Raw genomic sequence first — 57,671 nt, 5'->3', positions numbered from 1 at the left:
ATGAACGGATACACAGCAATAATTGGCGCACTCGAAACAACAACAGCAGCCATATTGAGTGTCATTGTTGGCACAACGATTTCTATACTCATATTCGGAATAGAAGCTGCGGTAATAATATTTCGAACAATGACTTGAAGCGGATACAGCTTTGTATCGGTTATATACATAATGGCACTGAAGAACAGGTTCCACTGAGTGACTGCATAAAATAAGCCGATGGTTAACAGCGAAGGAACGGAAAGTGGAAGAACGATTTGCCAAAGCACGCGATTCTCTTTGGCACCGTCGATTCTAGCGGATTCAAAGATCTCCTCCGGAATAGCTTCCATAAAACTCTTCATAAGCAAAATATTAAAAGCTGTCAAAGCATTGGGAATCATCATAGCCCATACGGAATTCAGTAAGCCCAAATTTTGAACAACGAAATAGGTGGGGATTAACCCCCCATTAAACAACATGGTAAACACCACATACAGGAGAAAAAAAGATCGAAGCTTCAGTTTCTTCCGGCTAAGCGGATAAGCCATGAGTACAGTAAGCAATGTAGAAATTAGGGTACCGCCAACCGTGATAATGAGACTGATACGGAATGATCTCGGTATCGCATCATCGTTGAATAACGTTTTGTATGCCTCAAAATCAATTTTTGTTGGAAATATCATATAGCCGCCATGCTTAAGCACTTCCGTGTAAGGTGTAAGAGATACGGATATGACATACAAGAGCGGGAACAGAAATACCACGCACAAGATCAGCATTACTGCATAAATGAATATATCGATCATCCTGTCCGCATTCCCTCTTACCATATGCTCCCCTCCCATCGTTTGGCGCATTGATTCGCGATAAGAATAAGTACAAGGCCAATGACGGACTTAAATAATCCAACTGCTGTTGCGACACTGTAATTCATCTGTTCAAGACCTACCCGGAACACCCAGGTATCAATAATGTCCGCTACATCATATACTTTAACATTGTACATAATATAAATTTGCTCGAAACCTGCATCCATAATCGTACCGAGCTTAAGCAACAGCATCAAAATAATGAGATTGCGAATCGATGGCAAGGTTACATGCCAGATTAAGCGCAGCCGACCTGCGCCATCGATCCTGGCAGCCTCGAAAAGCGTTGGATCAATGGCGGACATGGCCGCCAAATAAATAATTGCCCCCCACCCCAAGTCTTTCCAAATATCTGAAGCAATAAGTACACTTCTAAACCATTCCGTTGAGCTTAGAAATGGGATTTTCCTGTCTAGCAGAGATTGCAGCCAATCGTTAAACAAACCGGAGCTTTCAGAAAGCAGCGCCATGCAGATACCATAAATAATCACCCATGACAAGAAATGAGGCATATAGCTAATCGTTTGCACCCACCGCTTCAACACGACATTGCGGCACTCATACAATAAAACAGCAAAGAGGATTGCAGGGATCATGCCGAAAAGCAATTTGTACATACTTATCAAAAAAGTGTTTGAGAGTAATTGCGTAAAGTATGGCGATTCGTAAAAAGAAGCAAAATGCTTATACCATGGGTTTGCCCAAGGGCTATCAATAATCCCCTTCAAAATATTATAATCCTTGAATGCGATTGAGGCGCCATACATGGGGATGTACTTAAATATAAAGAACCAGGCCAGCCCTGGCAGCAACATGAAGTACCACGACTTGGTCTGCCAAATCTCTCGCATCCAACACTGGAAACTGCTTAGTTTTCGTGTCATTGTTTCCATTCCTTCCTTATATGTTTAAATTTCTTCTCTACCTCCACTATACCCAGTGCAAAGGAGGGCAACAATGAACGAAAGGATGCACTTCATAGAACAAATTCATACTCATAGAGTATGAATCATGCACGCGTTCTCGCCCAGCTCGATGCCATCCACCCATTCGTACGATTCGCTGCCAAGCGCACAAAGAAGCCTACCCGCAGCACGCAGGTAAGCTCCTTCACATGGTAAAATGCATCTCTTCTTTCATTTTCCTTGATGTCGAAAACGGCTATTCTAAGATTTTCTGAGCAATGAACTTAAGATCCTCGATATCGATGTTACCATCGTGATTGACATCCGCTGCGTTCACTTGCTCCCAGTCGGCTCTAGTTGTATTTTTGCCATGAAGGTGAAGTCCACCAATTCGTTGAAAAAAGGTACAGTCTCTTCAACTTTCTTGAAAGACTGTACCTTTCTCTAAGAAACGAACTTTTTCAGTGGCCTCGTTCTACCTTGGCCGCCTTCGCTTAGTCACTAACCCATTAACGCTTCTATATAGGGCTTACGATAACGTCGTCATACGAATTGATGCTTTTGTAGGTATGCAGACCAACTAAGCCTGAGGTTAAGCTAGCGTCTGTAGTGGAGCATACCGTGATAAAGCCGCTTCCGCTGTCCACCTGTAAGCTTAAGGCGTTACCGTTCAGTACGGCTCGTACGGTGTATTCCGTATTCAGACTATACGAGAAAGGTGAGCTACTATTCAATAATGTCCAAGCACCGGCCTTCTTTTTCCAAATACTCCATTTCCCTGACGCTTGGCTGTAACCGAATCTGTAGAAGTTGTTGATGTCCGTGTAGCGGGCTACAATAGACACAGAGCCGTCTGAAGACATGGCGGAAGATTTCACCCTGGTCTGCAAGCTAATATTTGACCTAGCTTGTCCGGAAGTTACGATGGAGTCGTCCGAAGGGGCGCTGCCCTGATAACGTGGCGTTCCGTCATTGACAATCGTCCAGTTCGCAGCCGGGCCTAAAGCAACGTTCCAACCTCCCGCGTCTCCATCGTTGAAATTGTCGCTTAAAAATGGCACGGAATACGTAATGCCGGCTCCGTTGTATGCCCCGCGGTTCGGCGCATCCGACGCGGATACACTGTTGCCCCAGTAGTCCTTGCCGCCGTTACTTGCCATTAATACGCCGGAATTCAATGCCGGGGAACCTGCTTTCAGCAAGTAGCCGTCCACTGTATGCCGATCCAGCGCCGTTCCCGGATTTGCCAACAACGGATCAGAGGTTAGTTTGTGCGGGTCGGCTGGTTCGCTTGTAGGGTGGTTGCCGTAAAACAGATTGTAGTCAAACTTCGTATTGGTGCCGCCTAAGAATGTATATCCGCCGGAACCGTGATTGACAATGATGTTGTTATAATACTCGGTTTTGTCAGGATAACCGCTCCAACTGCTCTGCCGGATCATTGTTGTACTTAACCCGGGTCTTAAGTAGATCGTATTATTATAAACTTTTGTATTCAACAAGGGTCCGGATACGTGAAAGACACGCTCCAGATCGTTCTGGCTGATGTTGTACCGGACTATGCCGTTGGTAGTGGTTTTGCCAACTGCTCCATCGGAGCATATCAGAACAAAGCCGCCTTCATTATCATGGCTATAGTTGTATTGGATAATGGTGCCGTCCTGAGCATAGTCGATATCGAAACCTTGCCCGTCATTCGTATTTGCGTCGCAAAAGCTTCGTTATATTGAATAATGGTACCGTCGGCGTTCCAAGCCCAGATTCCGGCGTTGAACAGACCCAAATTATTGGAATTGGCATAACTGTTTACATTGTATTCGATTAAAGCATTCACGGCGGTAGTAACCAAAATACCGTCTCCGAACGTTAACTTAACCGAATTGTTTCTGACAACAACGTTCGTCCAGGCAGAGTAGGCGCCAGAGCCGGTGCTGGCGCCGGGACGGATGCGCCATAGCGAATGCGTAACAATACCCGAGCGGGAAACGTCCTCCACCCGGTTGCCTTCGATCAGCACATCGTTGAATCTGGTCGATACCAAAGTGCCCATCGCGCGAACGGCGATGCCTCCCAAATATTTATTTTGCCCGTCGTGCCCGCCACGCACCTCATGCACATAGTTGTTCAAGATTTTGATGGAGTTCAACGTGCCGAAGTCGGTAGCCTCTACCAAAATACCGGCAATGCCGTCAACCATTGTGTCGCTTTTGTTCGTGACCTCCAGATTCTGAATGACCATATACTCCTGGTTATTCAAATATACCGCGCCGCCGATCAGACCGCCCCCTTGAATGAGCGGTTTGCTTCCAGTACCGTACTGATCGATCGTAATGGGATTGCCAGCAGTCCCTGACCCTTTGGGGTACAATTGGCCTGTCCATACGCCTCCCGCTTTCAATAAAATCCGATCGCCCGGCATAAACACCTTACTGTTGACTTTACTCAAGCTTTGCCAAGCGGTTGCGTTGCTCAGACCGTCGTTGCTGTCCGAGCCGTTGACTGCGTCCACGTAGTAAGAGTTACCTGCCGCATGAGCCATCTGGAAATTCCCACCAAGAATAGCAACAAACAGCATGCAGAAAATCAGAGCCAGATAGCTTTTCCGTATAAGTCTCAACATTGAAATTCCTCTCCTTGTTTTAAAATAATCGTACAAGCTTTTTTCGAAAACCTTATTTGTAATCGCTTTCAATTGTCTTCCCTTGAACAATTTCCTTGCTTTTCCCTTGATATGTCCCTTATACTCTTTCTCAATCTAGAGTGAACTGACGATACGATGAGGTCAATTCTACCTTGGCCGCCTTCGCTTGGTCACTAACCCATTGATTCAATTTTTGTTCGATGATGGCAGATTTTACGACATCCCGTACTTCTTCCAGCGGTTTATCCCCTCCATGGATTCGTTCCGCCAGTTGAATAATTTGCAAAGAATCACGTTCCTCCCAAATATCGCTAACTTCACCTTCTCTTAAACCCTGTAGAAGCTTTAAAAAGCCTTCGTCATCGATTCCAGGTTCCATAATCTTGCGGGGATTAAACATTCCTTTCTCTACTTCTCCGGAGTCATTGTAGGCTTGTGCCACCAGTTCAAACGCTTTCCCTTTACTGATCACCTCCTTGGCATTCTGTGCTTTCTTGTACGCTTCTTGCCGATCATCGAGAGGGAGCGTGATTTTGTTAAAGCTGTACATGTCGGGCTGATGAAACATGGTAGCAACGTTTGCTTCATAGTAGGCTTGAATCTCCTCATCGTTTGGATTCCAGGAGGAATCGGAAGCCAGCTTCTGAATGGTTTGCAGCTTTAAATTTGACATCCAGTACTCGTAATAAGCGGCTTCTTCGTATTGAACCGGTCCATAAATAGGTTCTTTGTTTTTGATCGCTTCCTCTCTGCGCATATTTTCCTTTTGAAACTGAACAGCAAAATCGGAATAATCAATTTTATCAACCAAATCATTTTCTCTGGCCAATAACTGAATAATCTTCGCCACTATCGCTTCCTTTAATGCCGTTTGCTTCAAATACTCCTGTGGAGTCCCTCCTTCTCCGTAGCTTGTGTTCCAAAAATCTTTGCCATACTGCGCTCTGTATTTCTCCACAAAGGTCTGAATGACGCCGGAACGCAATTTTTGTGCAAACAAACGGAATTCGCCGATTTGGAGAGGAGCCCCGTTCACTGTTGCAATGGGGACAGTTGGATTGCCATTTGCGGGAGTCGTATGGACGCCGCACCCCGTAACCATAAAAATTCCGCATATACAAAGCAAGAGGAACAATTGGCGAAAATGAGCAGAAGGGGGCTTCATCGGATGTATACTCTCCTTTCATTTGCATCATACTCGTTTCATGTGAGCAGCAACGCATTTAATAACTGCACTGCATTAACGAATCTCACTAAAACTTCGATTTTAGTAAGCGCTTTCTAAATTGAAAGTAAAAAGAAAACAATTAATCAAATTACTTTCGCTGTTTCACTTTGATATTAACCATACCCGAGATCCCCCCCTCCAAATTAATAAATTGCTTTGTAAGTCTACCTCCACTATACCCAGTGCTAAGGAAGGCAACAATGAACAAAAGGGTGCACTTAATAGAATAAAATCATACTTTACGAAAGCTGATTGACGTAACGAATGTCCTCAATGGCATGCGGCTCCTGGAATTCATCGAAGCCTTCGCTGCCCCAGCAGCACTCGCAACCGGTCATGTCAGCGGCCATGGTATCCCCCATACAGTTAATGAAAATATCCCCTGCAATGCGATGTTCTGTCTCCGCAATGCAGGGGATACGCGGCGTTACGGCCTTGATCGTTCTGCCGTCCGATTTTTCCACCAGTAATAAGCTAACATATGTCTAAAGAAACATGCGACTCAACTCTTCGAAATTTCGATTACAAAAAGCTTCGCCTGATGCTGTCGCAACTGGACACTTATTTTTTCTGAAACGATACTTTTAGTAACTTGCCTAGCCGCATCACGCGTAACATCTTACTTCATAAATCGCAGCTGAAGGATCCCCATTGGTCGCATCAATTACAACTCGCAGTTTGGAGGTAAGAACACTTTCATCAAGCTGATGGCGAACATGCCGTTGATAATTGCCTTTCGCGCTGATTACATCCCGCCACTCGTCACCGACATAGGCTTGTACTCGGTAATCTTTGGCGCATTGCGGATCACGGTAGAATGGACCGTAAGCATGATATTCCCGAATCAAATGACCTGGGAACGTAATTTCAACAGTTCTAATGATTTGTGATTTCTCCCAAGCAAGTTGAACCCATTGAGATAGCGGCAGTGCAGGATCCGATTTCCATAAGTTCGTGTATTGATACGGTCGTGTCACACCACTAATTACGTTCGATGCACCGTACACAGATTGGGCAGGTGATATGAGATAACTCATCGTTACACCACGATCAACCCTACGCATCCGTCCTTTGCCCATTTCAAAAGCAGATACGTGGCCAGTAATAATGGAGCCAGCTTCATGCCAAGTAATATGAGGATGGGCGTCCAACTCCAATCTGACATAGCTTTGAGCTTTTAATCCGTCTTGCGGACCCAGGTCTGCTTTCCACTTCACCCACTGGCGTCCACCTGGCGGTACAGTAAGTAAGGCAGAGCTAATGAATCCATTCTCAGGTTCCATCCGATAATCCCAGATATGATCGACGTTCACTAGCGCTGCACGTATTTGTTGAGGCTCATCCGAATGATTCGTCAAGCAAACAGACAACGATTCGATTTCCGGAGATGCAATGGCTATCCATTGCCCACGCCGATTTCTTAAAGGCTCTTTGGGGTCTGTTTCGGGTTCGTTCCATTCCAACAGTCCTGGCAATCGATCTAGTGTTTCTGGACCTGCACCTTTCAGCAGCATTTCGCTGCTCGCAGTGATAACTGCTTGACGCGCAATATCTCCTTGGTGTTCGTTGACAACATTCGGTAGAAAACAACCGTCGCGCAGCAAGTTCTGCTGAACTTCTTTTATCGCTTTTGTCGGCACTTCCTTAATTGAAAGTCCGTTCTTTAAAGCAATTGCAGCGGAAGTACCTGCAGCTTGACCCATAAGTGCCGTTGTCGCCATGACGCGTACCGTACCTAATGCTGCATGGGTAACGCTCACGTTACGACCTGCCATCATTAGATTATCCACGTCTTTCGCGAGTAAAATGCGCAGCGGAATGCCATATGGTCCGCAGTAGCTTTTAATTGCATAGTCACTTGTCTCGCTATAGCCTTCAGCACTGGCTGGTTCACTTGTTGGCGCCAGCAATCCACCTGGTGTGTGCAGATCAAGAAACCAACCGCCATAGGCAATTTCGTCTTCAAACACGGTTCTATTTATCGGATCGTGCTCCGTCATGAAATATTCGCCCATAATACGGCGGCTTTCACGTTTACCTGGTACTTGACCCACCCAGTCGAGGGCATAATTGGCTGCTAATTCCTTCGTTTTCGGATCCTTATTTTTGATCCAATCCCAAATTCCCAAGGTATGGCGGGTTAATTCGTGACGAATATCCTCGGAATCATAAATTGTATGCCAAGGTACCCCGATCTCAATCCACCAGTATCCACCTCGGATATCATACGTATGTCTGCCTTGATCATAGAAAAAGCTTGGATCTTCATGCTTTACTGCCCAATCTGGCGCTTCGAAAGGTACGGGACGCCCCATATTCACCGTTTTAAAATGAATCGAGTTCCCCATCGTATCTCCACTTGCTGTTTCGGGAGCATGCGGTTCACCAAACTCATCGCGACCCTCGGAACCCATTCGCCATTCACAGCCAGCCCAATCCGCCACAACGCCGTCACCCGTGCAATCTATAAAAATATCACCTGAAACTTCAATTTCTGTTTCAGCATTAGCGACACGAACAAGTAATGATTTAATCTTTTGGTCACCATCTTTGACAACAGCTTGAACAGAAGTGTTTAAGTGAAATGACAAGTTAGGCGTTTTCATGGCCATATCATACATAGTTAAATCCCAAACGCTATTCGTCCATCCGTTCTCGAAAATCTCTTCGTGATTTCGTGCTCTTTCCTCTATTAGCAACTCAGAAAGAATGCCTGTTTCTCTAGCGTACGCATGAAAATTAGCTGCACCATGAGGGGTAACGCGTACTTCAGATGAGCTATTACCTCCAAAAACAGGTCTATCCTGAATCAAACATGTTTGCGCACCATGACGAGCAGCAGCAACAGCTGCACAAAAGCCAGCAAGTCCTCCACCAGCCACGACGACTTGATATTTTTCTGATGTCTTCTTCAATGCTTCCTCTCCATTCAAAGATATTTGTTGAAGAAATTATAGCGTTCTGCTTATACACCTACTATAGCCCCTCAGTATTTCGTCAACAATTAACAAAACATTGTATTTAATAGAACAAATTCATACAAAAAATCCGTGATGATTTATCATGGGAGTAGCGTCAAGACGTGCAAAAAGCCAGCAAACACAAGTGTTTGCTAGCTTTTCAGAGCCTCCTATTCGGTTACAACCTGTTAGTTATGTACATTGGTATGATCCAGCTTGTCGGCGGACTGAATTCCCTTGGCGCTCTTCACATCGGCAGGTGTCATACCGAAATGTTTGCGGAACACACGGGTGAAATAACTGAAATCGCGGTAGCCGAGCAGGCTTGCCGTATCCGATACCTTCATCCCATCCTGCAAGCACTGTAAAGCGAGCTTCATTTTGCGCTCGACGATGTAGGCAGTGAACGTCTGGCCCATATGCTGCTTAAACAGCCTAGATAAATACGAAGGATTAATGTATAGCTTGCCTGCAGCCTCGTGAAGACCGATATCCTCGTTAATGCCCGCCTCGACAAACTCGATCATCGTCGCAACCAACGCATGCCGACTCGTACTTTTGCGCTCGTTTACGTACCAGGTGATGCCCTCAACCGTCTCATGAAGCCATTTGACAATCTGTTCCTTCGACAAGAGTGTAGGCAGGTTTTGGAAATAAGCAAACTGCTCCCCAAGCACTTCCTTGAGCGGCCAACCTTGCGCCTGTATCGTACGCAGAAGCAAAGCGCTTAGAAACATCACATTCTCGTGCACCTCGTCACGCGTTTTCGCCTGATCAATCCCCTGTATGATCCACTCATCAATGACTTTGGCAGCCTTATCCCGCTGTCCAGATTCAAGCGCGAATGACAGTCGTCTTTCCATTTCAGCGTCTACTGGGATAGCCGCATGCGGATGGGGCTCATCGCGGAACGGAATGACAATGTCGTGGCCATGCACACCTCTTTCCTTGAGCTGGGCCGTTCTTCGATTTCCTTTAAATTTCTCGAAATAGATAGGCAAGTCACTGAAAAAGAGACTTAGACATGTTTACAAAATAGGAGATTCTATACATATGTCCTGTTCGGCGTTGAGCTAAACGAGCAGATATTTTAAATAGGTTGTGTTAAAATATGGATATGACAAATGAATCTAAGGTAAATAGGAGAGCTGATAGCTTAATGCTGAATAATCGATTTTTTACAAGACCACATCCCGACATTGAACTGGGTTACAAAAGAAGTATCTTAGAATATGTTTTAACATTCCCAAAAGGCGGAATTAACTCAGATACAGGTTTAATTTTTGTCATTACACCATTTGGTGACTCCCCAGACTCGGTCTATCAAGCAGAGAAATTAAGACCTTTTTTGGCAGAAAAATATAACTGTATAGTAGCTAGTGTAATTTATTTTGGAATGGATAGATCGTTTAATTCAGTTAGTTTTGACTATCAATTCTTAGATTTATTACAGGCTAAGTACGCTATTCCATATACCGAATTTCTTAATGAGAATGGCTCAATAAAGGAAGATTCTTTTACAATCCTCGCATCTCATTTGAAGATGAAGGGAATAAGATTTCTTACTGAATCTAGACCTTACATGCAAACTGTTTACCATCAAAAAGGAGAATATCAATCTTTCGGGTTTTTGCCTGCGCTAGACTGTTTGGTTGTGCTAGGGGATATTCTAAAAAAATACCCTATAAATAAAAAGAAAATCATTGCATACGGGTCATCATATGGCGGATATATAGCTCTATTACTTGGTAAATTTGCACCACAAACATTCTCGGTCATAATAGACAACTCCGGATATTCCAGAGCAAGTTTGCATAATGTCTGTACCAAAGATTTTAATACAGGATCTCAGATATACAATGATGGAAATGTTATAATTAGTGGGGTTTCAGAAGAGCCATGGACACTCGTCAATGAGAACGATCCCTGCTACTTCTCTGATAGTTGCCGATCCATAAGAAGTTTATTAGAAGAAAAGCACAGAGTAGCTTCTGATACTGCCTATTTTATTTTTCATGGCGATAATGACCAGATTTGTCCTACAAAAGATAAAGAAGAAGTAGTAAAAATACTTGAAAAGTATAACCCAATTTATTTCAAAAAAGTCACTGAGAGTGATTTAGATGGGGTGGTTTTCAAAAATATGAATCATGGAATGGATGCATCCTTACGTGGACTATTCGAACGGGTTTATACGCTGGATAACCAAAATTTATTGAAAAACACTGAATCTACTGATTTCGAAAATGAAAATGTCTACCATTTTGATTGTGGAAATAAAATATATCAAATGTCTTTTTCAAAAGATTATCAAGTTAAATCTCAGATTTTAGACAGATAATTATAATCAGTGAGAGTTGGGAATGACGGAACCATGTATCCCAAACCATCTCGCCAAACTCCTGCGCGCGTCATGTCTAACAGGGCATGTGGTGTAAGATATGTTTAGTGACAAATACGTTTTGAAGTAGTTTTTACAACCGGGTATAAGGCGGCTCCCTTTCAACAAACGATTGCATATGGATTTTTATTTTACTTGCTCTTATGTGCCAACATATTTAACAGAACCGTAATTATTTAGAAAATAAAGTAAGTGAGCAACTTAAATAGATAGAGTTCTGTTGCCGTCGCGGCGAACTACTCCCGACTACTTCATTTTGGATAACTCTGTTTTCCTGATAAAAAGTGATTCTACATTTGTAATTAGGGTATACTGCCAAATCGAGAACAAAAGCAGCCGATCGTAGTGGCCGGCTGCCTCCGTGTATTTATTCCGTTATCGTCTCCGTTAGCGTAACATTTTAAAAAATAAGTGCGAGGTCACGATTTTGCACGATTATTCCATTCAGCTACTACATCCGCAATTCCAGATTGAATCGTCGGATATAGATATGTAAACCCGGTCTTCTTCAATTTCTCATTTGAGAAATTAGTATGGGATGTAGCATATTCGGTTAATACTGGCCCAAGAAGCAACCGACACAACCAGGTAGGAACATATCGCTTCTTCTCCGGCAGCTTAAGCGCTTTCGCGGATAGTGTGGTAATATCTCCGCTCCTGATCGGCTTGTCGTCAACGAGAATATAGCTTTCCCCCGCTTGCCCTGCTTCCAACAAGAAAAGAAAGGCTCTAGCGCAATCTTGTACATGGATCGGAGAAAATATTGGATTATGACCCTTCAGGCCAATAACCGGCTTACTCTTCGCAAGCGGCTCCAGAAACAGCTGCGGGAACCAGGAATCGGCTCCGTACACTTGTCCGGGAAAAGCTGAAATAATCGGAACTCCTTTGTTGCTATACTGCGGTAGGATATCGATAGAAGGCGAGATATAAGGCCCCCAGCCTTTAGGCTGAGAACGAAACGTTTCGATTGCCGGCTCCCCGTCACCAGCATCACCAAAGTAACTAGTGCCCGCAATATAAATCAGCTTTTTCAGCCGTTCCACGTTGACATTGTCCAGCAGTCGAACGGTCATGTCGTAATGCCCTTTTTGATAGTCTTGTGCAACCTTCGTTGTAACCTTTTTCCCCCAAGTAGGCGGTGCAGCTAAGTGAATTACATTCTCAGCGTTTCTCAACTCCTTTTGCCAGCCACCATCTACCATCAGGTCGCCGACCAAGGCTTTGGCGCCTTTACGTTGTAGTTCTTTCGCTTTCTCCGCGTCTCTTGTCAACACAGTAACTTGATAGCCTTGCTGGAGAGCGACATCAACCGTTTTGCTTCCAATATACCCTGTACCGCCTGTAATAAATATTGACATCCTTGTATCCACCTTTTCTATAAATATTACATATAGTCTAGTAGAACTCCTTCAAGCGCAGAGTTATAATTATCCAAAATACTTGAAACACATCTACTAGCAATCCTATCGTTACCTTTGTTCGAATCATGCATTCCTCGTTTTCCGTTTGCGCAATGAATTGCGGAACTATCTCATTCTCTTGGAAATCGGGTGATTTTCATTTAACTCCAACAGATCCCACAAGTTTCCATATAGGTCTTTAAATACAGCAACTGTCCCATATTCCTGTTCTTTTGGTTCTCTAACGAATTCAATCCCCTTTGATAACATTGCATTATAATCTCTCCAGAAATCATCTGTGTTTAAAAATAGAAAAACTCTTCCTCCTGTCTGATTTCCAATAAACCCTTCTTGCTCAGGTTTGGATGCTTTTGCCAGAAGTAATGTGGTGCCCGCAGATCCTGGCGGTGATACTACTACCCATCGTTTATCTTGATCTGGTTGATATGTATCTTCAATTAAAGTGAAGTTCAGCTTTTTTGTATAAAATTCTATTGCTTCATCATAATCTTTTACCACAAGAGCAATATGAACAATTGATTGAATCATTTTTTGGCCCCCCCAGATAAACATGAATAATTGAACACTTACCCTATCAACATCCTATATTTTACCACTTTTCAAGCGATAAGTAATTAGTTTTGAAGTGCAGAAAGCCAGCAAACTCAAGGGTTTGCTGGCTTTGTTGATGAAAACAAAATGACAAATAAAGTTTTGAAGTGGATTTTTGGCAGAATTGTCTCATTTACAAATTAGTTTTGAAGTACTTTTGACTAATTAAATATAATCAGTCGACTTGTTGCTAACGTTCCCCGTCGTAGTTTAACAACCCCCGAGTCAACGGCTTATCATCCCAGGTACGACTCCAAAGGGAACCGTCCAAGAAGTATCGTCATCCTCGATGACAGCTGGCAGCCTATCTATCATTTATTCCCTTGGAACAAATTTTACCGCATCCGCAACTACATATCCGGTTGTCCCCGTATTGCCGATAATCACACTACCCGACGTCCCTGCAGAGAAGGGATAACTTCCAATCCAATTCCAAATGCCTCCACCCGCCTGCTGGTTGACCGTAGTTTGGGTTGCCCCCCACGCATGGTTGACCGTGACCGGTACATTACTTGCTCGATTCGTATCCGCGTTCCACCATAGGTACACATCATAAGAACCTGCAGTTAAGAGGTTAGGTGCATACTTGACGCTCTTCGAACCCTTCCCAGTATCGCCGTCATGCAGATAGTCCGCACCATACCTTTGGCCGCTGTAAGAACTGACCGCCCATGTCGCTGCCCCCATCTGCGTGACGCCTGTCGGATCGCTGTTATCGACGATGATGACCGTTGGCACAGGCTCCTGGTACTCATGTCCGCCCATGCTTGGCGGATTGCTCCTCAGGGTCTTAAAAAAATCATCCGACACGTCCGCTAAATTATTCTTGCCCTTACCTATACAAGGCGAACTGTTCCTCAGCTTAAAATAGTCCCGACCGAACGTTCCGCCTGCAAGCATCGGATCTCCGATAACATCATTCACATTCGAGGCAACTCCCGTAACGACGCCGCTCCAGCAGTTATTGGAGAAAAGCAATTGCGAATTCTGATCGACATTCTGCAGTGTTCCCTGGCTCGATTTGAAAATGTTATTTTCAATTCGCGTATTGGTATGGTTCGCACCGCCGACAATGGAGATATTCGTATTCGTCGAATCAAGAAAGGTATTGCCGGCTATGAGTTCATTATTCAAGCGAGTGCCTGTAATTCCAGAATTCCAATACTCGAAATTTTTACTGTTGCCTTTCAGAAAATTATTGATAATTTTCCTGCTATACCCGGGCACATGATTTTGAAAATCCTCATCTGCGATGGCAATCCCCATGCTGGGACTGCTGCCCCTGAAATAAATCGGATTCCCCGTGTTGTAGATCATGTTCCTCTGTATGGTGACGTCGTGCGCCTTGTCGATGTAAACTTCCAGCGCATAGTTATCATAGATGGAGCTATCCTCCAACACGACATCATGACTGTCATACCAGAATCCAACGCCCTCACCCCAGTTGTGGTAGATGGTGCTGTTTTTGATCGTGCCATACGCGCTGTTCCTGATCATGATAATCAACGGCCAGTTCAATTCACTGGATAATCGACTGAAGCGCGCAAAATTCGCATTTTCCCACACTGTATTGCCGTCTAAGGTAAAATAATCAACATTCTCTAGCTGCACAGCCTCATCACGGTTCTCATGAATATTGCAATTTTGAATGATAATGTGATGATATCTGGTTGTGCCCGAGCTGCCTGCATGAATGCCCCCGCCATAGGAATAGGCGATTTCGAGTCCGTCAATGGTAATATAATTGGCCGTGATCATCATCAAAGAATTCCAGGATAGTGTGAAATGCTGTCCGCTTAAATAGGTCACGCCGTCGTTGGTGACCGTCGGTCCCGTATACGTATTGTCTTGTGGCGCGTTGCTGGGATAGGTGTTCTGACCGGAGATAATAGGAATCTCATCCCTGTACGCTTTAATCGTGATCGGACTGCCGCTTGCCCCTGAAGTCGAGATATTGATCGGTGCGGTAACATTATATGTTCCACCTCTCACAATGACGGTAGAACCGGGGCCGGCAGCGCCAGCCGCGTTGACCCCTTTTTGAATCGTAGCAAAGGGCTGACTCAGTGTTCCGGGATTATTATTATTTCCTGTGGTGGATACATAAAAGGTGGTTGCAGCCGCATTAACTTCTGTCTGATGGATGATTCCAGATGCAATCAGTAAAAAGGCCATGGCCAAAACCACTGAAAACACAAATGAAACTCTTTTCATCATAACCACTCCTTCATATTGGAAGCGAAGTAGAAGATCACACTGCTTTAAAACCCGTTTTTCTGCATGTCGAGCGGGAAAGGCTCCGGCTTTTTACACGTACTCTTGGTCTCGTAGTACTTGCCTTCCTCCGATGAGATGAAAAATCCGTGCATGAGTTCTAAGACATGATAGGCAAATTCGCCGTCCGCCCGATGCTCCGTACCATTCCTAATAGCGTAGGCCATATCCATCAAACCGAGACCACGACTATTGGACGTAAAGCCATGAGTAAGAGGAACCTCTTTAAACTCCGCATAATCGCGTCTTTTCAAATAAACCGTACCGCCGAACTGATTCGGATCCGGCACGATTAACGAGCCTTCCGTTCCGTGAATTTCGATATTCGGCGAACGCGTTCCCCAGACATCAAAGCTGGTGGTCATCGTTCCAATCGCACCATTCTCAAACTCTAACGTACCGCTAATGTGTGTTGGCGTCTCAACAGGGAATTTCCTGCCGTAATTCGGTTCGCAGGTCACCATTCTTTCGTGGAACGTAGTCTGTGCAGCACCTGCAATTCGGCGGACGGGTCCGATTAAGTTCACAAAAGCCGCAAGGTAGTACGGCCCAATATCAAACATCGGACCCGCTCCCTTCTGATACAAGAAATCCGGGTTAGGATGGAAGCTTTCAGGTCCACGGGACATCATACAGGCGCTCGCGGCGATTGGCTTGCCGATCCAACCATCATCGATCAGCTTGCGGCAGGTTTGAATCCCTCCCCCCAGGAAGGTATCCGGGGCAGAACCTACCAGAAGGCCTTTGGACTTCGCGAAGGCGAGAATTCGCTGGGCGTCTTCCAGTTCAATAGCCAGCGGCTTTTCCCCGTAGGTGTGCTTCCCCGCTTCCAACGCCCGCATATGAATCTCCGCATGCGCACTTGGTATCGTAAGATTCACGACGATCTCAATTTCAGGGTCTGCCAGCAGTTCCTCTACAGAGCATGCTTTCGGAATTTGGAACTCCTCTGCTTTGTCTTGCGCCCGTGCCAAATCCAGATCGGCGCAAGCCACGATCTCCAGGATGTCAAATTTGCTCCCTGCCTCAAAATAAACGGAACTGATATTTCCGCAGCCAATAATGCCTACTTTAACTTTCTTCACTTGTACCCCTCCGACGTTATTCTGTATTTGGGGTCGCACGAGTAGAGACATCTACTTGTGCGACCTCCTATTTACGGAGCAGCATTCACCACAACATCGTCAAAATAAACTTTCGACAGGTGTGTGTATACCCCGATTTTCCCCGCTGAGAACGTGCTGGCTGTTGCTGTAAGAATAAGCTGACCATTTACATATGCCTGCAGCGTATTCCCATTCACCGTAAATCGCAGCGTATGATAGGTTCCTGCGGCAAGAGGCGGGATGGCTGCTGAAATGGCAAGATCGGTTTGAACACCGTTTTGCAGCTTTGTGATGTATACTTTCTTGGTGTAGTTATCATAGGACATACTGTAATAGTTGTTATAGTCAACAAACCTCGCCACCAGTCCTATTCTGCCGCTGGCCGTCTCCATTTTTCCCTTGGCTTCTACGCTGTAGTTGGTCCAGGATGTGGATCCTGCTACGGATTTCACCCCGCCTTTATCCGCATTGTTAGACAGGTAAGCTTTGGACCCATACACGTCGGATACAACGGAGAACGTTCCCCATCCGGAAACCACCGACCAACCGCTGGCGCTGCCGGACTCAAAATTATCTTCCAGCAGTGTGCTTTTCGTCGTGACGATGGCTTCACTGCTTTCTTCGGAGATGTTGTTCGCCGCGTCTTTCGCTTTGACGGTGTAGTGATAAGTCGTCGCCACATTCAAGCCTGTGTCTTTGAATGTATACACCGCGCCCGTCACCGTGCCCACAGATTGCCCATCCCGATAAATGGTGTAGCCGGTTACCCCGGTATCATCGGAGGCTTGCGCCCAAGACAGCGCAACTTCCGCAGACGAGAGCGCATTAGCCGTCAAGCCGGTTGGCGCAGTAGGCGCTGTGACGTCGGGGTTCGGCAGGGGATTCACAACAATATCGTCAAAATACGCTTTCAACAGGTGCGTATATACGCCGGCCTTCCCAGCTGAGAAGGAGCTGTCCGTAGTCATAGCCACCAGCTGCCCATCCACATACGCTTGCAGGATATTGCCTGATACCGTGAAGCCAAACGAATGGTACGCTCCAGCGGTAAGCGGTGTTATCGGATTGGAAATCGCTAAGTCGACAGTCGTACCGTTCACCAGCTTACTGATGTATACTTTTTGCGTATAATTCTCATAAGTCATGCTGTAATAGTTGTTATTATCAACGAATCTAGCCACCAGCCCGATTCGGCCGCTCGGCTTATCCATTTTCCCCTTCGCTTCTAAACGGTAGTTGGTCCACGAGGAGAGTCCAGCTACGGACCTTGTAGCCCCTTTACCCGCATTATCGGACAAGTAAGCCTTCGTGCCTCCGTCATTCACCACGCCAAAAGTTCCCCATACAACGGACCACATGCTTGCACTCCCCGACTCGAAATTATCCTCGAGCAGTGTGCTCTTCGTTACAGCCACAGCTTCAACACTTACTGCAGAACGATTATTCGCAGGGTCAACGGCCTGAACCGTGTAATGGTAAGTCGTGGCCAGGCTCAAGCCCGTGTCCTTATAGCTCGTGGTTGCGCCATTTAAGGTCGCAATTTCTTGCCCATCCCGATAGACGATGTAGCCAGCCACACTGTCATTATCCGTAGACGGGGTCCAAGACAATGACATTTCATAAGAAGATAGCGCCGTTGCTGTCACATTCGATGGTGCGGAAGGCGCCGTCATATCTCGATACGCGATGATGAAATTATCATAGGAGACTGGGCCTTTAACCCGCTTCAGGAATTCGGTTAATTCAATTAGGAATGCCCCATTAGAGCCAGGGGTTGCATTAATTTCACTTTTCACCGCGTTTCCTAGTGCAGCTATCCATTGTTGTGTTGCTGTCCCCCACGGGAAGCCTGCCGGCAGTTCAAGATCCTTCGTTAGGATCCCAGCGGAGCCGCTTGCAATCGAGTTGTCTGTTGCTGTGACCACCAATTGACCATTGATATAGCCATATAGGTTACTGCCTACCACTTCAAACCTAAGCTTGTTCATAACATCCAACGGTAATGTCACACCGGTCGCTGTTTGAAGCACAACGGATGTACCATTGCTGCGTTTCTCAATGACTGCCTTTCCGAATAGCGCATCATAGGTAAAGCTATAATACTGGTCTGGATTCACATACCGGGCGAGGAGTCCTACCGTATCTTTATGACTGACAATCCTCACATCTGACTCTACGAAATAGTCTGTACCCACAGTCTGCGCGACCACAGCTGTCGATGACTTCGTCGACTGATACACATGATTGCCACTACTCTCTGTTTGAAGCGCAAAGTTCCCTTTAACGGAGGTCCAATCCGCCGCACCTGACTCAAAATCATTCGTGTACAATGGATCGTAAACCAGTTCAAAGGCGAAGCCTTTATCCGTATCAAGCTGGACGAATACGTCTTTTCCTGTGGCGATAACGGGAATTTCCTGCAGCCGTACACCGTTTGTCGCCAGCTTGTAAGCTTTGTACGCTGCTGGGATGAGTGTCGTCTTCAGATGGAATTCCATTGTCTCGTGTTTGGCAAGTGTCGGCAATTTCCCTCTTACATAGGTCCGTTTGTTGGCATCCGTCAGATCTTGAATCGTATCTTCCCCTGTCGCCGCTGCATCGGTTGTATAGATGACCAGCATTCTCTCGCTTTTGTCTAGCGATTTATCATCAAGCGTTGCTGCGGATACGGTTCCTTTATCCACACTTGCCTTTATGGATACAGGACCAAGCTCGAATAAGTTGTTATTCAACGTGCCTACAGCTCCAATTGCGTAAGGGGTATTGATCAGATAAGTATTTAAATTAAGATCAAATATAAGCTCACCCGTGTCCGAAACCAGCTTATTTTGATTCAGATTAGAGAGCATGTTGTTTTTCAGATTGACATCATCAATAGCATTAATAAACGTCTCCGCAACCTGCTTTAAAGTCATGCTGTTCGTAATGGATATCTTATTCTGGGCAGGTAAATTGCCGCTTGCGATTTGCTCAGGTGTAAGCTCAGGTGTGATTTTATAGATGGCATAGGGTTCACCAGGCTTATCTGCGTACACGGTAACCATCTTGAACAGATGCGGTATATACATTCGATTAATCTCTAAATCTTCATTCTCCGTTGATGCCGCATGCGTCTTAACCGATGTCTGGTCCCTGACAATGACAAATTTAGGTTCGCTTGCAGTGATGTGACCTTTACGGAAAAGAAGGGTGCTTTGATATTCGGACATCGTTACCAAGGTATCTGTTAGGGTATCAAATGAAGTAAAACCACCCAAAGTTGCACTTTGTTGAGTAGCCTCTTTTACACGGGAAACATATTGAAACCTGTTTAGCATATCCCAGCCATTGAAGGCGCCGGTCGCGGCCACCATCAATCCAAGGTCGTCTCTGCCTTTCGTCGGAAACTCCTGATTATATTCAGTTAATGCAAAAGGCTTCTGGTACAGCTGCCCAAGGGCAAGACCAGGAATATAATTTTTAAATATAGTCCCTCCAGATTGCGGCACATAATTAGCTGCTGATTCTGGAGCAAATACCATACTGTAACGAGGATGTGACGCCGGGGTAAAAGAGAATGTTGCTCCCCTTCCATCTACAAGCCCATTATATAAGTGTGTTTCATGAACATCTGTGTGTGTTCGCCAGTAGTTGGCCAAAGAATCATTAATGTAGTTAATTCCTCCAATGGGTACCTTTACTCCAATTACATCTTTAAGGTAATTTTTCATTTCATTATGGGAAGATAACGTTTTTTCTGTGAAGTATTCGGCAAGATCATCACGAATACTCGCAGGTGATGCACTCCAAAATATATTTGGAAATGTTGTGATAGGCGGACGTGCTTTACCAGCCAGAAACGTATTAAAGTCTGCAAGTAACCATTCTTTTACACTTGCGTTTGAAAAATTAGCATTATAAAGAATAGTTTCATTCATGGGAGACAGCCCCATCAATATAGGATCATCCTTCAAGGCAAGTCCGGTGTACGGATTAACATGAGTAAGCCACTGCTGAGCAAATGATTGCCAAATCGCTTTACCGTCCGGAAAAAGCGTTGCCATATATTTGGCAGCGAATGAGCCGTATTTGCTTAAGCTTGGTACACTAGAGTAATCCGCATAAGCCAGAATGTCGACATCGATATAAATGCCTCGTGCCTTCAGCAAAGAAACGAAGTACTCAAAATTATCCAGTTTGACTGGATCTAATGTAACCGTCGTGGAAGTAGGTTTCACCATAAGTCCTATTGCCCAGTCAACATTATCATCATTGGAATGGTATCGCACCACATTATAACCCATAGCAGCAATCCGGTCGGCGATATTAACCATTTCGGCTTTGGTTGGATCCGTACCATAGCTGCCGTTAAGATTGGTACCGAAGAACTTTACTTTCTTATTGGGCTCATCCGTAAAATAATAATCGCCATCCGCATCAATCTTTACGAAGCCTTTCGTTCCAGCTGGTGTTTGATTCAAGTAGGACAAGTCCAGCGCACTTCCAGGTGCTACCGCCAATGTCGTATCAATAGCTTTCCATGTGCTGTCAGCAACTATGGGAGCTGCATTTGCGGTAGGGCCCGCCATACCTGCAGCCCCCACTATTTGCAGGAGTAAAGCCATAACTAGCGTTACTGAAGCCTTAGTAATCATTCCTTTTCTCATTTTTCAATCCTCCTGTACACTTTTATCAAAACCCATTCATGTTTTCTCGGCAGAGTCGCTGCTCTGTGCGACATAAACCACCTCCTTTCAACCCCTAAGTGATTTAAATTGGGATTTTCGAATTCCCCATCACATCCCCGTTAGCCTCAAGCGGCGCATGCGGTTCGCCGAATTCCGCCCGTCCTTCGGAGCCCATCCGCCATTCGCCCCCCTTTCATTGCTTTATCTTTACACAAAAAGGGCATATGCAAGCGTGTGAAGATAGCGATCCACTCACGAACGTTGCATATGCCATTGTATAAACCTATTTAAGTGCTAGTCCTTATTTCTTCTGATTGGTCGGCCAAGCAAACTGGATGCCGAGCGCTTTCTTGGCTTGTAAAAACTGATTGTTCTGGTAAGCATACAGTTCCTGATAACCGAGATTTTTTTCCAGTTCGATCTCCTCGTTATAGAACTTCTCTACATCGGCTTCCGACTTGGCAAGGAACATTTTGGCTCTTGCCTTCACACGGCTTTCTTCAATTTTGGCATTAATTCCCGCTTCCTTCGTTCCGCCTAACGGAGTCGTCGATTCGAAAGGAAGCATATCGTACGTAAATTGAGCAAAATAATCGGTCGCTTGTTTCTTCAAGGTGTTATCCAACGTCTTCGTTGTTGGCAAAGTCCGCGCAATCGGCACCCAGTTGATCAGCCAATTCAGTGTGCCATTGCCATATTTCAGCTTGGCTTTGTTCGCATCTTCGGCATTCAGCTTATTGAACTCGTCTGTCAGCTTCACTTTGCCATTCTCATCGAAGTTCCAAGCTGCGCCTTTCGGACCATAGTTCACATTCAGACTCATCTCGTCCGTGGATAAATAATGGAATAATTTAATAATGCGATCTTGATATTTAGATTTGGAGCTAACCATGGACAGCGTCCAGCCTGTTACATTGACAGGGTCAACGTATGGCTTATTCCCCTTGCTGCCTACGACAGGCCCGACGTGGACATATGTCGCTTTCGGGTCCTTCTGATACAGAGCGCTCCAGTCAATAGTCTTGTTCGTGTAAGCGAATACCGCACCATTGGCAACCTTCTCCTGAACCTGATTCTTGTTCAGTGTCTGGCTGTCTTCCGGCATCAGGCCCTCACGATACAGAAGATTAAGGTACTTGTAGGCTTCCAGAGATTCCGGCGTACGCTCGCGGTCAATGAGATTGCCTTGGGCATCCTCACGAGGCGCCCCGAAGAAGCTGGAAATAACCCAGCTGTCAAAATAAGCAGGCGTCAGTGCAAAACCATTATATTTAACGCCCGAATCCTTCACCTTGCGAAGCGCTGCGACCAAGCCATCTTTCGTTTTAAAATCGTCGGCCTTGATGCCAAGTTGCTCCATAATGTCTTGACGTGCATATAATCCTTGGTTGCTGGCGATATAGTCGCCGGGCTGGAACGTTTCCTTCGCCCAGAAATAGCTGGCGTATCCATAGAAGTGACCGTCCGGGTTGCGGAACCAATCCTGCATGGTTTTCGCTACTTTGAAGGAGGGATCATACTTCGCGATCAGGGTATCCATCTGTGCAACCAAGCCGGACTTCTCGAGTACTCCGCGCTGCGGTGAGCCTTTATCGACCGTAATTACGTCCGGAATGTCCCCGGCTGCGATGATCGCGCTCAGCTTATCTGAGCTTCCTGAGGTGAAATCGATTGAAATGCCGGTAGCGTCTGTAATCATTTTATCCAGCAAATCGTTGACCGCATCCCAGTTCTTCTTGTAGTAATCCTGATCGACAAACCAGGTAATCTTGATCGGCGACTTGTCCTCTGTTGCTGCTTTCGGTGAAGCGGATGCCGTTTCCGACGACGTTGGCGCCGAAGACGACTTGCCTTGGTTGTCGCCTGTGGAAGAGCAGCCTACTAATAACGAACCAATCATCATTAAGACAATTCCTGATTTGTGAAAACGCTTTCTATTTTGCACTTGTTTTCCTCCCCTTCATGTACGCCTATATAGTGTTAATGTACAGCAAAAGCAACCCACTTGCATGCTTTTGCTGCACAGACTAACCTTTCACAGAACCAATTAAAACGCCTTTGACGAAAAACCGTTGGAGAAACGGATACACAATTAAGATTGGAGCGGTCGTTGCCATCATCATAGCAAGCTTCAAGGTTTCGGAGCTGATCTGCTTTGCTTCCTCCGGCATACTCCCCGCTACTTGCTCACCGAACTTCTGCGCGACTGATGCATCGGTCACGATTCGCTTTAGAAACAACTGCACAGGCTCAAGATAGTCCTTGGTTGTAAAGAACAGCGCATCCGTATAGGCATTCCAATGATACACACAGTTGAAAAGCGCAATTGCAGCCAAAACCGGCTTAGTCAGTGGAAGAACGAGCTGCAGGAAAATGCGGTATTCGCCAGCGCCATCGATCTTCGCGGATTCTACAATCGACTCCGGGATCGTTCGGAAAAATGACATGATAATAATCATATCCCACACACTGAACATCGTCGGCACAATGTAAACCAGGAAATTGTTTAACAAGCCGAGCTTTTTGTAAAGCAAATAGGTGGGGATCAAACCTCCGTAGAAAAACATTGTAAACAGCATGATAATCAGATACACATTACGCCCCGCCAACGCTTTGCGCGACATGCCATAAGCAACCAGCGCAGTAAATGCCACGTGAAGAATTGTACCTATAAGCGAGCGAGATACCGTGATGAAATAGGCATGGTAAATCGTGTTATCTGAGAAAATCGACATATAATTGGCGAGTGTAAACTCGCGTGGCCATAAGTAGACGCCTCCCCTCATATAATCGATTCCCTGATTTAATGAACCGACCAGCGCGAACCAGAAGGGGGCAAGCGTCAGGACGACGACGGCCAGCATGAGGAAGACGTTGAAAGCATCAAACCATTGATCTCCTCTTGAGCGGATTTTCATGAGTAGCTCCTCCTGAGTAAAGTTAGAACAGACTGTTGCCGGATATTTTACGCGTGACTTGATTGGCGCCGATCAGCAGAATCAACGCGACCAGTGATTTGGCAAGTCCAACTGCCGTCGAGTAGGAATATCGCATTTGCTGCAGCCCCACCTTGTAGACGTAAGTGTCAATCGTTTCACTGACATTCAGGTTCAGCGGATTCTGCATGACCAGCATCTGTTCAATACCGGTATTCAGAATCGAGCTAACCGCGAAAATAAGCATAATGACGATCGTTCCCATGATGCTAGGCACCGTAATGTACCACATGCGCTGAAACCTGCCGGCACCGTCGATTTTGGCCGCTTCGTACAGCTCTTGATCGACCCCGGCAATGGCCGCAATGTAGATGATAGCTCCCCAACCAATTCCCTTCAGCATCTCCGCCCCGACCATGATGAACCAGAATAACTCCGGCTTGCCCATGAAATTGAGCGGTTCATTGATGAGATGCAACTGCAGCAAGATCATGTTGATGACCCCGTTCGAGGGCGACAGCACGGTCATAATTAAACCGCCGAAGATGACCCAAGAGACGAAGTGAGGCAAATAAGAAATCGTTTGCACAAAGCGTTTGAACTTCGCTGTCGTCAGTTCGTTCAGAAACAGCGCGAACACGATTGGCGCCGGGAATCCAAAAATGAGAACGAGGATATTCATGGCCAGCGTATTGCGCAGCACGTTCATAAAATTAGCATCGGTAAAGAATTCCCTAAAATGCGCCAAACCAACCCAAGGCGAACCTGACACACCTAAGAATAGATCATAATCCTTGAACGCAATCAAAATTCCATACATAGGAATGTAGGAAAATATAAGCAGGAACAGCACCCCTGGCCATACCATGCTTTGCAGGGCGAACTGGCTTTTCCATCTTGTATGGCGGCTAGTAGCCGCTTTGCCTGCTGCGCGAAAGGGACGATCTGTCGTTACGGCTCTTTCCACTTCTTGCCCCCTGTCTCGTTATTCACTGAACTTGGCATCTGCGTAAATAACGTTTTCATTTTTTCGATCCGAAATCGCTTTACTGCGGCTTGCCTCTTGCCAACGACTTCGGAGGTATACGTCTACTATACGTTCTGTAAGCGCTTATAAAAATATCTTCATTTTTGTTTTAATACCTTCATTTTGGATGGGCAAGAAGCGAGGGAGGTTTCTAACACACCTTGTCGAATAGGGTAAAAAACAACTTCTCTCGGGAAAGTAGGTCTGCCATTGCGCCGCTATCTGAACACCATGAGCCTCAAAAGTAAAGTGACTCTCGCCTTTGTCCTGCTGATTCTGCTGCCTTTCATCGTGCTGGGCTTGTATACCTACGACCAAACGCAACGCTACATGAGAGATCAGTTGATTGCGAATTCGCAAATGACCTTGAAGCAAGTGAAATCTACGATTGAGAACAAAATCGAACTCATTGAAAGCGTTAGCAACAGCATCACGTACAATTATCGCTTGCAGCAATTTCTGGCTGCCCCCTACTCGCAAGCCAATAATTCCTTAGATGACTATTTCAGCTATGCCGTACCGCTCATTAATTACGCCATGCTGTTCCAAAAAATCAATACAGAGAAAATATCGGTGTATATGAGCAACGAAACGATTCCGGAAGGATTCGGGGCCTTTTACCATGAAACGAAAGCGATACAGGAGCCTTGGTATGATACCTTCAAACATGATGAGAAAAAGTCCCTGTGGGTGATTCGCCAAAGCCAGGAGCTTGGAGAAACGTTCGGGTATATGCAGAAAATAATCTCCCTGGAAGACCGTGATCTCGGTTTTAGCCTTGTCGATGTGCGGCCAAGCGATCTGCTTGATCCTATCGCACGAATAGCAGAAAGCAACCGGCATATTGTCCTCATGGATGCCCAAGGCCGCATTCGTTTTCCTGAAGGATCAGGTGCAACTGATCGCGCTCCATCGCTCAAGCCTCCTCCATCTGGAAGCTACGTCATTCACAATAACCAGCTATTCATTTCGGAGCCGCTAAAGGGACTCGACTTATCCATGCTGATGACGATTACACTGCCAAGATCGTTCGGCTCTCTTCAGGTGGTGACGAATCTCGCCTTCCTCACGGCAATGGTTTTACTATTGTTTGCTTTTTATTCAGTGCTGAAGTTCGCTTTAAGAAAAATGAAAACGAGCATTGGGCAGATGGCACATGCCATTGAATCTGGCTTCGAGCCCATTCCGAACGATCGGCAGGATGAATTCGGGGTGATCACCGAGAAATTTAACCTACTGTTAAATAAGATCACCGTGCTAATGAAAGATCGGATCCGCCAGGAAACAATGCACAAAGATGCCCAGTTCATCGCGCTCCAGTCCCAGATCAACCCGCATTTCATCTACAACACCCTGGATATGTTCAGCGCCAAGATGGAGCTTGCCGGCCAATTTGACGTTTCGGATGCCATGGCCGATTTTGGGAAAATGATGCGGTACAACATGGACAATCAGTTCCGTTTTACAACACTGGAAGCGGAAATCCGCTACTTGGAACAGTATATGAACTTGCAGAAGATCAAGTATGGCGACAATATCGAATTAGGCATTCGCGTGCCTGACACGCTTCTTCCCTTTCAGATCATTCGCTTTATTCTGCAACCCATCGTTGAGAACAGCATCAAGCACGGTTTCCCGCAGCAAGAAACCCTGCGCATCGAGCTTGACATCTCGCTGCAGCCGGACAACACTATTCGGCTGTCCATCCATGACAACGGCCCTGGCATAGCACCCCGGCGGCTGCTTGAACTAAATGAACGGTTTCGTACGTCTGCCTATACCCCAAGCAGCAGCCCTCTCAGGGAGAGCATTGGTCTTGGCAATATCAACGAAAGATTGAAGCTGTATTACGGAGAGGACTATTCCATTCGACTCGACAGTGTGCCAGGCCAATATGCCGAAACGATTCTAACCATTCCTTACAATGCCAGAGAGGAAGACAGCCATGTATAGTGTGTTAATCATTGATGACGAGGAATTGATAGGTGATGGGGTCAAAGCTAAGCTGGAACGGGCTGGCTTACCAGTTGTGGGAAAAATCAATGTCGCCTACGGAGGCCTGCAAGGGCTTAAAGCTGCCGAGGAGATAAAGCCGCATATTATTATCACCGATATGCGCATGCCAGAAGTGGACGGCATTCAGCTGATTCGACAGCTCTCCCAGCAGCTGCCGCTAACGAAATTTATCATGCTGAGCGGGCATGACGATTATAGCTATGTTCGGGAAGCTTTTAAATACGGCGTGCTTGACTATCTGCTGAAGCCCGCCAGCTCCGCAGAGCTGGCGGGCCAAGTGCAGGCAGCCATCGCCGCCATCGAAGCGGACAGCCGCCAAGCCCTCGCGTTGGAGCGAAACCAGCAGGATAAGCAAACCTTGCTCGCTGCTAGACTGAATTTGCTGCTGAACGCCGCTGCTGAGAAAGATGAACGCCTCCTGCAGCCTCCCTCTCTCGTGACTGACACGCATGACCTTCCAGACATGCTGGAGTCGTGGCATATGCTCGAATGTTTCTTTGTCCATCCTTCCTTTGCCGTTGGTTTATTCAGCATGGGTGAAGCGGCCTTCAGCACAAGAGAGCTGGCACGCACCGATGCATGCTTGAATCAGTCAATTCGTGCATCCGGATACACAGCCCAGCTTCAAACACTTGCTTTTCACGATACGCAGGGGAAGGTTTATGCTGTTTTCAACTTGGCTGAAACGCTCCCCTTGGACGCGTTTAACGCCCTGCTTCGTGAGACGATTGAACAGCTGAGCCTGGATAGCTCGGATAAGCCCGTCGTTTCCGTCAGTAAGATCGGAGGATTAAAGGATTTGCCGCAGCTATACAGGCAAGCACAGCTTGCCATGTCTTACCGGATTTTGCGGGAGCCTGACACGGTGCTGTATCTGAATGAGCCTCCAAAACGACAGGAAGAGTGGCTTCCCGCCCGCAAAGATATTGATGAGCTCCGGCAATCTGTTGAAACACTTCAATTGGAGCGTATCCATCTTTGGATCGATCGTTGGCTGCCCGATAGTCTGGTTGAGCGAATATCTCTAGAGCAGTTGGAGGCCGTCTTCGATCTCTTAATGACGGGAATTCATCGGCATTTCAATAGCCGCCTCATCTTTGAAGAAAACGAGCAGGCTCAGGCATTCGCCAGCTTCCATACCCTGCATGACCTTCGCCAGTATTTAAAAGGTTATGTCTATACGGCCAAGCAGCTTGTATCCGAAAGCACGAACTTGGAGGGAGTCGTCATTGGCGATGCGATATCATACGTTCGGCAGCATTTCTATCGCGAAATTCAACTTGCAGAGGTGGCAAATCGGGTATCCATGAACTACTCTTATTTCAGCAAGCTGTTTAAAGAACGGATGGGGTTGACCTTTACCGCTTATCTGACCAAGATACGCATGGAGGAAGCGCAAAAACTCTTGAAGGACCCCGCTTTGCGCATCCATGAAATTTCGGAAAAGGTCGGTTACAGCAACCCTTATCATTTCTCGCGGGCTTTTAAAAACCACTGTGGCATTTCTCCCAAGGAGTTTCGCAATACAATGCAATGAAAGCAAGCCCCGGTATCGAAATCTACCGGGGCTTGACGAGACCGAAATAGGGGATTTCCATCGAAACAGCCATGGGTACGTTCTTCTGAAATGAACGCTTACTAGTCTACTTCAAAACTTAATTGTCACCCGATAAATAATGTTGGGTGACAAAGAAAAAAAACACCGCCCTTTTTCGTTGTTCAGGCGATGTTTTCAAAATATGAAACGTCAATAATAGAGTTCATTCATCAAGGTCGCTTTTCAGGGGTACAGAAGTCATGTCTTCGACGATGAATCTAGATAATCTGCAACATTCCAATTCATTCATCTTCACGTCGTCTATAATCTCATTTGCAGCCAAGCGGCTAACAATAGGAGCTAGCGTAATGGCTGAATGCATAACTGAAAGATATAGACCTCCTATCTGTTCATGAAATCCAACAATAGGGTAACCGTCTTCTGGCATAGGTCTCCATCCTACCTTGATACTTTCCAACTCCAAATTCTCACCTCCATTTAAATGGTGGCGAAGGGTTTCAAAAGCTCTTTTTCCGATTGTTTCTGGCCCGTTTTCTTCAGACTCATCTATATAATCTTCCGCAGCTATTATAATATCATTTGTTAGTTGTCTTGCTTCAAATTTTGAATTAGAAATTAAAGTATGAATTAACTTTTCTTTTGATTTCATGCGAATTATGATTGAAGGCGAAGGAGCAACAGGAACATCGAAGCCTAATGGTTTACAGAGCTCGGGTAAATTTGCACCAGTAGCTAATACAATAATATCTGATTCTATAAAACCAATTGAGGTGTAAACACCAACAACATTAGAACTCTCTTTTTTTATTTGCGTAACTTTTGTATCGAAAAGTATATTGGCTCCATTTTCTTCTGCTTTTTTTAACAAAAGCTTTGTTGTTAATACCGGATCTACTGCGCCTTCTCCATAAGCAAAGCCAGCCTCTTCTGGATATTCCTTCAAATTAGGTTCTAATTCTATGATTTGTTTCCGATTCAGTTTTTGTATATGAGACTTCTCCACATTTGTAGGTACTCCCCATGTCAGTGCTCCGTTCCAATTTACCTTTAAATCAGGCAGATCTTTTTCTAATGAATGATATTCAGCTAATGTTGCATCGTATAGATGTCGAAATTTTTTTGAAACTCGACCTGACGAATTAATCCAAGCGAAAGATTTTCCAGTTACTTCACATGCTGCTGTTGAATTACACTCGATTACAGTAACATCCTGATTCCGTTTTGATAAGTTATATGCCATTGATGCACCAACAATACCTGCACCTATCACTACAATTTTTTGTTTCCTGATCATGCACGCCTCCTCTTGACAACCAGTGCTTACTAACTATCATCCGCAGAGGTCGTGATATTTTTGATTATATAAGACCCAGTGACGGGGAATTGCCTCCAACGCATGACGCGCCGCGTCGCAAGAGCTTGAATAAAAAGAAGTTAATTTTGAGTGGGACTCTCAGTCAGTGGAGTCGGGAGAAATCACTTCCCACTTCCCACTTTCCAGCACCATGACCCGACGGTCTTCGCTCAGGTTAGTGTTGGCTTCCACTCACGTTCCCCTATGCTATCATTTAACAAGAACTGAGTTCACTATTAAATACTGTAACATACTGCTCTAATCTATCGGCAGGAAATAATGATTATAACTAATCATTACTATCCAATTTCTCAACCGCAGCCAAACCCAGCAAGATGGCACCACGCTAATCTGCCCGTCCCTCGGTTTTTAATGGTTTATCTCACTATGCGGGAACAGAAGAAACGCTTTGGAACTTTTCTCCATTCGTTTTTATCCTGCGCGCATACTCCACTTTCTCCTTGGTGTTCACCATCCCATGGCTCGACGGGTCTATGCCCTTACATTCATACAGGGCTTTCGCAGTTAAATTTATTGGAATGTGAAATAAGTATAATGTTGGGTGACAAATAGGTTCTGAAGTGCAAGAAGCCAGCAAACTCAAGAGTTTGCTGGCTTTTCTTATAAAATCGATTTACAAATTAAGTTTTGAAGTGGTGTTTTCAGGTGAAAACCCTGAATTACAAATAAGTTTTGAAGTACTTTTTACAAACTATTCCACAAGGCACATATGGCAAAATCCAATCCTTGATAGAATAATAAAGTCACAACACTTCCTTACAAAGAGCAACCTTTTTAAAAATTAAAGAGCCTTACGATTTCTCGCAAGGCAAATATTAGTTATATTAACTTCTGCTGCATTGGCGGTATAAACTCGATAACCTTAATACCTAAACTGGCAAGTTGATGTCTAAGCGTTATGATGGAAGCAATCGCCCCCATAATGGATACTTCGTATAAAGCTCTTCACTCCGTTGCTTGAGTCGTATTTCGTCCGAAGATGGAGGTGCCAGCTTGTAGACGTTTGACAAAAGCTGTGTTCGGCATTCGTACGCATGTTTGCCAAGGCAAGATAAGGGCTATTCGTTCCTTTATGGTGTAATCTTCAGCAGTGGACGCTGTACGACTGTCGAATTCTCGCTGGAGGCATAGGAAGCTCCGCCATTCGAACCCACTGGTGAAACGCTGTAAACCCGAATGGAAAGTTTCTTCCCACTCGACATGGCTGCCTGAACTTGGGAGGTAACATTGATTGTAATCGGCGTACCGCCCGATACTGTGTACGTGCCCAGCACCGTGCTGGATGCCGGCTTCGTATTCCAGGTGATGGTACTCTCGCTCCATGTATTGTCGCTGACTAAATCGACAGCGTTCTGAAGGCCAGTAGCAGATACTGCCGTCGGCGTCAGCGTAATCGTTGCCGACGATACGGTGCCATTGTATCCCCCAAAGTTAAATTTAAAATAACTTTCCCGCATATAGCTGGTAGCGTCGTTCTTCGTCTCAACGGTGGTGGAAGTAGCGCCTGCCTGGTTCGATCCTGCATAGGTGCCGTCGCGCACCGTCGCATCGTCCGATGCGATCAAACCAGTAATCTGCAGCTGTGGTCTCAAGTTGGCATCGGTATTTTCGCTGGAAGCATAGCTCACGTAGGACGTCTCGCCGACAGGTCCCGGGCTGTATACGCGAAGCGATAGTTTCTTATTGCCGCCGGCGGATAGCGCCGCTTGCACCTGCGCGGTGATATCCACAGTCACAGGGGTTCCACTTGTCATGGTATAGGTGCCCAGCACGGTGCTTGAGGACGGCTTCGTATTCCATGTCAGGGTGCCCTCGTTCCAGCTATTGTCACTGACGAGCGCAACGGTATTCTGAAGGCCCGATGTACCCGTTGCCGTTGGCGTTAGGACAACCGTAGCTTCGGATATCACTCCGCCAGCATAATCGCTGAAATCGAACTTAAAATACCCTTCCCGATTATAGCTCGTTGCATCGCTTTTCACGTCAATTGCCGTGGCCGTCGACCCGCTTTGGTTCGTTCCCGAGTAACTGCCGTCCCTGACCGTGGTATCATCCACGGCCGTCCAAACCCCCAAAGCGGGGTTCGAAACGCCAGGGCCATTATAAGCCCCGCGATTTGGAGCAGCCGAAGCGGATACTACGTTGCCCCAATAGTCCCTTCCCCCATTGCTACTGATGACAGTGCCGGAGCCCAGCGCCGGCGATCCGAACCCGAGCTTATAGCCATCGAGCGAGCTTAATCCGATTCCTCCGGTGCCCGGCGCGACTAGAAGCGGATCTGAAGTGATTTTATGTGCATCCGCTGGTTCGCTCGCAGGATGATTGCCATAAAAGAGATTATAATCATAGATATCATTCGCTTTAACAATGTAACCGCCGCTGCCCGCGTTGTAGACAATGTTGTTTTTAAAATTCAGCGGATTACTTCCGCCAATTCCTGTTGTGATATTTGTGCTCAAACCAGAACCAATATAGAACGTATTATTATAAATTTGGTTATTTAACGGGGTGTAGCTGCTATCGAATTGGAAAATACGTGTGTGGTCATTCTGACTGATATTATAACGGACAATCATATTGTCATTCCGAATCGATCCTATCCCCATAATCAGCAGGAAGCCGCCCTCGTTGTCATGGCTGTAATTGTATTGAACGGTACAGCCCGTCAGATTATAATCACAGTCGAATCCTTGGCCGTCTTGGCTTGTCTTCGTATTGTACGCCTCGTTAAACTGCATCACCGGGCGAGTGCTGTTAATGGGCCAGATTGCTGCGTCGTAATGCGTATCCCGCGCATGAGCCGTGTTCACGACATTATACTCGATCAAGCCGTCGATGGATGCGCGCATGACAATGCCGTCTCCGCCAATATCATTCAACTGATTGCCTCGGATGACAAGCTGTGTGAACGGCTCAAAATTGCCTAAGCCGTCGTTGTTTCCCCAGGAGCTGCCCGTGCTGATGCCGGTACGATCCGCGCGTTCTACAGTATTGCCTTCGATAAGAACGTCATCCCACTTCGTACGTACAGCTGTTCCAGACACCATGACTAGCATACCGCCAGTTACCTTAAGGGCATCCGTATTGGTGCCTGTAATATCATGAATGTACATATTTTTAATATAAAAATGATGGTAGGTTCCGACGTCCTGCGCTTCCACCTTCACCCCATAGCGCTCACCGGCCGATCCCGCTATGTTGGTCACCTCCAGATTGTTGATTTCCCAGTATTGCTGGTTAAAAAAATACAACGTGGCCCCCGTCAAGCCATCACCGTTAATAATGGGCTTGCTGCCCGTACCGTACTTGTCGATGACAATCGGAGAGCCGACCGTACCGGACCCGAGCGGGTGCAATTGTCCGCTCCATACGGAGCCGGACTTAAACAAAATCGTATCGCCAGGTTGATAAGTCGTTGCGTTAACCTTAGCCAACGTCTTCCAAGGCGCACTGCTGCTAAGGCCATTATTACTGTCGCTTCCGCTAACGGAGTCGACGTAGTAAGTCGAATTATTCGCAAGAGCCGTCGTTGGGATCCACGAGATCAGTAAGAGCGATACAACGAGCAGCAAAGCGAGGAATCCTGCAGGAAGCCGAGTCAACTGATGATAAGCTTGTTTCATAAAGATTCTCCTTTTTACATGGGATGGGATTACTGTCTTGATTACTGTAACCTGATTCGCGAATAACTTGTTTCGTCAATCACCACCTTTACAGATTCGAGTTCCTGCTTCACCAGCGCCGCAAACCGTTCATCCAGCTGCCGCCGATCCGTATATGTCCCCTCCGCCTCATTGATCGAATCCTTAATCCTCAGCTCCAAATTGGACAAGAGATATGTGTAATACCCCCATGCGTCGTATTGCTGCGGCCCATAAATCACACGATGCTGGCGAACCGCTTCTTGCCTTCGCTGATTCTCTTTCTTTAATGCATCTAAGAATGAAAGGTACCCTGGATCTGCAAGCAGGCCGCGCTTATGAGCTATCAGCTGCTTAACCTTAACTTCGGTCAGTTTTTCCAGCGCGATCTGTTTCGCCTTCGTAAGCGGCACTTCGCCGCTATAAGCCTCCGTCCAGAAAGTTGGCGAAGCTTCTGCATGGTAGTTCGTTTGGAAGTAGCTTGCGACCTGCGCCTTGACCGCTTGGAGAAACAATTGGAACTCCCGCTCGTCAATCTCTGCTCCATTAATGAATGCGACCGCTTGAACGTCTCGGCCCACGACCTGCTCTCTTTCTTGGTCGGCGGCATCCACCCGTTCTTCTCTCAGCCACAATAAGCTACCGATCCCGATGATTGTCACAATAAGAGCAATCGTCAACACAGTCTTCCTAGGTTTGGTTGGCTTCACTCCTGTTTCCCTCCTTCGTCCCTACATACAGAGAGAGAAAGAGGGTTATCGGAATTCCCTCCCTGCTCCGATAACCCTCTCAATCTTACTCTTTACTTGGTGTTCTGCTTAATAATTTTATCTGCTTCGTCCATCATGAACTTCTGAGCATCCTCAGCGGACTTGTTATCTAGAATGAAGGTGGAGAAGCCGTTCTCCAGCACTTTTTTCAATTGATTTTGGTACGGAGCGGAGACGTCTGTCGTCATGTTCGTGCGCATCCGTTTATCCGACAATAAGGCCGCAAGCGAGTCCAGATCAACAACATCCTTACTACCTCCGAACAGGCGATCAAGCAACGCTTTCGTATCGGACTTCTTCCAGCCGGAGAGGTCATATCTGGTGTTATTCTCCGTGGACATGAAACGAACGAACTTATAAGCTTCTTCTTTATACTTCGAGTTGTTTGCGATCGCAACGAAGCTGGCTCCGAAGTCAGTCAAACCAGGCTCGACGTTCTTCGAGGAACGTGGCATCGGAGCAATAATCGTTTTGAACGTATGCGGATTCTTGGCTTTGTCCGCCAAGGAGGAGACTAGGAACGTCGCACTGAGCAGCATCGACGTTTTACCGCTAATAAACTCTGTCGCATAGCTCAGCTTGCCGCCTACAACATCCGAATACGGCTTGATTGATTTATCATCTTTTTCCATCGCTCTGCGCAGGTTGAAGAAGTAGGCAAACGTCGGGTCATTGAAAACTGGTTTCAGGTCTGCGGTCAAGTACGGATTTTTCAAGTCCGTGTACGCAATCGGGTTCGCGTATTCGCCCCAAGTGTGGAAGTACGCGCCATAGCGCTTGTCATTGCCTTCTCCTTTGGTTAGCTTCTTCGCATAATCGCGGAAGTCGTCCCATGTCCAGTCATATGCCGGCGGCTTGAGACCCGCATCCTTCAAGGCATCTTCGTTCAGCATAACCAGCCAATCTGACGCTGTGTACATGGTTGCATAGTAATTGCCTTTATACTTCGGATTAATGTAGTACTCCTCATCCGGATTCACATTATCTTTCTTGTACAAATCGTTCAGCGGGGCGAGAACCCCTTGCGCCGCACGCGCCATCGTTTCGTCGATGTTCGAGTAGAGTACGACGTCGACCTGTTCGCCTGACGTCATCATGACGTCAAGCTTTTTCATCGATTCCACGGAGTTACTCGGAACCAGCGGGATAGACTCGACCTTGATATTCGGATTCTTGGCTTGGAAATCGTCGATCAGCTTCTTCGTAGCAGGACCTGTCGTATCGTTATCCCAGTTGTAATACTTGATCGTGACCGGCTTTGCTGCCGGCGTTGAGGTCGCCGTTGATGCAGCTGCGGAGGGTGAAGCCCCTGTTGTATTCGTTGTGTTCGCTCCGCATCCGCCAAGCACCGTTAAGCTGATCATTGCGCTGCTTAGCACTAGTGCAGTTTGTTTTTTCATGTAAACTCCCCCTGATCGAATGTTGGTTACAGATCAAATTGTATCTCGCTGTGAAGCGTTCGCATGTGAACGATTTTTTCCTTTTTGTGCGTTCTTTTGACTTTACCCTTTCACGCCGCCGAGCGATATGCCTTGGATAACCTGCTTCTGCAGCACAATAAACACGATGAACAACGGCACGATTGCCGACAAGGAAGCCATCATCAGCAAGGAATAGTTATCGGCGAATTCCGTCTTGAACAATTGCAGGCCCAGCGGAATCGGGTACAATTTGCGGCTAATGAGGAAAATCAGCGGTCCCTGGTAATCGTTCCAGCTCCAGATAAATTTGATGATGCCTACGGTAGCCAGAATCGGTTTGGAGAGCGGAAGCATAATCCGCCAGTACAGTAGCCAGTAACCGGCGCCGTCCATTTTGGCCGCTTCGATGAAATCGGTGTGAATACTTAACATAAACTGACGCAACAAGAACGTGAAGTAGATGGAGAACATGCCCATAAAGATGAGACCCGTATGCGTATTATACAAATGCAGCCATTTGAGTAACAGATATCTCGGCACAAGAGTCGCTTCTCCCGGAATAATCATGAGCGACAGCAGTAGACCGAAGGTCAGGTTCTTCCCCTTGAATTGGAGCTTGGCGAGCGGGAAAGCCGACATGGATGAAATAATAAGTGTAAGTACCGTCATCAAAAGCGCCAGCTTCAACGAGTTCAAATAAAACCAACCGAACGGAACGCTGTCCATCCACACTTCCCTGAAATTGTTAACGAAATTAAACTTCTGTGGTATCCACTGGATCGGATACACCATGACATCTTTCTCGTATTTGGCAGCCGTAGAAAGCATCCAGAGCAGCGGGGCCAGAAATAGAACAGATACGGCCCCCATGACGATCGTCGTGATCCATCTGATCATTTTTTGACGTTTGCGTGACATTTGTTTGCACCCTCTTTAATTGTTTTTCTGACGCTGAAATTTCCACGTAAGTAGCGTGAGCAAGCCGACGATAAGAAAAAGTAACCACGAGATCGCCGATGCATAGCCCATTCGGAAATTGCGGAAGCCTTCCTCGTAAATCCGGTACACTAGCACCGTCGACGATTCGTTCGGTCCCCCGTCAGTCAGAAAAGCGATTAAATCGAATACCTTGAACGACGACATTAACGTTGTGATGATCAGGAAGGAGAGTGTGGGACCAAGCATAGGCAGCGTAATGGCGAAAAACTGCTGTCTAGGGCTCGCTCCGTCGATATTCGCCGCCTCGTACAACTCCTCCGGAATATTCGACAAACCAGCAATGAAAATGATGATCTGATACCCTAGCGCCGCCCAGATCGCGATGATAATAATCGCCGTCAAGGAGTAATGCGTGTCGGCCAGCCATTTCGGCGGTTCGGTGATGCCTAAGCTCATCAGAAACCGGTTGATCGGACCTTGCGAAGGATGGAACAAGGCACTCCATACTGAGCCGAGCGCAACAATCGAAGAAATATACGGGACGAAGAACGCAACTTTAAAATAATCTTTGCCATACACCCGCGAATGGATGACGACGGACACCAGCATTGCCAAAAAAATACCGATCGGCACGACAAACAGTGTATACGTCAAATTGTTTTTTAGCGCCATGAGAACTTTATTGTCCTCTAGCAGCAGTCTGTAATTTTCTAGGCCCGTCCATTTGATCGAATCCAAGCCTCCGACCAGATTCCAGTCGCAGAAGCTTAAATACAGCGAGAAGAGAATCGGAAATACACTTAACAGCACGATCCCCACGACCTCCGGGGCCAAAAAAAGCCAAGAGGCCAGCGACTCTTTTCTATGATTGTTCCAATACTTCCTTCGGGTCTGCGAAACCGGCGTACCGGCTTCGATCATCCCTTTTGTAAACATCCCAATCGCCTCCGTCTGAATTGTTTATAGGATAACTATAGGTCATGACAGAGGTCGATGATGCGTGCCAATTTTTACCCATTTGTGCACAATTTTTACGTTCAGCGGTAATCCTTCGGGGAGACTCCGACATACTTTTTGAACATTTTGGAGAAGTAAGTGCGATCCGCATAGCCCAGTTTTAAGGAAATGATCTCGATGTTATCCTCCTTGCTCTTCAGCAGGCGGCAGGCCAGCTTCATCTTGTACCTATGCAAATAGTCGGTGAAGTTCATGCCCGTCTCCAGCTTGAAATAACGGGACAGGTAGCTTGGGTTCAGATACAGATAGTTGGCGACATCGATCAGCGACAGTTGCTCCGATAAATGTTCCGAGATATACTGCTCGATCTGCTGGATCTTCGGCTTACGATTGAGCTGGGGGAGCTTGGAAGCGATCAGATCCTTGATTCTCGCCTCAATAAGAAACATCGTATCGTCCAATCGGCTCGTTCGGATCAAGCACTCATGAAACGAATTATCACTGTTTCGGTAATCTTCCAGCTCAAGCACCCGCATCCATTGGGACAATCGGGACTTCCACTCTTCCGGGTCCAAGCGGGTGCTCACGGCTTTATTTTTGATTTCGGCCGTTAAAGTCATGGTTTCCGTCTCATCAAGCTCCTTGAACGCTTTGCGGATTCGATCGAGCTCCTCACCGACGACACTTAACACATCAATCGCCCAGAGAGGATCTGTATAATTCGGCATCTTGCTGAAGGATGCGCCCTCATAATAGGTGGACCTCCACCATGTTTTAAGCCGTTTGTAATGCGGCTTCATAGAAGATATCTCCTTGATCGGACTGCCGTAAGAAAAATAGACGTCGATCCCCAGGAACTCCCGTACCTTTTCCGTCAGCATCTGCAAGTATCTTTCAAACAGCTCCATCCCTTTAATATTCAGAGTGGGCTGGTAATTGCCTACACATACCAACCCCCCATCAGGCTCAATAAAGGTGGTTATTGTGATTGACTCAACCGGAATTTCGCTGGAAATATTGCTGATTGCGTACAGGAGCAGTTCCCTATCTTCGTATCGGTAGCGATTGGAGAAAGATCGATACTGGAGCGAACCCAGCGATAGAATGAACTGCGGGTGCTTCCATTCCACACCTAGACGCTGCCCATAATGAAGCAGCCCTTCGGCAGTAGGGGACGTGACAACTTGTTGAAAAAACTGTTGTTTCAACATTTCCCTATTTTTAAGTAAATCCTGCTTATAAGTCAGTTCACTTCTAGTCTCACGATCCTCGCGAATGCAGGCAATCGCCTTTTGCAGTGACTGTACCAGCTGTTCCGCCGTCAGCTCATCCTTCAGCAAATAATCGTAGGCGTCCAACTGAACAGCCTTACGGGCATAATGAAACTCTTCATGACAGGTCAGGAAGATGACACCGATTCCCGGTTTCAGCCGCTTACATTCCTTGATAAGCTCCAAGCCGTCCATCCCCGGCATGCCGATGTCCGTTACGATGAGATCCGGTTCCACCTCCCGTAAGTACTGCAAGGCCCGTTTCGCCGACTGGGCTTCAGCCACTACCTTAAGGCCCAGTTCCTGCCAAGGGACCAGCTTGGCCAAATATTTGAGCATAGGTACATCGTCGTCAACAAGCATCACTTTGATCATGTCCATTCATCCTTTCACTCGGAATCGTGAGGCGCACCGTCAACCCACCCGTCTCGTTCGCCATTAACCGCATGCCGGCCTCACGGCCGTAGGTCATGCGCATCCGCTTGAGCACGTTTAGAAGACCGACGCGTTGATAAGGACCGGTCGACTCCAGATCGGAACTCTGCAGCCAGTCGTCCATGATGCGCAGCTTCTGTTCGCCCATTCCGTCCCCGTTATCCTTGATATCGATTTGTAAAAAGCTTTTCTCCTGCCTCGCCTGAAGCACGATCCGAGGAGCCCTTCCTTCTTCTGTAAAACCATGTACGATCGCATTCTCCACAATCGGCTGCAAGAGCAGCTTGGGAAGCTCAAGTTCCAGCACGCTTTCCGGCATATCGACGACAAGCTCCATCTGCATATCGGACCTCAGCTGCATAATATCCACATAGTGAGCAAGTAATTTGTATTCCAGACGAAATGTGGAGGACTCGTTAAATTTCAAGTAGGCCCTGAGCAGACTCATTAGGGAATCGATCTTTTGACTATGCATCTCATCGTCCTGGAGAATTAGGCTGCATTTGATGGAATTCAACGTATTTAATAGAAAATGAGGCCGAATTTGGGCATACAACGCCTGCAGCTCGAGCACCCGCTTCTGCTCCTGCTCCTGCTCGATATCGGTGATCAGCGTATTAATTTGATCTAACATATGATTGAGTGTTCGACCCAAATCGGCAATTTCATCCCCACCGTCAGCCTGAAACCGGATATTGCGGTTCCCGTTGCCAAACTGCTTGACACCGGCTTGAAGCTTGCGGATCGGCCTGTGGAGCCTTTTCGCCATATAGAACGAAAGAAACAAGAAGATGACGAAAAAAGGGATTGCGATAAGAACGGAGATATAAAAGGTCTGAGAGATTTGTCCGGTTACTTCCTTCTTCGTATTCACGTATTGGAGTGTCCATCCCGACTTTGAGATCAGAACTTCGTTCTTCACTTCGGCGGAGGACAACACCGCATCCCTGTGGCCGCCCGAGGGTCCGGTGGCGATAGTGTCACCGTTTCCGTCAATGAGTGTCATAGTACCCGATGAAATTTGATTGAACATTTTTTTGAAATAATCGCTGGAAATTACAATAACGAGTGTAGCCAAATACTGGTTGTCGACCGGATCACGAAGCACTCTGGCGATAAAATAATGGTCCTGGAGCTGATTGTCGGCATTATCACGAGTCCCGAGCCATTGCAGCACTTTCGGATTGTTGGGATCGACACGGTCCTTGACATCGTTCCAGCTCTGCTGGATTTGCTCTGGTGTCAGCGTCCATGTTTCCGAGGATTCGACGATAAAATCATGGTCGTTCGCTGCAAACATAAAAATATCGGTATTCATCGTCTTCACGGAAACCTGCCCGAAAAAATCCTTGATCTGGTGGTAGCTGCTGTCATCCTGTGAGCTCCGAATTCCTTGCATCGAACGAAATCCTCGCAAAGGATCCAGCGCCTGCTTATCCTGGACGAAAAAGTTGGAAGCGTATGCAAGATCATCGATCATTTTGGCGATATCCATGGCCATGACCTTTAGCACCGATTGATTACTGAGCTGGATTTTATCCTTAACATTCTCTTGGGTGGCGGAATAGCTGAGAAAAGAAATTAGAGTTGTGGGAAGTAGAATAAGCAGCAAGAAAGATACCTGAATTCTCGTGTAAAAGGAATAACGGGGGAGATGACGCATCGCACTACCTCTTTCCAGTTCTGTCTTCGATGGTTGAGTGTTTCCATACCAGTATCATAAGCGATAATTGGTAAAAAAGGAGGTAGACAAACTACAAAAATGTGCACTATTTTTACCTTGGGAGGAAGAAAGTCACTACTTGAAGCCAATTATTGAGTAATTTGTAGGGATTTCCGTTAAGGACGCGCTTTGTAGAAATCTTTGCCGCAATCCGTCAACAGCGCGTCGGATGGGACGTTGTCGTCCTTGAACGCCCAGCCGAAGGATACTTTCACACACACTTAAAGTTTAACTATGTCAACTAGTTTGGCTTTATGAAGAAATGCATTACAACAGAACTAGGAGCAGATGATTGATTGATGATTGCTGGTTGTGTGGTACGAGAGGTTTCATCTAATGTTGGGTGACAAATAAGTTTTGAAGTGCAAGAAGCCAGCAAACTCAAGGGTTTGCTGGCTTTTTATATAAAACCAATTTACAAATTAAGTTTTGAAGTGGGTTTTGGGAGTGAATACCCTGAATTACAACTAAGTTTTGAAGTACTTCTTACAAACTATTTATAAAGAGATCCCTATCAACAAACGTTATCCAGATAGCTTAATTGCTGATGCCTCTACCATATATTTAGTTTCTCTGGATATTCCGAACCGTCGTATCTCATGGAATATGCTATTCGGTGTATGAATCTACTCTTTCATTCTATTTATTTTTTGATTGTTCTTGTTAAGGCAAATTAAAATTTCCTTGCTCCGCTATACACAGTCTACCCTTTCAGCACCCGCATAGCCGTTAACCTGCAAATCGATCCATCCAGGCGATAGCCAAGGGAGATGCTTATCATGGGGAATCGGATTGATTGCTGTAATTTTCCCATGTGCTGCTGTTACTTCCACGCATTTTCCGTATTGTGGTCGTATACCCCACAAAATCGACGATTCCTTTCCACTCCGACGGCAGCGGTTCGGCAAACATATGAAAGGCTCTAGAGCCCGCGCCGACCAGATCAACTTTTTCCACGCGTTCCTTCTTCCTCTTACTATTAAGCAACATGGCACAGGTGGAAGCATCCTCCTGCGCCATGTCCTTATTTCTTTAACCCTGCATTCTTCTTACTCGTAAACCGTGATTTCCTTGATACTATTAATAATGCCGGTCGATGTTCCTTTGCCCCAAAACCTTACATACCTCGCTGATGTCGGTGTAATAGGATAGGTTTCGTAATCGTCGGTCGTACCGCTGCTTGTAAAAGAACCGGCCGCCACCCAACTGACCCCATCCAATGAAACGTCAACATCGAAATACGCCTGACGCTTCGTTCCGTTGTACCAAGCAACTGCTAGCTCGCTAACACTCTGGCTAGCCCCGAGATCAAGCGTCATCCACGGATACCCATTCGGATTTTCGCTCGTTATATGCTCCGCGCTTATCTTCGCTGACCAGAAAGTTTGCATATCTTCATCGTAAACGTTCCAGGGTCCTGACTGCTCGATATAAGTACTGCTTGTCGAATTGTAGATAGGCAATACATCCGTCTTTTCAATATTAATCGTATACGTATGCGTTGTTGCTGCATCCGCCGAGATTACCTGTAATTGAACGGTTCCCGGAATCGTTCCCGTATAGGTCATATTTACAACGTCTGTTGGATTACGTTTCAAATAGGTAATTTGTGGATCGGGTTTCTTATTTTCGTACGAGTAATTATACGTATATTGATCCCGGCGATAATTGTCCAGCAGCTTTCCATTGATTTTAATGGCCTCTAACGTTGCAGGATCCGACGTTGTTCCGGTACTCGTACTCTCCGTTTCAGTTACATGCTGTGTTGCAAAATCGAACGCCACTGCCTGCGTACCGGTATCAAATGTCCACACATCGCCCGTTTTCGTCAACGCGATATCGGCAGGGACCGCTTCCCCCTTCTCCCAGCTGATGGCCACGGCATTGCGCCAGACAGTCGCGCTCTCATTCTTGATCGTGAACGCAGTCCGATTGCCTTTGAAGCTATCGCTTTTATAGTAGACTGGCTCCGCTTGCACTTCGGTTCCGTCCGGCGTCAACGATTGAAATCGCAACGTATTTTTCTGGCTGAAGGCCAAGTAGGAATCGTTCCCATTGCCGAGTATTTGCTGCGACTCCGGGAAAAATCGCAATTCCAGGTCTTGCGGCGCTGCCAGATGAATATCGTCAATGACGATCAGCGTATTCGGTTTCAGATAGATCAGATGCCGTTCGAATTTCTGCAGGCTGGTTTCCGTCATGTCGTAAGCTCCTGTTGCATCGCCCGCCATATAATCGAAGCTGCTTCCTGTTTCCGTCTTGATGATGTGCGGTGTCACCTGCGAACTTCTGTCTTTGTTGAAATCGAACCATCTTCCCCCTTCCCCGAGCTGCCCTTTCCCGTTAATTAATAAGGTGTTGTGATTAGCCGTCAGCTTGTCGGAAAAGCCATCGTCGCGGAGCAAATACTCGCCATTTGCATGAAGCACCATATGATTGGCGTCAGGATGCACATGCGATGCCCCCCAATCGTATATGGGCGCGACTGTATTCGTTTCTCTTTCCTTGTGCCCTATCGGCGGGCCGCTCTTGAAATACAAGACGCTTTCATCCCCCGACCAGCCGGAACGAGAGACGACCATATCCATATCGTCGAAGTGATGCATGGTCGGCAAGCTCGTCACAGGAGTTTCCGGAATCGACGGATCGTAGTACAAGATGCCCATCCATCGGTCGATCGGATTGTCAATGTTTTTGTCATCAACCAGAGAAGCCAGCCACTGTGCCAAGCCATCCCCATTCTCCGCGGCCAATACTCGCAGCAAATAATCCGGTCCATACCAGTTAACGCCGGCCGTATCGGCATAATTGATGTAGCTGCTTTGCCTGGTCCAATAATCTCTTCCCAGCATCATGTATGCGGCATACGTGCTGTTGTTTTGGAACCATTCGTTTTGTAGCATATGACTTCCGATGAAAGGCTTTGTCATTTTGGCATATTTGATCAGCGCATCCGCCCCGTACTCCCAATAAGGAAATCCTTCTTGGCTTGCGCCATCATCCCCGAGCGCTTGCTCCACTTTGGCAAGCTTATCGATACTGAAATCGAGCCACGGAACGACCGACGGCTCCACATCGTAAATGGCCAAAGCTGCAGCTGTCAATCCGGTCAAATCCACCCACATGTGGTTCTGCAAATAAGTTTCGGTCCACCACATGGTAAACTTCTTTCCATTATAAGGCTGTCCGGTAGCCCTGCTGTACATTTCCGTTCCCCGCTCCTTCAACGTTTTCAGGATCGTTGATTTGGTCGGCGCATCCAGCTCATCGTACAGCCAGTCGTAAACGACGGCAAGGCTAAACAACTGATGCCCGGCAGCAAGGTCGGAATTCGTAAAGATCCCCCTACCCCACGATGGATAACCGATGGAAGCCATCGTCCATTTTTCGGCAGCCGTCAAATAACGCGCGTCTAGCGTCATGAGGTAAGCAAATGCAAAATCAACCGTCTGGTCGCCAACGATACGCTGCCATACATCTTCTTCAATCGTATCTATGTAGTAGGCGGGTGGAGCTCCCAGGATCGTTTGATCGACGTGTTGCTTGAACTCTTCCCACAGGTGCGCATAAGTTCCTCCTGAAGCAATATCCGCTCTTAATTGGGCAATCCTGTTGTCATCAATCATGATCCGGGAATGCACATTTCGATACTGCTCCAACCCCTTTTGCAGCTCTGACCATTTCTTGAGACTGATCTTGTCGAACCAGAAGTTGCCCTCCGCCTCATTCGGCAACAACTCCACCACAAGCCGGGATGCGCCGGCAGGAGCAACAACCTGCGCTTGCAATTGCGCCCAGTCATTCGTTCCGGTCAATCCCGCGTTGATCAGCGTGTATTGGCCTCCAAACGGCGACCACCAAGGCGAGGTGTCATCGAGAAAAGAGAGCCGGATCGGCACCGCTCCACCCGCTACGGCGTTCTCCGTCTTGATCCAGGCGGAGAAATCATACGGTTTTCCCGGTACGATTCCCTCCACGACTTGGTAGATGGCCAGTCTCGGCTTCGGACTTGCGGTCTGCGTCGTGATTTGCAGCGCCTGCTCTCCGTCCTTGTATGTGTTCCCGGTCACACTCGCGGCAATCGGCCCAGCCACCCGTAACGCTTCCGACCAACCGACCGGCTTGCTGCCTGCAACCTCCTCAAACCCCGAATTTTGAATCAGATTGTTTGGGTCCTTGGGAAGGAGCTGTTTGGCAAAACTGAGCTTATCGAACCAGAAGCTGCCCTCCACCCCATTTGGCAGCAGCTCCACCACAAGCCGGGATGCGCCTGCCGGAGCCGTAAGCTGCGCTTGCAATTGCGCCCAGTTGTTCGTTCCGCTCAATCCGGCGTTAATCTGCGTGTACTGGCCCCCAACCGGCGACCACCAAGGCGAGGTGTCATCGAGAAAAGAGAGCCTGATCGGCACCTCTCCGCCTGCAACGGCGTTCTCCGTCTTGATCCAGGCGGAGAAATCATACGTTTTTCCCGGTATAATCCCTCCAACGATTTGATAAACGGCCATCCTCGGCCTCGGACTAGCGGCCTGTGCCGTGATTTGCAGCGCCTGCTCTCCGTCCTTGTACGTATTCCCTGTCACGCCCGCGACAATCGGCCCAGCCACTCGCAGCGCCTCCGACCAACCGACCGGCTTGCCGCCTGCAATCTCCTCAAACCCAGGATTTTGAATCAGATTGTTCGGATCCTTAGGAAAAGGCTGTTTGGCAAAGCTGAGCTTATCGAACCAGAAGCTGCCCTCCGCCTCAACCGGCAACAACTCCACTACAAGCCGGGCTGCGCCGGCCGGAGCCACAACCTGCGCTTGCAATTGCGTCCAAGCGTTCGTTCCGGTTAATGCTGCGTTAATCAGCGTGTACTGGCCCCCAACCGGCGACCACCAAGGCGAGGTATCATCGAGAAAAGAGAGCCGGATCGGCACCGCTCCGCCCGCTACGGCGTTCTCCGTCTTGATCCAGGTGGAGAAATCATACGTTTTTCCCGGCACGATGCCCTCCACGACTTGGTAGACGGCCAGCCTCGGCTTCGGACTAGCGGCCTGTGCCGTGATTTGCAGCGCCTGCTCACCGTCCTTGTACGTGTTCCCGGTCACACTCGCGGCAATCGGCCCAGCCACCCGCAGCGCCTCCGACCAACCGACCGGCTTGCCGCCCGCAACCTCCTCAAACCCAGGATTTTGAATCATATTGTTCGGGTCTTTTGGAATAGGCTGTTTGGCAAAGCTGAGCTTATCGAACCAGAAGCTGCCCTCCGCTTCATTCGGCAACAACTCCACTACAAGCCGGGCTGCGCCGGCCGGAGCCGTAACCTGCGCTTGCAATTGCGTCCAGCCGTTCGTTCCGGTTAATCCTGCGTTAATCAGCGTGTACTGGCCCCCAACCGGCGACCACCAAGGCGAGGTGTCATCGAGAAAAGAGAGCCGGATCGGCACCGCTCCGCCAGCTACGACGTTCTCCGTCTTGATCCAGGCGGAGAAATCATACGTTTTTCCCGGTACAATCCCTCCAACGATTTGATAAGCGGCCAGCCTCGGCTTCGGACTAGCGGCCTGTGCCGTAATTTGCAGCGCCCGCTCACCGTCCTTGTACGTATTCCCGGTCACACTCGCGGCAATCGGCCCAGCCACCCGCAGCACTTCCGACCAACCGACCGGCTTGCCGCCCGCAACCTCCTCAAACCCAGGATTTTGAATTAGATTATTCGTTGTCGGGACTTCGGCACCCCACACCTTCAAGGGGGGACACGAGCTTAAAAATAATATAAGAATAAGAAATGAAACCAGGATTCGCTTCGATATGCCATTCATAACGTTCTCCTCCATTTCCATCTTAACTTGTGGCGACAATGCTACTTCTGAAACCTGTCATAGGCATCTTGATACAGCTTCACATACTCCTTGACTTTCATGCTTTCCAAGTTTTTAATGTACACGTCCCATTTCTCAAACGATTGGTCGCCGGTAACGAACTTGGCCCGTGATTCTTCCACATACTTGGATATATCCGTCATCATGGTCGTAATTTTGCTCGCTTCATCCGGTTTGAATCTGGCCCCGGCGGGGAACTCTTTGTCCGGTTTGATATAAGGGAATATTTTGGTCATGTTGTTCTCGCCAAGCCATTTGGAATAGTCCGCTTCGAAGGGTGATTTCAGAACGAGTTTCCCGAAAATACCCGTCGTGCTTGGCGTAAACTTTTTGAGCAGCATTTGCACCTCGTTTAGTCCTGCATCGTTCTGAAACAAATATTTAACGGATTTATTTCCTTCCGAGAAGTCCCAATCCACGCCCCGCTTGCCCAACCAAAGCGATGCTCCAGTTATTCCCTCAACACCTTTGTCTAAATCGGCAAAAAACAGATCCGCCCATTTAATCGTTTCGATGGGATATTTGTTGGCTTTCGTGATGGCAAATTTGCCACTTGAATACTGTATGCTGGACGAACTGCTTACCTTTTCTTTGCTATACTCTGATGTCAGGGGGGACATCATTTCATATTGCTTCCAATCAGCCAGTCTGACTTGTCCAAGCACACCGTATATATTTTTTTTCGTTTTGGCTAAATACTCATCGTTGCTCTGAGAAATAAACATCGGATCGATTAGTTTTTCCGTGTACAACTTGTTCAAATATTGCAAATAGTGTTTATAACCGTCCGTGCTTGGTGTAAACACCACTTTTCTATCTTTTAAAGCAATATCCGCAGCCGACTCGCCAAAAGCGGGAAGCAGCATTCCGTTCAGCCAAAAGAATTGATATTCGCCCATCGGAATTTGGCTTTTCTTGCCGTCTTTCATCGGGTCATTGTCCCGGAAAGCCTTTAACACCTCATACAAATCGGAAGTCGTCTCGGGCATCTTCAAGTTCAAATTGGTTAACCACGATTTATTGATGACCGGTTTGAAAGCGCCCATCGTAGGTGTCGAGGCAACCTGCCCGAGTGAGTAGATTTTGCCGTCACTTGCTGTCATCGTTTTTTTCAGCAGCGGGTAATCATTTAATGCCTTTTTAATATTAGGCGCATACTTCTCGATGAGATCGGTCAAATCGATCAACACGCCCTGCGGCCCGTATGTTTCCTCATCTTCGAATCCGAGCGGCCCAAAAATGACATCCGGCAGATTTCCTGTAGCGAGCGCCAGATTTTTCTTTTCCAGATAGCCGTCCGACACGGCATCAAACTCATAATGCACATTCGTCAGCGTCTCCAAGTCCTTGAATATCCTCAAATCTCCCCAGGCAGCGCCCTGTGCATCTTTTTGCCCGATTGCCTTCAGCGTAATTTTTTTGTCGGAGACAAGCGTATCCTTCGGATTGACCGTTGCGGCGCTTCCTCCTTGTGACGGCTGATTCGTCCCCTTTGCCGAATCTTGCGCATTGTTAGCGCCACTGCATGCGGTCAGCATGGATAAAAATAGAGCAATAGACATTACACCGCCAACCATGCCGTACCCGCTCTTGCGCTTCATACCATAAATCCCCTCTTCCTTCCATAACTTCATCTAACATACCCTCCTGAACCATATTGTTTTCGTAACCGTTTTCAGTGTGTCACGATAGATGGGAAATAGAAACATGTCAAACGTATTCACACTATGCGATCCTCTACATTTGAGCGTTAAGATCCTTGATTATGGACGATTTCTCTGAAGCGACCTGGGGGAATCCCCTCCATTTGTCTGAATGTTCTAGTAAAACTTGCTGCATCGTTATATCCTACATCGGTCACAACCTCTTTGACCGACTTGTCCGTTTCGCTCAGCAGCTTTTTAGCCAATTCGATCCGCAGGCTCTTAATATACTCGGCGAAATTGACACCTATCTGCTGCTTGAAAAAGCGACTCAAATATTTGGGTGATATGCCAAACATGTCGGCAACCATGTCGAGCCCGAGTGATGAATTCGTGTAATGATCGTGAATATAGTCTATAATCACAATTTTCAGCTCTTCATGGCCGCTTTCCTTGCTTTCCTCAATATGTTTACATAACTTATCCGTTGCTAGCTCCAGTTTAAATTGCAAGTCATCCAGTGAAGCAAAATGTGTCAACCCTTCTATGTCATCATCGAAGGCACGAATTTCAAATTCATTCAGAATTTCCATGACGTTATGGATCATGTTGAAGCAAATCATTTTGGACATGCCAGAGGATAGTTGTCTTTCCTTCATGTTGCCAACAATTTCGCGAATAATTTCCTTGCAAACATAGGCATTACCCTGCTTCATGCTTTGTTCGAGACGGATTTGCAGCTCACGCGGATACCAATACACCTGGTTATCTGTAGAAGCGATATCCTCGATAAAAACGATGCTGCCGGAATTGATTAGTAGCTCTACATCCAAAACGCTGAGAGCCTCCAAGAAAGATCTTGAGGTCATATGAATATCATCGTAGCTTCTGCCTACGCCAATGTTTGGCCGTAAACCAAACTTGTCATCAAAAAATACTTGAATGCTTGCCATTAAAGGATAAATCTCCACTTTGGTTGAAAAATTGTGGGATGCGTTTACAATCAGAACCAAATCGCCTTGAACGGTGTCGATGCAGAATGCAGCTACCGGCAACTCATTCTCTTCCTGAAGCTTCGCCAAATAAAAAGTCAGTTCCGATCCGGTGATGTCGAGATCGGCTGCCTTCTGCAGAACAGCGACATACAGGTGCTCATAATCGAAGCTCATCTCATACAAAGACAATAACTCTCTGATTTTCTCTTTTTGAGCCAGTCTCCCCTTGAGCAGCATCTGTAAGATTTGCTCCCGAACATACGAACTTTGGCTGTTCAGTCGCTCTGTAAGTCCGCTGTTCTTCTGAACAATGTTTCTGAACATTCGTTCAATGCTATCGATTTCATTAACTCTTATGCCGTTCGTCTCCGCTCCCGTATGGCCAACTTGCGAACCATGGGCTGTAATCGAATCGAACAAAGCCTTAATTGGCCGATAACTCGTTTTGGCAAGAATTAAGGCCAACAACACTCCGATAATAACTACCACTATTATGATGACTGTCACTTGCTGTCGCATTTCTATAACGTGATTCAAATAGTTCTTGGGGGAGAGGACGAGAATATATCGGAACTTTGAATTATCGGAAGTCGTATCAATCACGGACAGTTGCTGATTGCCGGATTCTAAACTGCTGATTCCCGAGGCTGGTTGATGCGCGATTATATCTTCAATTAAGTGCTTCGGGAGAAATTCTTCATCCCCAAACGTATAGATCTGTTGCATGTCGCTATTTAGCACATACAAGATGCCCCCTGAAGTACCAAATAAGTCTTCTGCTAAACTCTCGACAGCCCCATGGTCAATTTTTATGCCGACAACCCCATACGGATTGTTTCCATTAAGCGGCAACGAATATAAGCAGAACAAATTGCCTTTGGTTGCGGAAGGGCTGGCTGGCATGCAATTTTCCCCAATTCGAGCGGAACTTCTTACACGATTAAGTGAATTCAAGAAGGCCTGACTCTCCTGATCGTCGGTGCCTACTATTTTCTGCAGCATCGTGTCCATGCTCATTTTGCCTTCGACGCTATAAATGTAAGGATCATTGGAGAATTGAACAAATATGTTGTCCACGAATGATTGCACTCGGTATTTAGCCAGTTGATCAACGGCAACTTTACTCCGATAATCATTCAGAATGATCGTATACGGTTTTATGCTTTCGTCAGACGCAACTTTCACTGCGATTTGTTGCGTTTCCAAAAGCTCGCTGTCCATCGTCTCCTTCATACGATTGACTTTACTGAGGGTATATCGTTCCACTTCCTTTTGCATTTCCACAACGGCTTTGCTATACAGCACCATGCCCAACGTGATGAGAGGAATGGCAAAAATGACAATGTACGAAATAAAGTAAGTAAACCTGATGCTTCTTTTTCTATAGACCATGAGTGTCCCCCCACCCTGCCAGCAACTTAATCATCAATTTTGTAAGCGGTGTCAAAACATACAAAAAAATGCGGGCCATTATTACAAGACCCGCTTCTTTCTATACACTTGCAGACCATAAAAGACCAAAACCGAATTCAGCCCTTGACAGCACCGACCAAAATACCTTTAACAAAATATTTCTGAAGAAATGGATATATGAGAATAACGGGCAATGTCGATACGATAATCGCCGCATATTTCAATAAAGTCGCCAATTCTACCCTTTTCGCGAACGCTTCCAATTCGCCATCCGTTGTCAATAAACTCATATCAATCTGGTTGATAATAAGTATTTCTCTCAAGATTAATTGTAATGGGAATAAGTCCCGATTGGAAATGTAGATTAACGCGTTAAAATAGCTGTTCCATTGTGAGACGCCATAGAAAAGCGCCATAACAGCAATAATTGGCTTGGATAGCGGCAGTACAATGCTTATAAACAGCCTTGTATTCGAACAGCCATCCATCATCGCCGATTCCTTTAACTCATCCGGAATACTGGATTGATAATAAGTTCTCACTACCACAATATACCAAAACGCGGCAGCACCCGGCAATATTTGCGCTAATACGGTGTTCCGAATTCCCAGATCGCTAAGGAGCATAAAAGTTGGAACCAACCCTCCAGAAAAAAACATCGTCACAGTGAAGAACAGTACAAAATAATGCTTACCAGCAAAATCTTTTCTAGATAACGGATAGGCGGCTGTCAACGTCAGAAAGAGACTGACAATAGTTCCAGCGAGTGTATATAGAATCGTATTTCGGTATCCCATCCAAATATCGTTGTACTGGAACAACCGCTTGTAACCTTCTAGTGTAATTCCTTTTGGCAGCAGAACGATCTTCCCTTGTGATACCAGAGAGGGATCGCTGATGGACGCGCTTATTATAAATACCAGCGGATAGAGGATGATGATGAAAAAACCAGTCACAAACACCAAATTTATAGTTTCAAAAATAATATCATCTTTCGTTCTTTTCACAATAGCGTTCACCTTTCTACCACAGACTTGTCGAAGATAATCGTTTAGCGATTTGATTGACCACGATAAGGAATAAGAAATTAATAACCGAGTTAAACAAACCAATTGCCGTCGTTAAGCTGAATTTCGCTCCTTGCAGTCCCACTTTGTATATATAAGTCGATATGACGTCTGAAGCTTGGGCGTTCAAAGGAGTTTGCATTAAGTAAATTTTCTCAAAGCTGATGCTCATTATTGAACCCGCGTTCAGAACAAACAGAATAACCGCTGTCGGTATGATGACCGGTAAGTTGATGTGCCATATCCTCTGTAATCGCGATGCGCCGTCAATGGTTGCTGCTTCGTGCTGCTCAGGATCGACGTTGGACAAGACCGCAAAGTAAATGACTGATTCCCAGCCTGTGTTCTGCCAGACGCCAGACCACACATACAAGCTTTTAAAATACTCCGGTTTATTCAGAAAATCGATGGGGTCCATTCCAAACGCCTTGATCACCGTATTGACGACTCCATATACCGGATGCATCGCCATATAAACCATTCCAACCATGACGACAGTTGAAATAAAGTGGGGTGCATATGCGGTAGTTTGGACAATCTTCTTGTACACTTTACTCCGCACTTCATTCAGCATAAGTGCCAGCAAGATGGGCAGAGGGAATCCGGCAACAATCGTGTATAGCGACAACAACACGGTGTTCTTGATGAGTTGCCATGCGTAATAGGAATCAAAGAACATCTTGAAATGCTTGAACCCTACCCATGGGCTGTTCCAAATCCCTTTCGTCGCTATAAAATCCTTGAATGCAATCTGAATACCATAGAGCGGCAAGTAGTGAAAAATGAGAAAATAAAGAACAGCAGGACACATAAATAGATAAAGTTCATAATTACGAAGAAAGTTTCTACTTTTTCTGCTTCGTCTGTGGCTGATAACGGCATTGTACTCTTGGATTGTTTCAGATTTCATGTAAGGCAACCTCCGTCATAAGGATCGAGACGATATTCGGCTTTTCGGTTACGAATGCAATCGGCAATTTCGACAGCTTGAAGTCCCGATTTAATATCGCCTTTCGGCTTTCGGCCCGCTCGGATCTCATCGAAGAATCTACAGTTTTCCTCATAAAATCCGTTCATCGCAAACAGTTTGTCCATCCCTTCAGCCAGATTCCCTGAAATATCTGTTACCCCTTGGTTCCGTTCGCTGTGTAGCAACCTTCCCGGAATATCTGGCGAACCCCAAACGGGGAGTTCGAGAAAAAACGTATGATTCCATGTACTAACTTCCATGCGTTCTATGCAACCGCCAGACACCGGGCAAAAGCAAAGCTCGATGACAGCGCCAGAAACGAGCTCACCTGTAACATAAATATTCGCGACCCGTGTGCCGACATCAGGTAATTCCTGGTACCGGAACTGTATATGCCGATAGGCGGAACCCGCTATATAACTAACCAGATCAATGCCGTGAATGGCAGTAGTAGCAAAATCCTCATCGGTCCTCCCAGTTCGATACATAACATAACGGATTGTATGTATTCCCGAATCTCCACGAAGCTTCAGCACTTCCTGCAGCTTCAATACTAACGGCATGTAACGGCGGTTGAAGGCAACCTGGTTAGGAGCATCCCCTCGTTCCGCTGCTTGAATTAAGCGGATCGTTTCCTCCCTGTTCAAGCCCGGTGGTTTCTCCAACAGCTGGGGATATCCTTTCTCTAACAGCGGAATAGCCATTGTTGTCATCAGATGTGCCGGTACGACTAGACAGATTGCATCTGGCTTCTCTCGCTCTAACATTGTGCCGATGTCGGTATATCGACGCGAGAAACCAAATTTTTGTTGAAAGCTGCCAGCCCTTGCTTCATCGATGTCGCAGCAAGCTGCCAGTGTTACTCCGGAGTTGCGATCGGCGTATTCGCGCCAAGCTGGTCCATGCCCATGTTCGGCCATTTGGCCGCATCCGACGATACAAATTCTGAAACTCATCTTGCATTCCTCGCTCCGCTCAAAATGTTAATATTTATTTGACAAACCGATCTTCTCTGACTGTAGAAGCATGCATAGCCAGCTCGATATTCTTAAAATCATACCGATGTGTAATGAACTCATGCTGATGGATTTTGCCGGCTGCCATCATCCGGTCAGCAGCTCTGATAGCTGCCAGTCTGTCCTTCGTATGTGCCGCGATGGCCGGCGATACGTTCAACACTTCAAGCCCCTTGACATACCAATCGTTCATGTCAGTCAGCCTAGAGTCATGATGCCAAGCGTAGATACCAACTTTTCCTCCTGCTCTAGCCAGCTTGGTGCACCATTTCAGCGCATCCGCCGCTCCTGAATCTTCCTAGTAAAGTTCAAACCGCCCTTGCATTATGCGCAGATGATGGACAGCCGTAATCGCACACAAGAAAGGTTCCACGATATATGACGCTGCTTCTTCCGGCTTGCAGGACAATTTGACGATATCCGTTGATTGAATATTGGTGTACACACTCCATTGAAACGTAAGTATGTAGTCGCCTTCTTTTTACGCAACGAACACTGCTGCCGACTTTAGTCACCACGCCAATTCCTTCATGTCCCACTAGCTGCGGCTTAATGAAATCCCTATGGTTGTATTGTCACAACTCCAACACACAAATTCCATTGACAATCGTTCTCACTTTTATTTCATCTTCCTCAGGGTCAGCGATCTCAATCTCCCTTACTTCCATATGCTTGTTCCCCCACATAGTAAATCACTTTCGATTTCAATTACGTTCATGTCCCTGGGAATGATATGTGACCATCGCAATTCTATTTTGGTCCTTACATTGGCGGATGAAAATATGCCAAATGTATTCTGGTTATGTAATCCTCCACATTTAGAACGATGATTGACCGATGTGCTTGAAAACGGCATAATTCTACCCTGCTCTCAGAACAACAAAAAAAGCGAAAGGATTGACTCCCATCGCTTCATATGATCAAAATATCTTTTCTAAGAAAAAATAATAGCCCTTATGACATCATTAGCATCTTGGACTAGATAGACTTTACATTTTCCCAAGATCCAGACTTAACACTTCTCACAATAGTATCGTTAATCAGCATGATTTGGTACCCCCTCTCAATGTAGCGGAAAGTACATCATCACCTACGACCGCATCATAGAAGTTATGCATCATGTTTTTAAGACTATTCAAACTTTATTTGTTACTTCAAGACTTTATTTGTCACTTCACAACTTTATTGTCTACTTCAAAACTTATTTGTCACCCGATATTTGTCACTTCAAAACTATATTTGTTACTTCAAAACTTTATTGTCTACTTCAAAACTTATTTGTCACCCGATATCTAAGATCCTCCCCGCCCATTGACATTCTCTTCTCAACGTAATAAAATATTTTTACGTAACATATTCTTTGTATTGGAGGCCTTACTCTCCATGCCACAAGAGATTCAAGACAGCTTCTACATCGAGTCCCCTGAGCAGGCTACCATTCTGTTGAATCCGCTTCGCGGGGAAATCATCGCTCAGCTTTTGGAACCTGGCTCTGCCGCTGAGGTAGCGCGCACGCTCGGCGAGACCGCCCAGCGTATTAATTACCATCTCAAGGCGCTTGAGAAAGCTGGCCTCGTGCAGCGTGTCGGCACACGCCAGGTGCGCAATTTGGTCGAAGTGCTGTATCGCGCTATTGCCAAAACCTTCGTACTGGCCGAATCGCTCAGCATGAAACCGGAAACCTTGCAGAAGCTCAAGGATCAAAGCTCGCTTGCACATCTCGTGACGACATCCGAGCGAATTCGCAGAGATGCGATGCTGCTTATGGAGCAATCCGATGTCGGTGAAGTCATACCAAGCGCAACGCTGCAGCTTCAGGTTCATTTGAACGACGAACAACAGCGGCAATCGTTCATTGAAGAGTATGCGGCTATGGTCAAGCAGTTGGTCGAACGCTATTCGAGCTGCAACGATCAGGAAGCCTACCAAGTCTTGTTGGCCGTCTACCCCAAACCCAAAGAATGAGGAGGCATTTGTCATGAGTCATGAACAAGAATCAAGGAAACCTGCACTTGAAGCTACTCCAGCAACACCAATTATTGCCTGGGAGCAACCATTGGAGCGTAAACCTGAGCCCATGGGAAACAATGTCATTTCGATTGACGCCTATCGTCGTCAGGGAACCCTTGTGGATTCTGAAGCAACCGTCACTGTTCGTGAGTTTCATTCCGCTCAAAGAGAAGAACCCGTACGATTGATCATGGTCTCCTCTGGATTCGGTCAGAAGTCAGCCGGGAATCCTTACTCGGTACAAAGCAAAGCAGCCTAACGCTTTACCCCAAAAAAGAAAGGATGATTCCGATGAGTTTCATACCTATGGTCGTTGAACAAACTGCGCGCGGCGAGCGCTCTTACGATATTTATTCCAGACTCTTGAAAGACAGAATTGTCTTCTTAGGTACAGAGGTTAACGACCAAGTCGCCAATGCGATTGTTGCACAGCTCTTGTTCCTTTCTGCTGAAGATCCCGAGAAAGATATCTCGCTCTACATCAACTCCCCGGGTGGATCAACTTCGGCAGGATTGGCAATTTACGATACGATGAATTTCATAAAAGCAGATGTATCCACCATTTGTGTAGGGATGGCGGCATCTATGGGTGCTGTGCTTCTAACCGCTGGCGCGCCAGGCAAAAGATTCGCGCTTCCGAACGCGGAAGTCATGATTCACCAGCCATGGGGAGGTACGCAAGGGCAAGCGAGCGATATTCACATTCGCAGTCAGCACATTCTCAAAACACGCAGTATTCTGAATCGCATTCTCTCGGAGACAACCAAACAACCCATCGAGAAAATCGAGCTGGACACCGACCGTGATTACTTTTTGGAAGCTGAAGATGCGCGAGTGTATGGTTTGATTGATAAAGTAATCGAGAAAATATAACGCCAATACAACGCAAAAACTCACCCCCTGACACTTGGAGGTGAGTTTTTGCATTAGCCTTTTACCGCGGAGCCCGTAATGCCTTGAATAATATATTTTTGTCCGATCAGGAACACCAGCAGCATCGGAACAATACCAGCAGAAGTCGCGGCCATCATCCCGTTATAGTCAATGTTGAACTCCAGTATGAAATTCTGCATACCTAGCGGAACCGTATACAGATCGCGATCCAGCAGGAACACAAGCGCATTCTCATAGTCATTCCAGTGCCAGGAGAAATCGATGATCGCCAGGGTAGCCAACGCTGGTTTAGCGAGCGGTAGCATAAGACGGAAGAAAATACGGAAGTGCCCAGCCCCATCCACAAATGCCGATTCGGTAATTTCGTGAGGGATCGCCATGAAAAACTGCCGCATGAGGAACACCCCGAATATCGTAAACAAGCCCGGTAAAATCAACGCCCAATGCGTATTATAAATCCCGACTTTATCAAACAAAATAAATTTAGGAACAAATAAGACCTGCGGCGGAACCATCATCATGGATAAATAGAACATGAAGAGCGCATTTCTTCCCTTAAATTCGACCCGCGAGAAGCCATAAGCGGCCAAAGCCGAAAGAAACGTAGCCCCAATCGTACATATCACAGCGATTTTCAATGAATTCATGTAATAAATCAGAAAGCTATCCTTGCCTGTCCATA

40 protein-coding genes (2 of these 40 only partly in view) are annotated in these 57,671 nt (G+C 46.6%); 6 read left to right on the top strand and 34 right to left on the bottom strand.

Going from position 1 to position 57,671, the window contains the following annotated elements:
• The 9 genes from LOZ80_RS36500 to LOZ80_RS36465 form a co-directional block, all read right to left on the bottom strand.
• Nucleotides 1–812, bottom strand: the 5' portion of a protein-coding gene (locus tag LOZ80_RS36500; protein ID WP_238169062.1) for a carbohydrate ABC transporter permease. The gene continues 49 nt to the left of window position 1, outside the view; the window shows 812 of its 861 coding nt (coding positions 1–812); the start codon lies at nucleotides 810–812; its stop codon lies off the left edge, out of view.
• On the bottom strand, nucleotides 806–1,735 hold the full coding sequence (locus LOZ80_RS36495) for an ABC transporter permease (RefSeq protein WP_238169061.1): 930 nt from the start codon (nucleotides 1,733–1,735) through the stop codon (nucleotides 806–808). Before LOZ80_RS36495 ends, LOZ80_RS36500 begins: the two co-directional genes overlap by 7 nt.
• A 277-nt stretch (nucleotides 1,736–2,012) precedes the next feature.
• Complete coding sequence (locus LOZ80_RS39635; RefSeq protein ID WP_443147095.1) at nucleotides 2,013–2,147, bottom strand: dockerin type I domain-containing protein; 135 nt, start codon at nucleotides 2,145–2,147, stop codon at nucleotides 2,013–2,015.
• A gap of 127 nt (nucleotides 2,148–2,274) precedes the next feature.
• Nucleotides 2,275–3,258 (bottom strand): hypothetical protein, encoded by a 984-nt coding sequence (locus LOZ80_RS36490; RefSeq protein ID WP_238169060.1) that lies wholly within the window; start codon nucleotides 3,256–3,258, stop codon nucleotides 2,275–2,277.
• A 101-nt stretch (nucleotides 3,259–3,359) separates the two neighbouring features.
• Complete coding sequence (locus LOZ80_RS36485) at nucleotides 3,360–4,376, bottom strand: right-handed parallel beta-helix repeat-containing protein (RefSeq protein WP_238169059.1); 1,017 nt, start codon at nucleotides 4,374–4,376, stop codon at nucleotides 3,360–3,362.
• Between the two features lie 130 nt (nucleotides 4,377–4,506).
• Nucleotides 4,507–5,562 (bottom strand): peptidyl-prolyl cis-trans isomerase, encoded by a 1,056-nt coding sequence (locus LOZ80_RS36480; RefSeq protein WP_238169058.1) that lies wholly within the window; start codon nucleotides 5,560–5,562, stop codon nucleotides 4,507–4,509.
• A gap of 302 nt (nucleotides 5,563–5,864) precedes the next feature.
• Nucleotides 5,865–6,089 carry a hypothetical protein gene (locus LOZ80_RS36475; protein WP_238169057.1) on the bottom strand — a complete coding sequence of 75 codons (225 nt, stop codon included), beginning with the start codon at nucleotides 6,087–6,089 and terminating at the stop codon, nucleotides 5,865–5,867.
• Nucleotides 6,090–6,230: 141 nt separating this feature from the next.
• The gene (locus LOZ80_RS36470; RefSeq protein ID WP_238169056.1) at nucleotides 6,231–8,540 is read right to left on the bottom strand and encodes an FAD-dependent oxidoreductase; all 2,310 of its coding nucleotides are present in this window, start codon (nucleotides 8,538–8,540) and stop codon (nucleotides 6,231–6,233) included.
• A gap of 233 nt (nucleotides 8,541–8,773) precedes the next feature.
• Nucleotides 8,774–9,523: a helix-turn-helix transcriptional regulator gene (locus tag LOZ80_RS36465; protein WP_238169055.1), complete on the bottom strand. Its 750-nt coding sequence runs from the start codon at nucleotides 9,521–9,523 to the stop codon at nucleotides 8,774–8,776.
• 173 nt (nucleotides 9,524–9,696) lie between these two features.
• Here LOZ80_RS36465 and LOZ80_RS36460 point away from each other — a divergent pair, with 173 nt between their 5' ends.
• Complete coding sequence (locus tag LOZ80_RS36460) at nucleotides 9,697–10,926, top strand: DUF2920 family protein (protein WP_238169054.1); 1,230 nt, start codon at nucleotides 9,697–9,699, stop codon at nucleotides 10,924–10,926.
• A gap of 479 nt (nucleotides 10,927–11,405) precedes the next feature.
• On the opposite strand, the gene LOZ80_RS36455 is transcribed toward LOZ80_RS36460, so the two are convergent.
• From LOZ80_RS36455 to LOZ80_RS36420, 8 genes are all read right to left on the bottom strand, one after another.
• Nucleotides 11,406–12,347 carry an NAD-dependent epimerase/dehydratase family protein gene (locus tag LOZ80_RS36455; RefSeq protein WP_238169053.1) on the bottom strand — a complete coding sequence of 314 codons (942 nt, stop codon included), beginning with the start codon at nucleotides 12,345–12,347 and terminating at the stop codon, nucleotides 11,406–11,408.
• 168 nt (nucleotides 12,348–12,515) lie between these two features.
• Nucleotides 12,516–12,938: a VOC family protein gene (locus tag LOZ80_RS36450; protein ID WP_238169052.1), complete on the bottom strand. Its 423-nt coding sequence runs from the start codon at nucleotides 12,936–12,938 to the stop codon at nucleotides 12,516–12,518.
• Between the two features lie 378 nt (nucleotides 12,939–13,316).
• Nucleotides 13,317–15,218: a golvesin C-terminal-like domain-containing protein gene (locus LOZ80_RS36445; protein ID WP_238169051.1), complete on the bottom strand. Its 1,902-nt coding sequence runs from the start codon at nucleotides 15,216–15,218 to the stop codon at nucleotides 13,317–13,319.
• A 44-nt stretch (nucleotides 15,219–15,262) separates the two neighbouring features.
• Nucleotides 15,263–16,360: a Gfo/Idh/MocA family protein gene (locus LOZ80_RS36440; RefSeq protein ID WP_238169050.1), complete on the bottom strand. Its 1,098-nt coding sequence runs from the start codon at nucleotides 16,358–16,360 to the stop codon at nucleotides 15,263–15,265.
• A 71-nt stretch (nucleotides 16,361–16,431) separates the two neighbouring features.
• Nucleotides 16,432–21,027, bottom strand: coding sequence for a fibronectin type III domain-containing protein (locus LOZ80_RS36435; protein ID WP_238169049.1), 4,596 nt, complete (start codon nucleotides 21,025–21,027; stop codon nucleotides 16,432–16,434).
• Between the two features lie 322 nt (nucleotides 21,028–21,349).
• Nucleotides 21,350–22,993, bottom strand: coding sequence for a type 2 periplasmic-binding domain-containing protein (locus LOZ80_RS36430; RefSeq protein ID WP_238169048.1), 1,644 nt, complete (start codon nucleotides 22,991–22,993; stop codon nucleotides 21,350–21,352).
• Nucleotides 22,994–23,075: 82 nt separating this feature from the next.
• The gene (locus LOZ80_RS36425) at nucleotides 23,076–23,966 is read right to left on the bottom strand and encodes a carbohydrate ABC transporter permease (protein ID WP_238169047.1); all 891 of its coding nucleotides are present in this window, start codon (nucleotides 23,964–23,966) and stop codon (nucleotides 23,076–23,078) included.
• Nucleotides 23,967–23,988: 22 nt separating this feature from the next.
• The gene (locus LOZ80_RS36420) at nucleotides 23,989–24,951 is read right to left on the bottom strand and encodes an ABC transporter permease (protein WP_238169046.1); all 963 of its coding nucleotides are present in this window, start codon (nucleotides 24,949–24,951) and stop codon (nucleotides 23,989–23,991) included.
• Between the two features lie 270 nt (nucleotides 24,952–25,221).
• Between LOZ80_RS36420 and LOZ80_RS36415 the strand changes: the two genes are divergently transcribed.
• Nucleotides 25,222–26,964 carry a cache domain-containing sensor histidine kinase gene (locus tag LOZ80_RS36415; RefSeq protein ID WP_238169045.1) on the top strand — a complete coding sequence of 581 codons (1,743 nt, stop codon included), beginning with the start codon at nucleotides 25,222–25,224 and terminating at the stop codon, nucleotides 26,962–26,964.
• Nucleotides 26,957–28,564 carry a helix-turn-helix domain-containing protein gene (locus tag LOZ80_RS36410; RefSeq protein ID WP_238169044.1) on the top strand — a complete coding sequence of 536 codons (1,608 nt, stop codon included), beginning with the start codon at nucleotides 26,957–26,959 and terminating at the stop codon, nucleotides 28,562–28,564. Before LOZ80_RS36415 ends, LOZ80_RS36410 begins: the two co-directional genes overlap by 8 nt.
• A 223-nt stretch (nucleotides 28,565–28,787) precedes the next feature.
• Here LOZ80_RS36410 and LOZ80_RS36405 read toward each other — a convergent pair whose 3' ends face one another.
• From LOZ80_RS36405 to LOZ80_RS36330, 16 genes are all read right to left on the bottom strand, one after another.
• Nucleotides 28,788–29,879 carry an NAD(P)/FAD-dependent oxidoreductase gene (locus LOZ80_RS36405; RefSeq protein ID WP_238169043.1) on the bottom strand — a complete coding sequence of 364 codons (1,092 nt, stop codon included), beginning with the start codon at nucleotides 29,877–29,879 and terminating at the stop codon, nucleotides 28,788–28,790.
• Nucleotides 29,880–31,030: 1,151 nt separating this feature from the next.
• On the bottom strand, nucleotides 31,031–33,583 hold the full coding sequence (locus LOZ80_RS36400) for a CBM96 family carbohydrate-binding protein (protein WP_238169042.1): 2,553 nt from the start codon (nucleotides 33,581–33,583) through the stop codon (nucleotides 31,031–31,033).
• 41 nt (nucleotides 33,584–33,624) lie between these two features.
• Nucleotides 33,625–34,311, bottom strand: a complete 687-nt coding sequence (locus LOZ80_RS36395) for a hypothetical protein (RefSeq protein WP_238169041.1) — start codon at nucleotides 34,309–34,311, stop codon at nucleotides 33,625–33,627.
• A 92-nt stretch (nucleotides 34,312–34,403) separates the two neighbouring features.
• Nucleotides 34,404–35,771, bottom strand: coding sequence for an ABC transporter substrate-binding protein (locus LOZ80_RS36390; protein WP_238169040.1), 1,368 nt, complete (start codon nucleotides 35,769–35,771; stop codon nucleotides 34,404–34,406).
• A gap of 102 nt (nucleotides 35,772–35,873) precedes the next feature.
• Entirely contained in the window at nucleotides 35,874–36,710 is an 837-nt protein-coding gene (locus LOZ80_RS36385; protein ID WP_238169039.1) for a carbohydrate ABC transporter permease, read from the bottom strand.
• A gap of 15 nt (nucleotides 36,711–36,725) precedes the next feature.
• Complete coding sequence (locus LOZ80_RS36380) at nucleotides 36,726–37,667, bottom strand: carbohydrate ABC transporter permease (RefSeq protein ID WP_238169038.1); 942 nt, start codon at nucleotides 37,665–37,667, stop codon at nucleotides 36,726–36,728.
• Between the two features lie 101 nt (nucleotides 37,668–37,768).
• Nucleotides 37,769–39,334 carry a response regulator transcription factor gene (locus tag LOZ80_RS36375; protein ID WP_238169037.1) on the bottom strand — a complete coding sequence of 522 codons (1,566 nt, stop codon included), beginning with the start codon at nucleotides 39,332–39,334 and terminating at the stop codon, nucleotides 37,769–37,771.
• Entirely contained in the window at nucleotides 39,312–41,057 is a 1,746-nt protein-coding gene (locus LOZ80_RS36370; RefSeq protein WP_238169036.1) for a sensor histidine kinase, read from the bottom strand. Before LOZ80_RS36370 ends, LOZ80_RS36375 begins: the two co-directional genes overlap by 23 nt.
• Nucleotides 41,058–41,894: 837 nt before the next feature.
• A complete protein-coding gene (locus LOZ80_RS36365; protein WP_238169035.1) occupies nucleotides 41,895–42,074 on the bottom strand; it encodes a hypothetical protein in 180 nt (59 codons plus the stop codon).
• Nucleotides 42,075–42,166: 92 nt separating this feature from the next.
• Complete coding sequence (locus LOZ80_RS36360; RefSeq protein ID WP_238169034.1) at nucleotides 42,167–46,921, bottom strand: carbohydrate binding domain-containing protein; 4,755 nt, start codon at nucleotides 46,919–46,921, stop codon at nucleotides 42,167–42,169.
• Nucleotides 46,922–46,962: 41 nt separating this feature from the next.
• A complete protein-coding gene (locus tag LOZ80_RS36355; protein ID WP_238169033.1) occupies nucleotides 46,963–48,615 on the bottom strand; it encodes a type 2 periplasmic-binding domain-containing protein in 1,653 nt (550 codons plus the stop codon).
• A gap of 116 nt (nucleotides 48,616–48,731) precedes the next feature.
• Nucleotides 48,732–51,011 carry a helix-turn-helix domain-containing protein gene (locus LOZ80_RS36350; RefSeq protein WP_238169032.1) on the bottom strand — a complete coding sequence of 760 codons (2,280 nt, stop codon included), beginning with the start codon at nucleotides 51,009–51,011 and terminating at the stop codon, nucleotides 48,732–48,734.
• Between the two features lie 137 nt (nucleotides 51,012–51,148).
• Entirely contained in the window at nucleotides 51,149–52,051 is a 903-nt protein-coding gene (locus LOZ80_RS36345) for a carbohydrate ABC transporter permease (RefSeq protein WP_238169031.1), read from the bottom strand.
• A gap of 4 nt (nucleotides 52,052–52,055) precedes the next feature.
• Nucleotides 52,056–53,009, bottom strand: a complete 954-nt coding sequence (locus LOZ80_RS36340) for an ABC transporter permease (protein WP_238169030.1) — start codon at nucleotides 53,007–53,009, stop codon at nucleotides 52,056–52,058.
• On the bottom strand, nucleotides 53,006–54,025 hold the full coding sequence (locus LOZ80_RS36335; RefSeq protein ID WP_238169029.1) for a Gfo/Idh/MocA family protein: 1,020 nt from the start codon (nucleotides 54,023–54,025) through the stop codon (nucleotides 53,006–53,008). The genes LOZ80_RS36340 and LOZ80_RS36335 overlap by 4 nt, the downstream gene beginning before the upstream one ends.
• A gap of 34 nt (nucleotides 54,026–54,059) precedes the next feature.
• Nucleotides 54,060–54,278, bottom strand: coding sequence for an MDR/zinc-dependent alcohol dehydrogenase-like family protein (locus LOZ80_RS36330; protein ID WP_238169028.1), 219 nt, complete (start codon nucleotides 54,276–54,278; stop codon nucleotides 54,060–54,062).
• 1,190 nt (nucleotides 54,279–55,468) lie between these two features.
• Here LOZ80_RS36330 and LOZ80_RS36325 point away from each other — a divergent pair.
• From LOZ80_RS36325 to clpP, 3 genes are read left to right on the top strand one after another with little or no spacing between them, the layout of a single operon-like run.
• Nucleotides 55,469–56,050, top strand: a complete 582-nt coding sequence (locus LOZ80_RS36325) for an ArsR/SmtB family transcription factor (protein ID WP_238169027.1) — start codon at nucleotides 55,469–55,471, stop codon at nucleotides 56,048–56,050.
• Nucleotides 56,051–56,063: 13 nt separating this feature from the next.
• Nucleotides 56,064–56,354, top strand: a complete 291-nt coding sequence (locus LOZ80_RS36320; protein WP_238169026.1) for a hypothetical protein — start codon at nucleotides 56,064–56,066, stop codon at nucleotides 56,352–56,354.
• A gap of 32 nt (nucleotides 56,355–56,386) precedes the next feature.
• On the top strand, nucleotides 56,387–56,968 hold the full coding sequence (gene clpP, locus LOZ80_RS36315) for an ATP-dependent Clp endopeptidase proteolytic subunit ClpP (RefSeq protein ID WP_189011936.1): 582 nt from the start codon (nucleotides 56,387–56,389) through the stop codon (nucleotides 56,966–56,968).
• Between the two features lie 53 nt (nucleotides 56,969–57,021).
• Here clpP and LOZ80_RS36310 read toward each other — a convergent pair whose 3' ends face one another.
• On the bottom strand, nucleotides 57,022–57,671 hold the 3' portion of the coding sequence (locus LOZ80_RS36310) for a carbohydrate ABC transporter permease (RefSeq protein ID WP_189011934.1). The gene runs 175 nt beyond the window's last position; 650 of the gene's 825 nt are visible here — the last part of the coding sequence; its start codon lies beyond the right edge, outside the window — the gene reads right to left on this strand; it ends in the stop codon at nucleotides 57,022–57,024.

The sequence above is a fragment of the Paenibacillus sp. HWE-109 genome, from assembly GCF_022163125.1.
Taxonomy (GTDB): domain Bacteria; phylum Bacillota; class Bacilli; order Paenibacillales; family NBRC-103111; genus Paenibacillus_E.
Note: the sequence above shows the minus strand (reverse complement) of the source record. Positions and strands in the feature narration are given on the sequence as shown.

What these genes read in the sequence shown, in the direction of transcription:
- LOZ80_RS36375 (WP_238169037.1), bottom strand. Translation starts at nt 39,334, where the DNA reads ATGATCAAAGTGATGCTTGTTGACGACGATGTACCTATGCTCAAATAT.
- LOZ80_RS36455 (WP_238169053.1), bottom strand. Translation starts at nt 12,347, where the DNA reads ATGTCAATATTTATTACAGGCGGTACAGGGTATATTGGAAGCAAAACG.
- LOZ80_RS36400 (WP_238169042.1), bottom strand. Translation starts at nt 33,583, where the DNA reads ATGAAACAAGCTTATCATCAGTTGACTCGGCTTCCTGCAGGATTCCTC.
- LOZ80_RS36405 (WP_238169043.1), bottom strand. Translation starts at nt 29,879, where the DNA reads ATGATCAGGAAACAAAAAATTGTAGTGATAGGTGCAGGTATTGTTGGT.
- LOZ80_RS36320 (WP_238169026.1), top strand. Translation starts at nt 56,064, where the DNA reads ATGAGTCATGAACAAGAATCAAGGAAACCTGCACTTGAAGCTACTCCA.
- LOZ80_RS36435 (WP_238169049.1), bottom strand. Translation starts at nt 21,027, where the DNA reads ATGAGAAAAGGAATGATTACTAAGGCTTCAGTAACGCTAGTTATGGCT.
- LOZ80_RS36425 (WP_238169047.1), bottom strand. Translation starts at nt 23,966, where the DNA reads ATGAAAATCCGCTCAAGAGGAGATCAATGGTTTGATGCTTTCAACGTC.
- LOZ80_RS36385 (WP_238169039.1), bottom strand. Translation starts at nt 36,710, where the DNA reads ATGTCACGCAAACGTCAAAAAATGATCAGATGGATCACGACGATCGTC.
- LOZ80_RS36460 (WP_238169054.1), top strand. Translation starts at nt 9,697, where the DNA reads ATGGATATGACAAATGAATCTAAGGTAAATAGGAGAGCTGATAGCTTA.
- LOZ80_RS36355 (WP_238169033.1), bottom strand. Translation starts at nt 48,615, where the DNA reads ATGAAGTTATGGAAGGAAGAGGGGATTTATGGTATGAAGCGCAAGAGC.
- LOZ80_RS36350 (WP_238169032.1), bottom strand. Translation starts at nt 51,011, where the DNA reads ATGGTCTATAGAAAAAGAAGCATCAGGTTTACTTACTTTATTTCGTAC.
- LOZ80_RS36445 (WP_238169051.1), bottom strand. Translation starts at nt 15,218, where the DNA reads ATGATGAAAAGAGTTTCATTTGTGTTTTCAGTGGTTTTGGCCATGGCC.
- LOZ80_RS36495 (WP_238169061.1), bottom strand. Translation starts at nt 1,735, where the DNA reads ATGACACGAAAACTAAGCAGTTTCCAGTGTTGGATGCGAGAGATTTGG.
- LOZ80_RS36340 (WP_238169030.1), bottom strand. Translation starts at nt 53,009, where the DNA reads ATGAAATCTGAAACAATCCAAGAGTACAATGCCGTTATCAGCCACAGA.
- LOZ80_RS36370 (WP_238169036.1), bottom strand. Translation starts at nt 41,057, where the DNA reads ATGCGTCATCTCCCCCGTTATTCCTTTTACACGAGAATTCAGGTATCT.
- LOZ80_RS36330 (WP_238169028.1), bottom strand. Translation starts at nt 54,278, where the DNA reads ATGAACGATTGGTATGTCAAGGGGCTTGAAGTGTTGAACGTATCGCCG.
- LOZ80_RS36410 (WP_238169044.1), top strand. Translation starts at nt 26,957, where the DNA reads ATGTATAGTGTGTTAATCATTGATGACGAGGAATTGATAGGTGATGGG.
- LOZ80_RS36335 (WP_238169029.1), bottom strand. Translation starts at nt 54,025, where the DNA reads ATGAGTTTCAGAATTTGTATCGTCGGATGCGGCCAAATGGCCGAACAT.
- LOZ80_RS36380 (WP_238169038.1), bottom strand. Translation starts at nt 37,667, where the DNA reads ATGTTTACAAAAGGGATGATCGAAGCCGGTACGCCGGTTTCGCAGACC.
- LOZ80_RS36360 (WP_238169034.1), bottom strand. Translation starts at nt 46,921, where the DNA reads ATGAATGGCATATCGAAGCGAATCCTGGTTTCATTTCTTATTCTTATA.
- LOZ80_RS36480 (WP_238169058.1), bottom strand. Translation starts at nt 5,562, where the DNA reads ATGAAGCCCCCTTCTGCTCATTTTCGCCAATTGTTCCTCTTGCTTTGT.
- LOZ80_RS36450 (WP_238169052.1), bottom strand. Translation starts at nt 12,938, where the DNA reads ATGATTCAATCAATTGTTCATATTGCTCTTGTGGTAAAAGATTATGAT.
- clpP (WP_189011936.1), top strand. Translation starts at nt 56,387, where the DNA reads ATGAGTTTCATACCTATGGTCGTTGAACAAACTGCGCGCGGCGAGCGC.
- LOZ80_RS36325 (WP_238169027.1), top strand. Translation starts at nt 55,469, where the DNA reads ATGCCACAAGAGATTCAAGACAGCTTCTACATCGAGTCCCCTGAGCAG.
- LOZ80_RS36485 (WP_238169059.1), bottom strand. Translation starts at nt 4,376, where the DNA reads ATGTTGAGACTTATACGGAAAAGCTATCTGGCTCTGATTTTCTGCATG.
- LOZ80_RS36390 (WP_238169040.1), bottom strand. Translation starts at nt 35,771, where the DNA reads ATGAAAAAACAAACTGCACTAGTGCTAAGCAGCGCAATGATCAGCTTA.